Origin of the sequence: Curtobacterium sp. MCPF17_050 (assembly GCF_003224435.2) — a bacterium.
Taxonomy (GTDB): Bacteria; Actinomycetota; Actinomycetes; order Actinomycetales; family Microbacteriaceae; genus Curtobacterium.
On record NZ_CP126250.1, the window covers coordinates 1,823,429 to 1,881,099 of the forward strand.

At 72.7% G+C, this 57,671-nt stretch carries 49 protein-coding genes and 1 pseudogene (2 of these 50 running past the window's edge); 4 read left to right on the forward strand and 46 right to left on the reverse strand.

Annotated features, from left to right (window positions below; genetic code table 11):
- From DEJ34_RS08685 to DEJ34_RS08795, 23 genes are all read right to left on the reverse strand, one after another.
- A protein-coding gene (locus DEJ34_RS08685) for a primosomal protein N' family DNA-binding protein (RefSeq protein WP_110910817.1) crosses the window boundary here: on the reverse strand, positions 1–1,612 show its 5' portion. 551 nt of this gene lie to the left of the window's left edge; 1,612 of the gene's 2,163 nt are visible here — the first part of the coding sequence; the start codon lies at positions 1,610–1,612; its stop codon lies off the left edge, out of view.
- Between the two features lie 8 nt (positions 1,613–1,620).
- Positions 1,621–2,832, reverse strand: coding sequence for a methionine adenosyltransferase (metK, locus tag DEJ34_RS08690; RefSeq protein ID WP_110910816.1), 1,212 nt, complete (start codon positions 2,830–2,832; stop codon positions 1,621–1,623).
- 5 nt (positions 2,833–2,837) lie between these two features.
- A complete protein-coding gene (gene rpoZ, locus DEJ34_RS08695; RefSeq protein ID WP_110825061.1) occupies positions 2,838–3,101 on the reverse strand; it encodes a DNA-directed RNA polymerase subunit omega in 264 nt (87 codons plus the stop codon).
- A 29-nt stretch (positions 3,102–3,130) separates the two neighbouring features.
- A complete protein-coding gene (gene gmk, locus DEJ34_RS08700; protein WP_110910815.1) occupies positions 3,131–4,093 on the reverse strand; it encodes a guanylate kinase in 963 nt (320 codons plus the stop codon).
- Positions 4,090–4,953 carry an orotidine-5'-phosphate decarboxylase gene (gene pyrF, locus DEJ34_RS08705; RefSeq protein ID WP_258368220.1) on the reverse strand — a complete coding sequence of 288 codons (864 nt, stop codon included), beginning with the start codon at positions 4,951–4,953 and terminating at the stop codon, positions 4,090–4,092. The genes gmk and pyrF overlap by 4 nt, the downstream gene beginning before the upstream one ends.
- Entirely contained in the window at positions 4,947–8,225 is a 3,279-nt protein-coding gene (gene carB, locus DEJ34_RS08710; protein WP_110910814.1) for a carbamoyl-phosphate synthase large subunit, read from the reverse strand. The genes pyrF and carB overlap by 7 nt, the downstream gene beginning before the upstream one ends.
- Complete coding sequence (gene carA, locus DEJ34_RS08715) at positions 8,225–9,439, reverse strand: glutamine-hydrolyzing carbamoyl-phosphate synthase small subunit (protein WP_110910813.1); 1,215 nt, start codon at positions 9,437–9,439, stop codon at positions 8,225–8,227. The genes carB and carA overlap by 1 nt, the downstream gene beginning before the upstream one ends.
- Positions 9,439–9,981: a PH-like domain-containing protein gene (locus tag DEJ34_RS08720; RefSeq protein WP_110890805.1), complete on the reverse strand. Its 543-nt coding sequence runs from the start codon at positions 9,979–9,981 to the stop codon at positions 9,439–9,441. Before DEJ34_RS08720 ends, carA begins: the two co-directional genes overlap by 1 nt.
- Complete coding sequence (locus DEJ34_RS08725; protein ID WP_110890806.1) at positions 9,978–11,333, reverse strand: dihydroorotase; 1,356 nt, start codon at positions 11,331–11,333, stop codon at positions 9,978–9,980. Before DEJ34_RS08725 ends, DEJ34_RS08720 begins: the two co-directional genes overlap by 4 nt.
- Complete coding sequence (locus tag DEJ34_RS08730) at positions 11,330–12,289, reverse strand: aspartate carbamoyltransferase catalytic subunit (RefSeq protein WP_110890807.1); 960 nt, start codon at positions 12,287–12,289, stop codon at positions 11,330–11,332. The genes DEJ34_RS08725 and DEJ34_RS08730 overlap by 4 nt, the downstream gene beginning before the upstream one ends.
- Positions 12,286–12,855 (reverse strand): bifunctional pyr operon transcriptional regulator/uracil phosphoribosyltransferase PyrR, encoded by a 570-nt coding sequence (gene pyrR / locus DEJ34_RS08735; protein WP_110890808.1) that lies wholly within the window; start codon positions 12,853–12,855, stop codon positions 12,286–12,288. The genes DEJ34_RS08730 and pyrR overlap by 4 nt, the downstream gene beginning before the upstream one ends.
- Before the next feature lie 77 nt (positions 12,856–12,932).
- Positions 12,933–13,385, reverse strand: coding sequence for a transcription antitermination factor NusB (nusB, locus tag DEJ34_RS08740; RefSeq protein WP_110910812.1), 453 nt, complete (start codon positions 13,383–13,385; stop codon positions 12,933–12,935).
- A gap of 11 nt (positions 13,386–13,396) precedes the next feature.
- The gene (efp, locus tag DEJ34_RS08745; RefSeq protein WP_110825070.1) at positions 13,397–13,957 is read right to left on the reverse strand and encodes an elongation factor P; all 561 of its coding nucleotides are present in this window, start codon (positions 13,955–13,957) and stop codon (positions 13,397–13,399) included.
- A gap of 99 nt (positions 13,958–14,056) precedes the next feature.
- The gene (locus DEJ34_RS08750) at positions 14,057–15,748 is read right to left on the reverse strand and encodes an ABC1 kinase family protein (protein WP_110910811.1); all 1,692 of its coding nucleotides are present in this window, start codon (positions 15,746–15,748) and stop codon (positions 14,057–14,059) included.
- A 57-nt stretch (positions 15,749–15,805) separates the two neighbouring features.
- The gene (gene aroB, locus DEJ34_RS08755) at positions 15,806–16,888 is read right to left on the reverse strand and encodes a 3-dehydroquinate synthase (protein ID WP_110910877.1); all 1,083 of its coding nucleotides are present in this window, start codon (positions 16,886–16,888) and stop codon (positions 15,806–15,808) included.
- An 11-nt stretch (positions 16,889–16,899) separates the two neighbouring features.
- Positions 16,900–17,445: a shikimate kinase gene (locus DEJ34_RS08760; RefSeq protein ID WP_110890841.1), complete on the reverse strand. Its 546-nt coding sequence runs from the start codon at positions 17,443–17,445 to the stop codon at positions 16,900–16,902.
- 38 nt (positions 17,446–17,483) lie between these two features.
- Positions 17,484–18,704, reverse strand: a complete 1,221-nt coding sequence (aroC, locus tag DEJ34_RS08765) for a chorismate synthase (protein WP_110825072.1) — start codon at positions 18,702–18,704, stop codon at positions 17,484–17,486.
- 56 nt (positions 18,705–18,760) lie between these two features.
- The gene (mltG, locus tag DEJ34_RS08770; RefSeq protein ID WP_110910810.1) at positions 18,761–20,494 is read right to left on the reverse strand and encodes an endolytic transglycosylase MltG; all 1,734 of its coding nucleotides are present in this window, start codon (positions 20,492–20,494) and stop codon (positions 18,761–18,763) included.
- Positions 20,495–20,564: 70 nt separating this feature from the next.
- The gene (gene ruvX / locus DEJ34_RS08775) at positions 20,565–21,017 is read right to left on the reverse strand and encodes a Holliday junction resolvase RuvX (protein WP_110890810.1); all 453 of its coding nucleotides are present in this window, start codon (positions 21,015–21,017) and stop codon (positions 20,565–20,567) included.
- Entirely contained in the window at positions 21,017–23,674 is a 2,658-nt protein-coding gene (gene alaS / locus DEJ34_RS08780) for an alanine--tRNA ligase (RefSeq protein WP_110910809.1), read from the reverse strand. The genes ruvX and alaS overlap by 1 nt, the downstream gene beginning before the upstream one ends.
- A gap of 146 nt (positions 23,675–23,820) precedes the next feature.
- On the reverse strand, positions 23,821–24,018 hold the full coding sequence (locus DEJ34_RS08785; protein ID WP_110910808.1) for a hypothetical protein: 198 nt from the start codon (positions 24,016–24,018) through the stop codon (positions 23,821–23,823).
- A gap of 169 nt (positions 24,019–24,187) precedes the next feature.
- On the reverse strand, positions 24,188–24,817 hold the full coding sequence (gene rpsD / locus DEJ34_RS08790) for a 30S ribosomal protein S4 (RefSeq protein ID WP_110825077.1): 630 nt from the start codon (positions 24,815–24,817) through the stop codon (positions 24,188–24,190).
- 284 nt (positions 24,818–25,101) lie between these two features.
- Positions 25,102–26,463, reverse strand: a complete 1,362-nt coding sequence (locus DEJ34_RS08795) for a replication-associated recombination protein A (protein ID WP_110825078.1) — start codon at positions 26,461–26,463, stop codon at positions 25,102–25,104.
- A gap of 139 nt (positions 26,464–26,602) precedes the next feature.
- On the opposite strand from DEJ34_RS08795, the gene DEJ34_RS08800 reads away from it, so the two are divergent.
- Both DEJ34_RS08800 and DEJ34_RS08805 read left to right on the forward strand, forming a co-directional pair.
- Positions 26,603–27,412, forward strand: a complete 810-nt coding sequence (locus DEJ34_RS08800) for a peptidylprolyl isomerase (RefSeq protein ID WP_110910807.1) — start codon at positions 26,603–26,605, stop codon at positions 27,410–27,412.
- Positions 27,413–27,525: 113 nt separating this feature from the next.
- A complete protein-coding gene (locus DEJ34_RS08805) occupies positions 27,526–28,758 on the forward strand; it encodes a DUF349 domain-containing protein (RefSeq protein WP_110825080.1) in 1,233 nt (410 codons plus the stop codon).
- A gap of 69 nt (positions 28,759–28,827) precedes the next feature.
- On the opposite strand, the gene DEJ34_RS08810 is transcribed toward DEJ34_RS08805, so the two are convergent.
- The 5 genes from DEJ34_RS08810 to DEJ34_RS08830 all read right to left on the reverse strand — a co-directional run bounded on the left by DEJ34_RS08810 (position 28,828) and on the right by DEJ34_RS08830 (position 32,249).
- The gene (locus DEJ34_RS08810) at positions 28,828–29,790 is read right to left on the reverse strand and encodes a bifunctional riboflavin kinase/FAD synthetase (RefSeq protein WP_110910806.1); all 963 of its coding nucleotides are present in this window, start codon (positions 29,788–29,790) and stop codon (positions 28,828–28,830) included.
- Positions 29,791–29,807: 17 nt separating this feature from the next.
- Complete coding sequence (locus DEJ34_RS08815) at positions 29,808–30,332, reverse strand: hypothetical protein (protein WP_258368216.1); 525 nt, start codon at positions 30,330–30,332, stop codon at positions 29,808–29,810.
- An 81-nt stretch (positions 30,333–30,413) separates the two neighbouring features.
- Complete coding sequence (locus DEJ34_RS08820) at positions 30,414–30,779, reverse strand: hypothetical protein (protein WP_110910805.1); 366 nt, start codon at positions 30,777–30,779, stop codon at positions 30,414–30,416.
- Positions 30,776–31,717, reverse strand: a complete 942-nt coding sequence (truB, locus tag DEJ34_RS08825; protein WP_110910804.1) for a tRNA pseudouridine(55) synthase TruB — start codon at positions 31,715–31,717, stop codon at positions 30,776–30,778. Before truB ends, DEJ34_RS08820 begins: the two co-directional genes overlap by 4 nt.
- An 85-nt stretch (positions 31,718–31,802) precedes the next feature.
- The gene (locus DEJ34_RS08830; protein WP_110858047.1) at positions 31,803–32,249 is read right to left on the reverse strand and encodes a hypothetical protein; all 447 of its coding nucleotides are present in this window, start codon (positions 32,247–32,249) and stop codon (positions 31,803–31,805) included.
- Between the two features lie 52 nt (positions 32,250–32,301).
- Between DEJ34_RS08830 and DEJ34_RS08835 the strand changes: the two genes are divergently transcribed.
- Positions 32,302–33,201 carry an iron-sulfur binding domain-containing protein gene (locus DEJ34_RS08835; RefSeq protein WP_110825085.1) on the forward strand — a complete coding sequence of 300 codons (900 nt, stop codon included), beginning with the start codon at positions 32,302–32,304 and terminating at the stop codon, positions 33,199–33,201.
- A gap of 55 nt (positions 33,202–33,256) precedes the next feature.
- On the opposite strand, the gene rbfA is transcribed toward DEJ34_RS08835, so the two are convergent.
- The 12 genes from rbfA to DEJ34_RS08895 all read right to left on the reverse strand — a co-directional run bounded on the left by rbfA (position 33,257) and on the right by DEJ34_RS08895 (position 47,562).
- Positions 33,257–33,733, reverse strand: a complete 477-nt coding sequence (gene rbfA, locus DEJ34_RS08840) for a 30S ribosome-binding factor RbfA (RefSeq protein ID WP_110910803.1) — start codon at positions 33,731–33,733, stop codon at positions 33,257–33,259.
- A gap of 75 nt (positions 33,734–33,808) precedes the next feature.
- On the reverse strand, positions 33,809–36,673 hold the full coding sequence (infB, locus tag DEJ34_RS08845) for a translation initiation factor IF-2 (protein WP_110825087.1): 2,865 nt from the start codon (positions 36,671–36,673) through the stop codon (positions 33,809–33,811).
- A 74-nt stretch (positions 36,674–36,747) separates the two neighbouring features.
- Positions 36,748–37,122 carry a YlxR family protein gene (locus tag DEJ34_RS08850; protein ID WP_349774998.1) on the reverse strand — a complete coding sequence of 125 codons (375 nt, stop codon included), beginning with the start codon at positions 37,120–37,122 and terminating at the stop codon, positions 36,748–36,750.
- 33 nt (positions 37,123–37,155) lie between these two features.
- Positions 37,156–38,151 carry a transcription termination factor NusA gene (gene nusA, locus DEJ34_RS08855; RefSeq protein WP_110825089.1) on the reverse strand — a complete coding sequence of 332 codons (996 nt, stop codon included), beginning with the start codon at positions 38,149–38,151 and terminating at the stop codon, positions 37,156–37,158.
- Positions 38,152–38,295: 144 nt separating this feature from the next.
- A complete protein-coding gene (locus tag DEJ34_RS08860; RefSeq protein ID WP_110900173.1) occupies positions 38,296–40,047 on the reverse strand; it encodes a proline--tRNA ligase in 1,752 nt (583 codons plus the stop codon).
- Between the two features lie 101 nt (positions 40,048–40,148).
- A complete protein-coding gene (ispG, locus tag DEJ34_RS08865; RefSeq protein ID WP_110910801.1) occupies positions 40,149–41,279 on the reverse strand; it encodes a flavodoxin-dependent (E)-4-hydroxy-3-methylbut-2-enyl-diphosphate synthase in 1,131 nt (376 codons plus the stop codon).
- A gap of 66 nt (positions 41,280–41,345) precedes the next feature.
- A complete protein-coding gene (locus tag DEJ34_RS08870; RefSeq protein WP_349774999.1) occupies positions 41,346–42,002 on the reverse strand; it encodes a cysteine hydrolase family protein in 657 nt (218 codons plus the stop codon).
- The gene (locus DEJ34_RS08875) at positions 41,999–43,531 is read right to left on the reverse strand and encodes a purine-cytosine permease family protein (RefSeq protein ID WP_110890817.1); all 1,533 of its coding nucleotides are present in this window, start codon (positions 43,529–43,531) and stop codon (positions 41,999–42,001) included. Before DEJ34_RS08875 ends, DEJ34_RS08870 begins: the two co-directional genes overlap by 4 nt.
- Positions 43,532–43,568: 37 nt before the next feature.
- Positions 43,569–44,897, reverse strand: a complete 1,329-nt coding sequence (locus DEJ34_RS08880) for a M50 family metallopeptidase (protein ID WP_181422200.1) — start codon at positions 44,895–44,897, stop codon at positions 43,569–43,571.
- A gap of 102 nt (positions 44,898–44,999) precedes the next feature.
- Positions 45,000–46,085, reverse strand: a complete 1,086-nt coding sequence (locus DEJ34_RS08885; RefSeq protein ID WP_110910799.1) for a 1-deoxy-D-xylulose-5-phosphate reductoisomerase — start codon at positions 46,083–46,085, stop codon at positions 45,000–45,002.
- A 5-nt stretch (positions 46,086–46,090) separates the two neighbouring features.
- Entirely contained in the window at positions 46,091–47,059 is a 969-nt protein-coding gene (locus DEJ34_RS08890) for an FKBP-type peptidyl-prolyl cis-trans isomerase (RefSeq protein WP_110910798.1), read from the reverse strand.
- A 5-nt stretch (positions 47,060–47,064) separates the two neighbouring features.
- Complete coding sequence (locus tag DEJ34_RS08895; protein WP_110910797.1) at positions 47,065–47,562, reverse strand: OsmC family protein; 498 nt, start codon at positions 47,560–47,562, stop codon at positions 47,065–47,067.
- Positions 47,563–47,603: 41 nt separating this feature from the next.
- On the opposite strand from DEJ34_RS08895, the gene DEJ34_RS08900 reads away from it, so the two are divergent.
- Positions 47,604–48,590: an asparaginase gene (locus DEJ34_RS08900; protein ID WP_110910796.1), complete on the forward strand. Its 987-nt coding sequence runs from the start codon at positions 47,604–47,606 to the stop codon at positions 48,588–48,590.
- 1,091 nt (positions 48,591–49,681) lie between these two features.
- On the opposite strand, the gene DEJ34_RS08905 is transcribed toward DEJ34_RS08900, so the two are convergent.
- From DEJ34_RS08905 to DEJ34_RS08925, 6 genes and pseudogenes are all read right to left on the reverse strand, one after another.
- Positions 49,682–51,706: an FHA domain-containing protein gene (locus DEJ34_RS08905; RefSeq protein WP_220032798.1), complete on the reverse strand. Its 2,025-nt coding sequence runs from the start codon at positions 51,704–51,706 to the stop codon at positions 49,682–49,684.
- A 93-nt stretch (positions 51,707–51,799) separates the two neighbouring features.
- Positions 51,800–51,844 (reverse strand): annotated as a pseudogene (locus DEJ34_RS15755) (hypothetical protein); the annotation flags it as partial.
- 96 nt (positions 51,845–51,940) lie between these two features.
- On the reverse strand, positions 51,941–54,280 hold the full coding sequence (locus tag DEJ34_RS08910) for a transglutaminase-like domain-containing protein (protein WP_110910793.1): 2,340 nt from the start codon (positions 54,278–54,280) through the stop codon (positions 51,941–51,943).
- Entirely contained in the window at positions 54,277–55,587 is a 1,311-nt protein-coding gene (locus tag DEJ34_RS08915) for a DUF58 domain-containing protein (protein WP_110910874.1), read from the reverse strand. The genes DEJ34_RS08910 and DEJ34_RS08915 overlap by 4 nt, the downstream gene beginning before the upstream one ends.
- Positions 55,588–55,682: 95 nt before the next feature.
- Positions 55,683–56,654 (reverse strand): AAA family ATPase, encoded by a 972-nt coding sequence (locus DEJ34_RS08920; RefSeq protein WP_284180677.1) that lies wholly within the window; start codon positions 56,652–56,654, stop codon positions 55,683–55,685.
- Between the two features lie 207 nt (positions 56,655–56,861).
- On the reverse strand, positions 56,862–57,671 hold the 3' portion of the coding sequence (locus DEJ34_RS08925; RefSeq protein ID WP_110911931.1) for an Ig-like domain-containing protein. Its footprint extends 5,130 nt past the window's final position; only the last 810 of its 5,940 coding nucleotides appear in the window; its start codon lies off the right edge, out of view; it ends in the stop codon at positions 56,862–56,864.

Sequence of the window (57,671 nt, forward strand, 5' to 3'; positions counted from 1 at the left end):
GCTCGGCTCCGCGGGTCGCGACGACGACGGCGGGACGCGCCGGGACCTCGTCGATCGGGCGGGACCCGTCGGCGACGACGATGCGGGTGTTCGGGAAGGCCCGGCCGAGTTCGTCGGCGGTGCGCTGCGCCCCCTGGCCGACCGGCTTGAGCGTGCCGTTGCCGCACGTCGGGCAGCGGTAGCCGGCGGCGAGGGCACCGCAGAACCGGCACTGCGGGGTCGACCCCGCCTGTGGACTGCCGAGCGGGCCGCCGCAGACCCGGCAGTGCGCGCGCTCCCCGCACTCGGAGCAGACCAGTCCCGTCCCGAACCCGGGGTTCGACACCTGGACGAGGACCGGACCCTCACGACTCGCCTCGCGGGCCGCCCGCCACGCGCTGCTCGGGATCCGGGCCTGCGCGGCGTACCCGTCGGCGTTCGTCTGGTGCGCCGTCGGCACGACCTTCGGCACCCGGACCCGGTGCGGAGCGAACTCCTGCAACCAGCCGAGCTCGACGAGCCGCTGCACGTCGGTGCTCCGGGCGTGCGAGAGCATGAGCAGCGCCGCGCCCGACTGCGCGGTCCGCACGAGGGCGACGTCCCGGGTGTGCACGTACGGTGCACGCTGCTCGGCGAAGGACGGGTCGCCGTCGTCCCACAGCGCGATGAGCCCGAGCTCGGCGGCCGGGGCGTACACGGCGGCCCGGCTGCCGATCGCCACCACGGGGTGGGTCCGGGCGGTCAGGAGCGCGCGGGCCCGCTGCCCGTTCGTCTGCTTGGCGTCGAAGCGGACGACCCGCTCCGGCGGCACGAGGACGTGCAGCGCACGCTCGAGGTCGGCGACGTCCCGGAAGTCGGGGACGGCGAGCACGGCGGAACGCTCGCCCGCCAGGGTGTGCGCCGCGGCCTGGGCCAGGGTGGCGGCCCAGCCCGGCACCCAGACGCTGTCGGGCGCGTCTGCGGCGACCGGCTGCGGACCGCCGTCGGCGGGAGCAGGGCCGTCCGCTGTCGGGTCGGCGTCAGCGCCGGCGTCAGCGTCGGCGTCAGCGTCAGCGTCAGCGTCAGCGTCGACGTCTGGCTCCGTCGCGGGCGTCGGTGCCGGTGCCGGTGCCGGTGCCGGTGCCGCGAGCAGCACCGGGTGCGGGACGGCACTGACCGCCGCACGGCCACCGGCGTCGATGACGGCCTCGAGCGCGCCGTCCGCGTACCCGGTGACCGGGACCGCCTCGACCGCCGGCGGGACGTGCTCCGGGTCCCGCTCGAGCCAGGCCTTCTCGGGCCGGACCTGCCGGGTCGGCACCGCGAGCCGCAGCACGTCACTCGCGACCCCGGCGGCACGGTCGGCCACGGCCCGCGCGAGTCGCCAGACCTCGGGCGCGAGCACCGGCACCGGGCTCACGAGTTCCTCGATGACGCTGAGTTCCCCCGGGAAGTCGTGCTCCGGGGACAGGGCGTCGTCCGACACGACCTCGACCACGTAGGCGTCGGTCATGCGCGCACCGGAGCGCAGCGGCACCTTCACGCGGACCCCCGGCACGCAGTCGTCCTCGAACTCGGCCGGCACCCGGTAGTCGAACAGACGGTCGAGCTGCGGGAGCGGCGAGTCGAGGACGACGCGCGCGACGGTGGCCACGGAGGGCCTCAGGCGGTGGCGGGGACGAGTCCTGCCGCGGTGCGGAGCTCCTCGACGCGGTCGAGCTGCTCCCAGGTGAAGCCGGGCAGGTCGCGACCAAAGTGCCCGTAGGTCGCCGTCTGCGCGTACTTCGGCGTGAGCAGGTCGAGGTCGCGGATGATCGCGGCCGGTCGGAGGTCGAACACCTCGGTGATCGCGGCTTCGATCGTGGCGTCGTCGACGTGGCCGGTGCCGAAGGACTCGACGTACAGACCGACCGGCTTGGCGCGACCGATCGCGTAGGCGACCTGCACCTCGAGCCGGTCGGCGAGTCCCGCCGCGACGGCGTTCTTGGCGACCCAGCGCAGGGCGTACGCCGCCGAGCGGTCCACCTTCGAGGGGTCCTTGCCGCTGAACGCGCCACCGCCGTGCCGCGAGGCCCCACCGTAGGTGTCGACGATCACCTTGCGCCCGGTCAGGCCGGCGTCGCCCTGAGGTCCGCCGATCTCGAACCGACCGGTCGGGTTCACGATGACGTCCACACGGGACGAGTCGAGGTCCACCAGGTCGAGGACCGGACGGATGACGTGCTCGGTGATGTCGGCCGTCAGCTGCTCGAGCGTGACGCTCGGCGCGTGCTGCGTCGACAGCACCACGGTCTCGACGGTCTTCGGCGTGACGCCGTCGTACCCGACCGTGACCTGGGTCTTGCCGTCCGGCCGCAGGTACGTCAGCTCACCGGACTTGCGGACCGCTGCGAGCTTCTCCGCCAGGCGGTGTGCGAGCCAGATGGCGACGGGCATGTACTCGGGCGTCTCGTTCGTCGCGAAGCCGAACATGATGCCCTGGTCGCCCGCGCCCTGGCGGTCGAGCGGGTCCACCCCGGCACCCGAGCGGCTGTCGAGCGACTCGTCGACGCCCTGCGCGATGTCGGGCGACTGCGCTCCGATCGAGATCTCGACGCCACAGGTACGGCCGTCGAAGCTCACGTCGGAGGAGTCGTAACCGATGCCCGTGATGACGTCACGGACCAGCTGCGGGATCTCGACGTAGCCGGAGGTGGTGACCTCGCCGGCGACGTGCACGAGCCCGGTCGTCACCATCGTCTCGACGGCGACCCGGGCGTGCGGGTCGACCGTGAGGAGGGCGTCCAGGATGGCGTCCGAGATCTGGTCGCAGATCTTGTCGGGGTGGCCTTCGGTCACCGATTCCGACGTGAAGAGACGGAGTGCGCTCGTCACCGGGATCAGACGGTGGGCTGCTGCTGCTTGGTGACGGTCAGCTTGTCCTCGTTGATCTCGTGGAGCGCGACCGAGAGCGGCTTGTCGTCGATCGTCGAGTCGACGAGCGGACCGACGTTGTCGAAGAGCGAGCCCTCGTGCAGGTCGGCGTAGTAGTCGTTGATCTGGCGGGCGCGCTTGGAGGCGAAGATCACGAGCGCGTACTTCGACTCGACCTTGCTGAGCAGGTCGTCGATGGGCGGGTCGATGATGCCCTGGGGGTTGGCCATGGGGTTGCTCCTCGTCGTCGGTGCACCCGTCAGGGCGCAGAGAACAAGTCTACGACCTCGCGTGCCGCCGTGCTGACATCCGAGTTCACGATCCGCACGTCGAACTCGTCCTGCGCGGCGAGCTCCACCTTCGCGGTCTCGAGCCGCCGGGCCTGCTCCTCGGCGGACTCGGTGCCGCGGCCGATGAGCCGTCGGACGAGTTCGTCCCAGGTCGGCGGCAGCAGGAACACGAGCACCGCCTCGGGCATGGCGTCCCGCACCTGCCGGGCACCCTGCAGGTCGATCTCGAGCATGACCTTCTCGCCGGCGTCGAGCGCACGGTCGATCGGCGGCCGCGGGGTGCCGTACCGGTACGAGTTGTGCACGGTGGCGTACTCGAGCAGTTCGCGGTCGCGGATCATGCGGTCGAACTCGGCGTCGTCGACGAAGTAGTAGTGCACCCCGTCGACCTCGCCCGGGCGGGGCTTGCGGGTCGTCGCGGACACGCTGAGGTTCACCTCGGGGTACTGCTCGCGGATGTGGGCGCTGACGGTGCCCTTCCCGACCGCGGTCGGCCCCGCGAGCACGACGAGCTTCGAGGCCCCCCGCTTGCGCCCACGTGCCGCCAACCAGTCCGCGAGCTCGGTGCGCTGTCGACTGCCGAGGCCGCCCAGGCGCTTGGACGGCGCGATGCGGAGGGCGCCCATCACGGCCTCGGCCCGGGCCGGACCGACACCGGGCAGGCTCGTGAGGAGGTCCCGCACCCGGAGCGACCGCTCGGCGGCGGTCGCCGCGACGACCGACTCGTCCTCCGACCACGCGGCCTTGGCGACCTCGAGCGGCGACCGCTCCCCCGACGACACCGCGGCCTTGACGGCGGCACGTGCTCGTCGTGCGGCGACGGCGGCCTTCGCGGCCGCGACACGGTCGACCTCCGGCGGGTTCCGGTGCGCGGGGAGCTCGGCGCGGTCGTCCGTGGACGTGTCGGGCGCTGCCCCGGTCTGCTCGGTCACGCGGCCACCGCCAGGGCGCGCGCGATCCGCTCCGCGCGGTCCGCCACCAGGCCGGCGACGGCGTCCGGACCGTCGACGAGCAGGCCGCGCGACTCGTTCACCAGGACCTGCTCGGCACGGCTGCCGTACAGCCCGCGGAGGTCCTCGATGCGTGCGCCCTGCGCGCCGAACCCGGGCGCGAGCACCGGCGCCGCGCCGATGTCGTCGGCGGTGATGCCGAAGTCGTCGAGGTCGAGCGTCGCGCCGAGCACGAGCCCGACGTCCCCCAGGGCCTGGTCGGCCGTCGTCCGGTTCTCGTCTGCCACGTCCACGACGATACCGGCCGCCACGGTCCGACCGGCACGCGGCCCCTCGGCCACCACCGCCGTCTGGAGCACGCGTGCCTCCGGGTTGCTCGTCGCGGCGAGCACGAAGACACCCGCTCCGTGCGCACGGGCGACGCGGATCGTCCCGGCGAGCGAGGCGTACCCCAGGTACGGCGACACGGTCATCGCGTCCGCCGCGAACGGCCCGTCGCCGTCCAGCCAGGCGAGCGCGTAGTCGTCCCCGGTGGACCCGATGTCGCCGCGCTTCACGTCGGCCACGACCAGGAGGCCCGCGTCCCGCGCCCGACGGATCGTCGCCTCGAGCGCCCGGAACCCGGCCGCCCCGGCGGCCTCGAAGAACGCGACCTGCGGCTTCACGACGGCCGCACGGCCCGCGGCCGCGTCGACGAGGGTGGCGCCGAACGCCGTGAGGCCCTCCTCGTCGCGGCCGAGCCCCCACGCCGCCAGCGTGGCGGCGTGGGGGTCGATCCCGACGCACAGGGCCGAGCGCGCGTCGATGGCGGCCGCGAGCCGGACGCCGAACGGCGTCACCACCCGGCCCGCTCGAGCGCGTAGTCCTGCAGGCTGCGGACGCTGTGCGGCGTCCCGATCGTCTCGATCGCCGCGACCGCCGCGCCGAGCTGCGAGATCGTCGTGAACAGCGGCTTGTCGGCCGCCACGGTGGCCGCACGGATCTCGTACCCGTCCGCACGACCCGAGGCACCGCTCGGCGTGTTGATGACGATGTCGACCTCGTTGCGGGCGAGCAGGTCGACGACGCTCTCCTGCCCCTGGCTGTACTTGCCGACCGTGCCGACCAGGATGCCGTTGCGGCGGAGCACCTCGGCGGTGCCCTCGGTCGCGATGATCCGGAACCCGAGCTGCTGCAGGCGGTGCACCGGCAGGACGATGGCGCGCTTGTCCGTGTCGGCGACGCTCACGAAGACCGTGCCGCTGGTCGGGAGCCCGCCGTACGCGGCCTCCTGGCTCTTCAGGAACGCCCGCGGGAAGTCGCGGTCGATGCCCATGACCTCGCCGGTCGAGCGCATCTCCGGGCTGAGCACGGAGTCGACGACCTGCCCGTCGGCGGTGCGGAAGCGCCGGAACGGGAGCACGGCCTCCTTGACGGCGACCGGCGCCTGCGCCGGGACGAACGCGCCGTCGCGGGCGGGCAGCATCCCCTCGTCGACCAACCCGTCGATCGTCGAGCCGGTCATGATGCGCGCGGCGGCCTTCGCCAGGGCGATGCCCAGTGCCTTCGACACGAACGGCACCGTGCGGCTGGCACGCGGGTTCGCCTCGAGGACGTAGAGCACGCCCGCACCGATCGCGAACTGCACGTTCAGCAGACCGCGGACGCCGACGCCCCGCGCGATCTCCTCGGTCGCGTCCACGACGGCCTGGATCTCGGCGCGACCGAGGCCGACCGGGGGCAGGGTGCAGGACGAGTCACCGGAGTGGATCCCGGCCTCCTCGATGTGCTCCATGATGCCGCCGACGTACAGCCGCTCGCCGTCGTACAGCGCGTCGATGTCGATCTCCACCGCGTCGTCGAGGAAGCGGTCGACCAGCAGCGGCAGGTCCGGGCCGATGATCGCCTGGTCGGCCATCCGGTCGAAGTAGTCGGCGAGGGCGGCGGAGTCGTAGACGATCTCCATGCCGCGCCCACCGAGCACGAAGGACGGGCGGACGAGCACCGGGTAGCCGATGCCCTCGGCGACGGTGGTCGCGCTCGCCAGGTCGTGGGCGGTGCCGTTCTTCGGGGCGAGGAGGCCGGCGTCGTCGAGGATGCGGGAGAAGGCCCCGCGCTCCTCGGCGAGGTCGATGGCGTCCGGGCTCGTGCCGAGGATCGGGATGCCCGCGGCCTCGAGCGGCTTCGCCAGGCCCAGCGCGGTCTGCCCGCCGAGCTGCACGACGACGCCCACCACCTGCCCGGACGCCTGCTCGGCCTCGATGACCTCGAGGACGTCCTCGGCCGTGAGCGGCTCGAAGTACAGGCGGTCCGAGGTGTCGTAGTCGGTCGAGACCGTCTCCGGGTTGCAGTTCACCATGATCGTCTCGAACCCGGCGTCGCTCAGCGCGAAGGACGCGTGCACGCAGGAGTAGTCGAACTCGACGCCCTGGCCGATGCGGTTCGGGCCGGAGCCGAGGATGACGACCTTCTTGCGGTCGCTCGGGGCGACCTCGGTCTCGGTGTCGTAGGACGAGTAGTGGTACGGCGTCAGTGCGGGGAACTCGCCCGCGCAGGTGTCGACGGTCTTGAACACCGGCCGGATGCCGAGCGCGTGCCGCTGGTCGCGGGCCTCCTGCTCGGTGATGCCCCGGAGCGCGGCGATCTGCACGTCGCTGAAGCCGTGCTCCTTCGCCCAGCGGACCGTGTCGGCGTCGAGCGTCGCGGCGTCCCGGACCTCGGCCGCGACCTCGTTGATGAGGACGATCTGGTCGATGAACCAGGGGTCGATGCCGGTGGCGTCGAAGACCTCCGCCGTGGTGGCGCCGGCGACGAGGGCCTGCTGGACCGTGACGATCCGGCCGTCCGTCGGGATGCGCGACTTCTCGAGCAGGGCGGCCTTGTCGAGCTGGTCCGCCGGGACGTCCCAGTGGAAGCTCGACCCGCGCTTCTCGAGCGACCGGAGCGACTTCTGCAGCGCGGTGGCGTAGTTGCGGCCGATGGCCATCGCCTCGCCGACGCTCTTCATCGTCGTGGTGAGCGTCGCGTCGGCGGCGGGGAACTTCTCGAACGCGAAGCGCGGGGTCTTCACGACGACGTAGTCCAGCGTCGGCTCGAAGCTCGCCGGGGTGACCTGCGTGATGTCGTTCTGGATCTCGTCGAGCCGGTACCCGATGGCGAGCTTCGCGGCGATCTTGGCGATCGGGAAGCCCGTCGCCTTCGACGCGAGGGCCGACGAGCGGGAGACGCGCGGGTTCATCTCGATGACGATCACGCGACCGTTCGAGGGGTCGACCGCGAACTGGATGTTGCAGCCGCCGGTGTCGACGCCCACCCGACGGATGATGTCGATGCCGATGTTCCGCATGTTCTGGTACTCGCGGTCGGTCAGCGTGAGCGCGGGGGCGACCGTGATCGAGTCGCCGGTGTGCACGCCGACCGGGTCGACGTTCTCGATCGAGCAGATGACGACCGTGTTGTCGGCGTTGTCCCGCATCAGCTCGAGCTCGTACTCCTTCCAGCCGAGGATCGACTCCTCGAGCAGGACCTCCGTCGTCGGGGACGACTGCAGGCCGTCGCCGACGAAGCGGACGAGCTCCTCCTCGTTGTAGGCGAAGCCCGAGCCGAGCCCGCCCATCGTGAAGGAGGGCCGGACCACGAGCGGGTAGCCGAGGTCCTGCGCGAACTCCTTCGCCTCCTCGAGCGTGTGCGCGATGTGGCTGCGGGCGACGTCCGCGCCCGACTCGAGGACGAGCTCCTTGAAGAGCTGTCGGTCCTCACCGCGCTGGATGGCGTCGACCTTCGCGCCGATGAGCTCGACGCCGTGCTTCTCGAGGATGCCGGCCTCGTCGAGCGCGATCGCGGCGTTCAGGGCGGTCTGCCCGCCGAGCGTCGGCAGGACCGCGTCGGGCTGCTCGATGCGGATGATCTCCTCGAGCGAGGCGTTCGTGATCGGCTCGATGTACGTCGCGTCGGCGAAGTCCGGGTCGGTCATGATCGTCGCCGGGTTCGGGTTCACGAGGATGACCCGGACGCCCTCGGCGCGCAGGACGCGGCACGCCTGGGTGCCGGAGTAGTCGAACTCGGCGGCCTGCCCGATGACGATCGGACCGGAGCCGATGACCAGGACGGAGCTGATGTCGGAGCGCTTGGGCATCAGTTGCCCTCCTTCGTGGTGTCGGCGGTCGTGACGTCGGCGGCGGGGGTGGTCGCGTCGGCGGTGGCCGCGTCGAGCGGCTCCCCCTGTCGTTGGGCGAGGACCAGGTCCCGGAAGCGGTCGAACAGGTACATGCTGTCGTGCGGTCCGGCGGCCGCCTCGGGGTGGTACTGCACGCTGAACGCGGGGATGTCGAGCGCGCGGAGGCCCTCGACGACGTTGTCGTTCAGCGAGTAGTGCGACACCTCGACCCGGCCGAAACCGACCGGCGACTCGAGGGTCTCCCCGACCGGGGCGTCGACCGCGAAGCCGTGGTTCTGGCTCGTGATCTCCACCTTGCCGGTCGTGGTGTCGAGCACCGGCTGGTTGATCCCGCGGTGGCCGAACGGCAGCTTGTAGGTGCCGAAGCCGAGCGCGCGGCCGAGCAGCTGGTTGCCGAAGCAGATGCCGAAGAACGGTCGGCCGTCGCGCAGGCTGTCCTGCAGGAGCGACACCTGGGCGTCGGAGGCGGCCGGGTCGCCGGGGCCGTTCGAGTAGAACAGCGCGTCGGGGTCGAGCTCGCGGAGCCGCTCGACGGTGACGTCCTGCGGCAGCACGTGCACCTCGAAGCCGCGCTCGGACAGGTACCGCGTGGTGGACGCCTTGACGCCGAGGTCGAGGACGGCCAGCGTGCCGACCCGCTCCCCGACCGGCGCGACCACGTACTCCTCGGCCGTGGAGACCTCGGCGGACAGGTTCCTGCCCGTCATGCCGGTCTGCTCGGTGACGATCCGGAGCTGCTCGTCGGCGTCGAGCGCCGTGTCGGCCCCGCTGAAGACACCGCCCTTCATCGCGCCGGCGTCGCGGATGCGCCGGGTCAGGGCCCTGGTGTCGATCCCGGAGATGCCGACGATGCCGTCGCGCACGAGGTGCTCGTCGAGCGAGGCGTTGGCCCGGTGGTTCGACACCACCCGGCTGGGGTCGCGCACGACGTACCCGGCGACCCAGATGCGCCGCGACTCGGGGTCCTCGTCGTTCACCCCCGTGTTGCCGATGTGCGGTGCCGTCTGCACCACGATCTGGCCCGCGTACGACGGGTCGGTGAGCGTCTCCTGGTAGCCGGTCATGCCGGTCGCGAAGACCACCTCGCCGAGCGTGCGCCCGCGGGCGCCGTAGGCCCAGCCGTCGTACCGGGTGCCGTCCTCGAGGACCAGTACGGCCCGTTCGCGTGTCATCAGTTCGTCCCTTCGCCCGCGGTGTGCGGGGAGTCGTTCGTCGTCGCCGGTCCCTGCAGCGCGCGGAGCGCGTCCGCGTCGCCCTGGGGGAACCGGAAGTAGGTGTCGAGGTCCGTCGCAGCTGCGGCGCCGGTCGCCGTCCATCGCAGTCGGACCAGTCCCCCGGGCTCGACCACCCGGTCGATGGCCCACGTGGCCCGGTCGGCACCGCGCACCGCGCTCCGGGCGATCCAGCGGTCGTCCGTGCCGGCGTGGTGCAGCACGACGCCGGACCGGTGGACCGTCACACCGCCGCGGCCGCGGAACCCGAGGCCGCCGGCCGTGATGCGTTCGAGCGGCTCGTCGGCGCGGGTCGTCGCGACGGTGAACCCGTCCCACGACCCGACCACGGGCCCGGGGTCCGCTGGGACCGGGACGGGAGGCACGGCCTCCGCCTGCCGTCGGCTGCGCGTCCGCCACGTGCGGGCCATCGCGACGAACAGCGCCGCCACCGCGAGCAGGATCACCCCGCCGAGCAGCCAGCGCGCCGTGTCACCGCTCATGCGGTCGCCGCCCGCTCGTGCGCGGCCCGTGCCGCGACCGTCCCGGCGTCGAGCAGTTCCCCGTCGAGGACGGTGGGCATGCCGTGGTGGAACGTGGCGACCACCCGGCCGGGCAGGCGCATGCCGAGGTACGGCGAGTTCTGCGACTGTCCGTGCAGGTCGTCGACCGAGAACGTGCGCACGGCGGCCGGGTCGTACAACGTGACCTCGGCCGGTGCCCCCTCGGCGATCGCGTGCCCGTGGCCGGCGACCTGGCCGATCCGGGCCGGCGCGCTCGAGAGCACCCGGGCGACGTCGGCCCAGTCGAGGCGACCGTCGGCCACCACGGCGGCGTGCACGACGCTGAGCGCCGACTCGAGCCCGACCATCCCGTTCGCGGCGGCCGGCCACTCGCAGTGCTTCGCCTCGGCCGGGTGCGGCGCGTGGTCGGTGGCGACGATGTCGATCGTGCCGTCGGCGAGGGCCGCGCGGAGCGCGTCGACGTCCTCACGACTGCGGAGGGGCGGGTTGACCTTGTAGCGGGCGTCGTACCCGGGCGCACCGTCGTGGCCCGCGATGAGGTCCTCGGTCAGGACGAGGTGGTGCGGGGTGACCTCCGCCGTGACGTCGATCCCGCGGGACTTGGCCCAACGGATCACCTCGACGCTGCCCGCCGTCGAGACGTGGCAGACGTGCAGCCGGGCACCGACGTGGTCGGCGAGCAGGACGTCGCGCGCGATGATCGACTCCTCGGCCACGGCGGGCCATCCGGCGAGGCCGAGCTCGGAGGACAGCCGGCCCTCGTTCATCTGCGCGCCGATGGTCAGACGGGGTTCCTGGGCGTGCTGCGCGAGCACCCCGCCGAAGCCCTTGATGTACTCGAGCGCGCGCCGCATGAGCAGCGGGTCGGCGACGCACGAGCCGTCGTCGGAGAACACCCGGACGGCCGCGCGCGAGGTCGCCATCGCGCCGATCTCGGACAGGTGCGTGCCCTGCAGGCCCTGCGACACGGCGCCGATCGGCCGGACCGTGACGTAGCCGGCGTCGTCCCCGAGCGCCTGCACCTGCTCGACCACCCCGGCGGTGTCGGCGACCGGCGAGGAGTTCGCCATCGCGTTCACCGCGGTGAACCCGCCGGCGGCGGCGGCCCGTGAGCCGGACAGCACGGTCTCGGACTCCTCGTGGCCGGGTTCGCGGAGGTGGGTGTGCAGGTCGACGAGACCGGGCAGGGCGAGCAGCCCGTCGGCGTCGACGACCGTGGCACCGGCCGTGTCGAGACCGGACCCGACCGCGGTGACGAGCCGACCCTCCAGGCGGATGTCGGCCCGGGTGCCGTCGACCAGCTGCGCGCCGCGGATGAGGTGTGCGGTCATGCGACGGTCTCCTTCTGGTGGTCACCGGTGAGGGCGAGGTAGAGCACGGCCATCCGGACCGAGACGCCGTTCGCGACCTGCTCGACCACGGTGGAGCGGGCGTCGTCGGCGGCCGCGCCGGCGATCTCGAGCCCGCGGTTCATCGGGCCGGGGTGCATCACGAGCGTGCGCTCGGGCAGCCGGGCGAAGCGCGCGGCGGTGAGCCCGAAGTGGCGGGTGTACTCGCGCGGGTTCGGGAAGAAGGCGTCGTTCATCCGCTCCTGCTGGATGCGCAGGGTCATCACGACGTCCGGGTCCTCGGCCAGTGCGGCGTCGAGGTCGTGCTGGACCGCGGCACCGAAGGGGCGGTCCACCGCGGGCAGCAGCGTCGGCGGCGCGGCGAACGTGACGTGGGCGCCGAGGGTCCGGAGCAGCCAGGCGTTGCTGCGGGCCACGCGGCTGTGCAGGACGTCGCCGACGATGAGCACGCGGACGCCGTCGAGGCCCTGCCCGCGGCTCGCCGTGCCGTGCAGCCGGCGGCGCATCGTGAACGCGTCGAGGAGCGCCTGCGTGGGGTGCTCATGGGTACCGTCGCCGGCGTTCACAACCGGCACGTCGATCCAGTCGGCCTCGGCCAGGACGCGCGGGGCGCCGGACGCCCCGTGGCGGATGACGATGCCGTCGATGCCCATCGCGTCGAGGGTCTGCACGGTGTCCTTGAGCGATTCGCCCTTCGAGACGCTCGAGCCCTTCGCGGCGAAGTTGATGACGTCCGCGGAGAGGCGCTTGGCGGCCGCCTCGAACGAGATCCGCGTGCGGGTCGAGTCCTCGAAGAACAGGTTGACGACCGTCCGGCCGCGCAGCGCCGGCAGCTTCCGGACCTCGCGCGTGTTCACCTCCGCCATCTCCTCGGCGACGTCGAGGATGCGGACGGCTTCCTCCCGCGACAGGTCCGCGGTCGAGAGCAGGTGCCTCATGCCGCACCGCCCTGCTCGATGACGACCTCGTCGATGCCGTCGGTCTCGGTCAGGTGCAGCGAGACCCGCTCGTCGCCCGCGGTCGGCAGGTTCTTGCCGACGTGGTCGGCCCGGATCGGCAGCTCGCGGTGGCCCCGGTCGACGAGGACCGCCAGGCGGACGGCGCGTGGTCGGCCGATGCCCTGCAGGGCGTCGAGCGCTGCGCGGACCGTCCGGCCGGAGTAGAGGACGTCGTCGACGAGGACGACGACCTTGCCGTCGACGCCGCCGGCGGGGATGACCGTCCGGTGCGGGGACCGACCGATGCCCCGACCGAGGTCGTCGCGGTACATCGTCACGTCGAGTGCTCCGACGCGCTCGGTGCCGATGCCGCCGGACGCGGACTCCCACCCGGGCTCGATGTCGGCGAGGACCCGACCCAGGCGCTCGGCGAGGACGGCCCCGCGGGTCGGGATGCCGAGCAGCACGAGGTCCGAGCCGCCGTGGTTGGCCTCGAGGATCTCGTGTGCGATGCGTGTCAGGGCACGCGTGATGTCGGACTGCTGCAGGACCGTTCTGGTGCCCACGCCGACCTCCTTCCTCGTCTCTCTGGACGACCCCCGCCTCACTGGACGGCATCAAAGGATGCTGGTTGCGTTCGAGCCTAGCGGGACTCCCGGTCCTCCGCGACAGTCCGACCGGACGGTCCACGGCCCTCCGCGACGGCGCCGAGGACGCCGTTCACGAAGCCGGCCGAGTCGTCGGTGGACAGCGACTGGGCGAGCTCGACGGCCTCCGCGATCGCCACGGCGTCCGGGACCTCCGGGTTGAACCGGATCTCCCACACGCCCATGCGCAGGATGCAGCGGTCGAGGACCGGCATCCGGGCGATCGCCCAGCCCTGCGCGTGGTCGGAGATGACGCCGTCGATCTCGTACCGGGCCTCGTCGACGCCCGTCACGATCTGCCGCGCGTAGTCCCAGCTGGAGGCGCGCTCCGGCTGGTCGAGGTGGCGGACCGTCTCGATCGCGAGGACGTCCGCGATCGGCAGCTCGCGCACCTCGGCCACGTACAGCATGTCGAGGGCGCGCTTGCGGGCCTTCGAACGAGCACTCATACGGTCAGCGCCTAGTCGTTGACGCGGCCGAGGTAGTTGCCGTCGCGGGTGTCGACCTTGACCTTGGTGCCGGACTCGAGGAAGAGCGGGACCTGGATCTGGTACCCCGTGACGATCGTCGCCGGCTTCGTGCCGCCGGAGGAGCGGTCGCCCTGCAGGCCAGGCTCGGTCTCGATCGTGGTGACGATCGAGGTCGGGAGCTCGACGTAGAGCGGGTTGCCCTCGTTCATCGCGATGGTGACCTGCGCGGACTCGAGCAGGAAGTTGCGCGCGTCACCGACGACGGCCGCCGGGACGTTGACCTGGTCGTAGGTGTCCTGGTCCATGAAGACGTACGAGTCGCCGTCCTCGTAGAGGTACTGGAAGTCGCGACGGTCCACCGTGGCGGTCTCGATCTTCGCGCCGGCGTTGAAGGTGCGGTCGACGACCTTGCCGGAGACGACCTGCTTGAGCTTGGTGCGCACGAAGGCGCCGCCCTTGCCCGGCTTCACGTGCTGGAACTCGACGACCGACCAGAGCTGCCCGTCGATGATGAGAACGGCGCCGTTCTTGATGTCAGTGGTACTCGCCATGGGTCTTCCGTTCGATGGTGTTGTGAAGGTGTCCAGGCTCGTGGAGCCCCGGACGAGTGTAGCGGACGGGGCCAGGCGTGCCGGGACCGGACCGCCGGCCTACTGCCGTCTCCTCGCCAGCCACGCGTCGGCGGCCGCCCACGCGAGCAGCACGACACAGGTGCCGCCGAGCAACGCCCCGGCCACGAGCGTGCTGATCACGGCCGTCGGCCGGGCCGGCGCGGCCAGGTAGACCACGGCCAGGAGGCCCGCCCCGGCTCCCAGGAGCACGAGCAACACCCGGCGGATCATGCCGGAGACGGTCTGGCGGTCACGCCGGTCGCTGAGCAGCCGGATGTTCACCGACAGCCGCCCCGCCTCGACCGCCTCGGTGATCTTGTCGATGCGGCGCGGCAGCCGCCGCGCCGAGGTCACCAGCCCGAAGAGCTCGCGGACGAGGACGCTCCGCACCGCGGCGGGCCGGAGCTGGTCGCGGATCTGCTCCGCCGCGAGGCCGCGCGACTCCTCGAGCAGGTCGAACGACGGCGCGAGCGTGCGGAGCGTCCCCTCGAAGATCGCCAGCGCGCGGGCGGCCGCCACGAAGTCGGCCGGAGCACGCAGCCGGTAGCGACCGAACACCTCGACCGCGTCGTCCACGGTCTCGACGCCGATCCGCGCGCCCGGACCGAGTTCCTCGGCGACGAACCGCGCCATGTCGCGCCGGAAGTCCGCTTCGTCCTCGGGGTCGCGGACCGGCGCCATCCGGAGGACCGCGTCCGCGATGCGTGAGGTGTCGTCCTGCAGGTAGGCGGCGAGCAGTTCCTGGACCGTGTCCCGGAGACCCGGGTCGAGCCTCCCGACCGATCCGAAGTCGATGAGCGCGGGCTGTCCGTCGGGCAGGAGCAGGACGTTCCCCGGGTGCAGGTCCGCGTGGTAGACGCCGTCGAAGACGACCTGACGGAGGAACGCGCGGAGGACCGAGCGCATCGGCTCGTCGAGGTCGCGGTCCGAGCGCTCGGCTCGGATCGCGCTGAGCGTGTCGCCCTCCAGGAACTCCATCACGAGCACGCGTCGCGTGGACAGGTCGCGGTACGGCTCCGGGAACCGCACCTCGTCGGGACGCGCGCTCCGGGCCTGGGCCGCGCGGAGCGACTCGAGGTTCCGCAGCTCCGCGGTGAAGTCGACCTGTCGGACGAGGTCGGCGCCGTACTGCTCGGCCACCTCGACCACGCCGAGCTGCCGCGCCTGCGCGGACGTCCGGGTCAGGAAGCGCACGAGCCGCAGGGCGATGTCGACGTCCCGCCGGACCGCGGCGTCGATGCCCGGCCGCTGCACCTTGACCGCGACCGCGGTGCCGTCGGCGAGCCGTGCGCGGTGCACCTGCGCGATGGAGGCCGCGGCGACGGGCTCCGGGTCGAAGGACGCGAACACCCCGGCCACCGGCGCGCCGAGCTCGGCCTCGAGCAGCGCGGCGACCTCGTCGGGCGCGGCGGGACGCACGCTCCCCTGCAGGAGCGCGAGGCGCTCCGTCCACTCGTCGGGCAGCAGGTCGTCGCGTGTGGACAAGACCTGGCCCATCTTCACGAAGCCACCGCCGGCCTCCTCGAGCGCCAGGCGCAGGTGGTCGGCCTGGTCCCGGCGGAGGTCGGCCGTGGCCGGCTCCCGCGAGAAGTCGAGCCGACGGATCGGCAGGAGCCCGTGGCGCCGTGCGATCCCGAGCACCTCGGCGAACCGACGGGCCTGACCGCGGGCGGTCCCCGCGTCCGGACGCTGCTGGGTGGAGAAGTCGCTGAGACGGGGCGGGTTCGGCACGTCCTCAGTCTGCTCCGTGGGCCTGGGGCGGACCGGGGCGCCGGGACCCGTCGGACCTCAGGCGCCGACCTCCTGGTAGGCGGTGAAGAGCAGGTGGTCCTCCGGGCCCTCGAGCGTCACCGGCTTGCCGATCCCGTCGAGGATGATGAACCGGAGCATGCCGGCGCGTGTCTTCTTGTCCCGACGCATGGTCGCGAGGAGGCTCTGCCACCGTCCGAGCGGGTAGGTGGTGGGGAGCGAGAGCGAGTCCAGCACCGCCCGGTGTCGGTCCACGGTGGCGTCGTCCAGGTGCCCGGTCAGGCGTGCGAGTTCGGCGGCGAAGACCATGCCGACGGAGACCGCAGCGCCGTGTCGCCACTGGTACCGCTCGGCGTGCTCGATCGCGTGACCGAGGGTGTGCCCGTAGTTGAGCACCTCGCGACGGCCCTGCTCCGTGAAGTCGTCCGACACGACCTGCGCCTTGAGACCGATCGCGAGTTCGACGACGCGACGGAACTCGGGCGTGGTCGGGTCGGTGACGCGGTCGACGTCCGCCTCGATGACGTCGAGGATCTCCGGGACCGCGATGAAGCCGGCCTTGACGATCTCGGCGAAGCCGGCGAGGACTTCGTTCCGCGGCAGGGTCCGGAGGAGGTCCAGGTCGGCGACCACCGCGCGCGGGGCGGCGAAGGCGCCGACGAGGTTCTTGCCCTCGTTCGTGTTGATGCCGGTCTTGCCGCCGACGCTCGCGTCGACCATGCCGAGCACCGTGGTGGGCATCGACAGGTACGGCACGCCGCGCAGCCACGTGGCGGCGACGAACCCGGCGAGGTCGGTGACGGCGCCGCCGCCGAGCCCGATCACGGCGTCGGTGCGGGTGAAGTCGGACTGGCCCATGACCTGCCAGCAGAACGAGGCGACCTCGATCCGCTTCGCGGCCTCGGCGTCGGGGACCTCCGCGATGAGGGCCTCGAGCCCCGCGTCGACGAGCAGCTGCCGGAGGTCCTCGGCCCGGGCCCCGAGTGTCGGTGCGTGCACGATGAGGACCTTGGCGACGCGCGGGCCGAGCAACGCGGGGACGGCCCCGAGCAGGCCGTTCCCGACCGCGACGACGTAGCCGTCGTCGCCGCCGACTCGGATCTCGGTGGTGCCCTCGGGCAGGGTCGACTCGGTCACGGTGCTCCTTCGTCGGAGGTGGTCGGGGTGCTGGGTCGGCCGTCGGTCCGGCCATCGGTCCGGGCGCTCGCCGGCGTCGTGCGACGGACCCATGCGACGACGTCCTCCGCCACGCGGGACATCGGCCGCCGCGAGGTGTCGAGCACCAGGTCGGCCAGCCGCTCGTACGTCGGTGCCCGCTCGTCGAGGATCGACTGCCACGCCGTGATGCCGCCGGTCGCGATGAGCGGCCGGTCGCTACCGAGGATCCGGGGCGCGACCGCCTCGGCCGAGACGGTCAACAGGACGACGTGCGCGTCCGCGATCGCCGCGCGCGTGCCCTCGTGCATGACGGCTCCCCCGCCGAGGGACACGACGCCGCCGGTCTCGACCGCTCGTCGGACCGCCTCGGCCTCGAGCTCGCGGAACACGGGCTCGCCGCGCTCGGCGAACAGCCGCGGGATCGGTCCGTGCTCGCGGGCGATCACCCGGTCGGTGTCGGTGAACGGGACGCCGAGTGCCTTGGCCACCCGGCGGCCGACGCTCGACTTCCCCGCGCCCATCGGTCCGATGACGACCACAGGCCGGGGCACGGCCGCGTTCACCGGGCTGGCGTCGGCGCGGTCGGGTCGCTCCGGCGCGTCCGGAGCGTCTCCGGGATCGCGGCGAGGTAGCCCTCGAGGTTCCGCTTCGTCTCGGCCACGCTGTCACCGCCGAACTTCTCGAGCACGGCGTCGGCGAGCACCAGGGCCACCATCGCCTCGGCGACGACGCCGGACGCCGGCACCGCGCAGACGTCGGAGCGCTGGTGGTGCGCACTCGCGTCCTCGCCCGTCGCGACGTCGATGGTCTGCAGCGCGTGCGGGACGGTGGCGATCGGCTTCATCGCGGCACGGACGCGGAGGACCGTACCGGTGGACATGCCGCCCTCGGTGCCGCCCGCACGGTCGCTTGTGCGCACGATCGCACCGTCGGCGCGCTGCAGTTCGTCGTGCGCGGCGGACCCGCGGCGGGCCGCGGTCGCGAAGCCGTCACCGACCTCGACGCCCTTGATCGCCTGGATGCCCATGATCGCCGCTGCCAGGCGCGCGTCGAGCCGACGGTCCCACTGCACGTGCGACCCGAGTCCCGGCGGGACCCCGTAGAAGAGCACCTCGACCACGCCGCCGAGGGTGTCGCCGTCCTTCTTCGCGGCCTCGACCTCGGTCACCATGCGGGCGGAGGTCGCGGGGTCGGCGCAGCGGAGCTGGTCGTCGTCGAGGCGGTCGACGTCGGCGGGCACGGGCAGTGCGGCGTCCTCTGGCACGCGGACCGTACCGACCTGCAGCGTGTGCGCGACCGAGGTCATCCCGAGTTCGGCCAGGAAGGACTTCGCCACGGCGCCGAGCGCGACCCGGGCCGCGGTCTCTCGGGCGGACGCGCGCTCGAGGATCGGTCGGGCCTCGTCGAAGCCGTACTTCTGCATCCCGACCAGGTCCGCGTGCCCGGGGCGCGGGCGCGTCAGCGGGGCACCGCGGCCGCGGGAGGCGTCGGTCTGCTCGACGGGCTCGGGGTTCATCACCTCGACCCACTTCGGCCACTCGGTGTTGCCGATGCGGATCGCGATCGGGCTGCCCATCGAGAGACCGTGGCGGACGCCACCGGACAGGTGCAGCTCGTCCTGCTCGAACTTCATGCGGGACCCACGGCCGTAGCCGAGCTTGCGGCGCGCGAGGTCGGCGCGGATGGACTCGTACGACACCGGGACGCCGGCCGGGAGGCCTTCCATCATGGCGATGAGTTCGGGTCCGTGGGACTCTCCAGCGGTCAACCAACGAAGCATGGAGCCATCCTCCCACAGCGCACGGCCGTGCGACGTGCCGTGCGCTGCGGGAGGGACTACTGGTACTCCGGGTGCGCCCGCAGCCAGCTGCGGAAGCGCTCGACCGCGACGAGGTGCTGGTCGTACGTGTCCGAGAACACGGTCTCGCCGGTCTCGAGGTCGACCGTGACGAAGTACAGCCAGTTGCCCGTCGCCTGGTGCACGACCGCGTCGATCGCGATGTCACCGGGGTTCGAGATCGGCGCCGGCGGCAGTCCGTCGTGCTGGTAGGTGTTGTACTCGTTCGACGCGTCCGCACGCTCGGCGTCCGTGGTCGTCACGGTGTGCGTGTTCCCGGTGCCGTAGGCGACGGTCGCGTCGGACTGCAGCCGCATGCCGTCGTCCAGCCGGTTCTGGAACACCCGCGCCACCTTCGGGTAGTCCGCGGCGAGACCGGCCTCCTTCTGCACGAGCGAGGCGAACACCACGACGCGCTCCTGGTCGGCCTCGGCGACGCCGGCCTTCTCGAGCCGCTGCTTCATCGTGTCGACCATGGCCTGGAAGTACTGCTTCGCGGTCCAGTCGGGCTTGATCGGGTAGGTCGCCGGGAACAGCCAGCCCTCGAGGGTCGTGACGCCCGCCGGGAGACCGTACGCCGAGACGTCCTCCGCCGCGGCGGCGACCTCGGCCTTGCTCAGGCCGGCCTTCGAGACCATGCCGGCCTCGATGTCCTGCAGGGCCGTCCCCTCCGGGATGACGAGTGACGGGTCCTCGACGCGGTTCGCCTTGTCCTGCAGCGCCGAGAGCGCGGCCTTCGAGCTCATCTTCTTCTTGAGCGCGTAGGAGCCCGGCTGGAACTGGACCTCGGGCGACGCGAGCAGCAGTTCGTAGAACGCGCTCGAGGTCTTCACCACGCCGCTGCGTTGCAACGTGGCGGCGACGTCCTCGCCGATGTCGCCCTCCTTGATCGTGATGGTCACCTTCGAGGTGCCGTCACCGGTGTAGTCGTCGGTCTCCTTCGCGCCGGAGATCGCGCTCATCACCGCCTTCACCTTCGGTGCGGCGAACGCGTAGGCACCGCCGGCGGCGGCGAGCACCAGCGCGACGATGACGATCCCCGCGATGAGCGGACCCTTGCGACGGGCGGGACGGTCGTCCCGCGGCGGACGGGAGGCTCCCCCGCGCCCGCCCCGTCGGCCGCCGTCGTCCCCGCCCGCGCCACCGCGTCCGGCACCGCCGCGGGGCCCGTCGCCACCGGGTCCGTCGGCACCGCGCCCGTCGCCACCGGATCCGTCGGCACCGGACGCGTCGTCGTCCGTGGCGCCGCTGCCCGTGCCGGTGGACCCGACCGGAGCTGCTGCGACGGTGCGTGCGGCAGGAGCGACGCCGTCGTCGGCGCCGACCCCTTGCCAGGTCCCGCGACGGCGGACCGGGGTCTCGTCGTCCGCCTCGTCGCGCGTTCCTCGACCGGCGGCAGCCGGCACGTGACCGCTGTGCAGGGTGCCGCCGAGCAGGGCGTGCACGTCGGGGTGGACGTCGTCACCCGCCGGGGCGGTGCCGACGCTGCGGCGCGGGCCGGGCCTCCCGGGCTCGCCCGCCGGCTGCTCGGCCGGTGCCGCTGTCGGCTGATCGCGCTGCGTCGCCGCCGACGCGGCCTCCTGTCGCTCTCGTGCCGCACGGGCGGCTCGGCGCGAGAGCGGCGCGTGGCCGCTGCTCTGGCCGGAGCCGTCCGTCGGGGTCCCGGTGCGCTCACGGCGCTCGGCGTCGTTGCCGGTCGCGATGATCGCGTTCCAGTCCAGATCGTCTGCCAACGGTCCTCGGTCTCTCGGTCGGGAACTCCGCGGCTCCGGGCCGCGGGTGCGACGTCGGGAGGGCAGCCGATCAGGGGAGCTCGGCCCCGGGTGGGGCGCCGGATGCGCGCTCGTGGTCGAGCGCATGTTGCAGAATGATAACAGCGGCCGCTTGGTCGATCACGGCGCGCGACTTCTTGGTGTTCTTGCCGGCCTGGTGCAGGCCCCGCTGGGCGGTGACGGTGGAGAGTCGCTCGTCCACGAGCCGGACCGGCCGGTGCGCGGCGATGCGGCCGGCGAAGTCGCGCGCGTCGGCGGTGGAGGCGGTCTCCCCACCCGACATCGACAGCGGGAGCCCGACGACGACCTCGAGCACGTCGTACTCCTCCGCGATCGCCAGGATCCGTCGGAGGTCGGTCGAGTCGTCCCGTCGCACGGTCGCCACCGGGGTCGCGAGCAGACCGTCGCGGTCGCACACCGCGACCCCGATCCGGGCACGGCCGACGTCGACGCCGAGCCGCCGCCCGGAGCGGATCGCCACGATCAGGCCGCGATGCGGTCGGTCACCGCACGGAGCGCAGCGGGGAGGGCCGACGCGTCGGTCCCGCCGCCCTGCGCCAGGTCCGGCTTGCCGCCGCCGCCACCACCGAGCACGCCGGCGGCCTCCTTCGCGAGGGGGCCGGCCTGCACGCCCGCGGCGCGGGCCGCGTCGTTCGTGGCGACGATCACGACGGGCTTCCCGCCGACGACGGCGCCGAGGACCACGACGGCCGCATCCGCGCCGAGCTGACCGCGGACGCCGGTGGCGAGGGAGCGGAGGTCGTCGCTCGACGTCAGCCCCTCGACCACCTGCGCGACGACCGAGACGCTCCCGGCGCGCTGGGCAGTGCGGGCGATCGACGGCACGCGCTGCTGCAGGTTCGCCGACTCGAACTCGGCGATCCGCTTCTGTGCGGTCTTGAGGTCCTCGAGCAGCGCCTGCACGCGGCCCGGCAGGTCGTCACGCTGTGCCTTGAGGGCGCTCGAGAGCTGCGAGACGATCGTCCGCTCCACGGCGAGCTCGCGGAAGCCCTCGAGTCCGACGAGCGCCTCGACGCGGCGGTTCGTCGATCCGACGCTCGCCTCGCCGACGAGGTTGACGAGGCCGACCTGTGCGCTCGACGCGACGTGGATGCCACCGCAGAGCTCGCGGGACCACGGGCCACCGATGTCGACCATGCGGACCTCGGCGCCGTACTTCTCGCCGAACAGCGCCTGCGCGCCGAGTGCCTTCGCCTCGTCGATCGGCAGGATGCGGGTCGACACCTCGAGGTCGGAGCGGATCGCCGTGTTCACGACCTCCTCGATCTCGGAGCGGGTCTCGAGCGACACCGGCTGGCTCCAGGAGAAGTCCAGGCGCATGTAGCCGGCCTTGTTGTACGAGCCGGCCTGGAGCGCCTCCGGACCGAGCACGTCCCGGAGCGCCGCGTTCACGAGGTGCGTCGCCGAGTGCGCCTGCGTCGCGCCGCGGCGGTACTCGGCGTCCACGACCGTGGTGGCGGGGTCGCCCACGCCGACCTCGCCCGAACGCACCTGCACCGTGTGGCTCCACAGCCCGGAGACCGGGCGCTGCACGTCGAGGACCTCGAGGTCGAACCCGTTGCCGACGATCGAGCCCTGGTCGGCGTCCTGCCCACCGGACTCGGCGTACAGCGACGTCTCGCCCAGGATGACCTCGGCGATGTCCCCGGCGACCGCGCGGTCGACGCTGCGCCCGTCGACGATGAGGCCGAGCACGCGGCTCTCGGCCTGGAGGGCGTCGTAGCCGAGGAACACGGTCTCACCCGCGGCCCGGAAGGCGCTGTAGACGCTGAGGTCCGCGAGCGCGGTCTTCTTGCTCTTGGCGTCGGCCTTCGCGCGGGCACGCTGCTCCGACATGAGCGTCTCGAAGGCGGAGCGGTCGACGTGGACGCCGGCCTCCTCCGCCATCTCCATGGTCAGGTCGATGGGGAACCCGAAGGTGTCGTGCAGCAGGAACGCGGTGTCGCCGCCGATCGCCTGCCGGCCGTCCTGCTTGGCTCGGTCGACCGCGACGTCGAGGATCGTCGTGCCCTGTGCGAGCGTGCGGAGGAAGGTCTCCTCCTCGGCGTAGGCGATGCGGGCGATGCGGTCGTACTGCTCACCGACCTCCGGGTAGGCGTCGCGCATGGCGTCGCGGGAGGCCGGGAAGAGCTGCGGGAAGGTCGCGCCCTCGACGCCGAGCAGGCGCATCGCACGGACCGTGCGACGGAGCAGCCGACGGAGGATGTACCCGCGGCCCTCGTTCGACGGCGTGACGCCGTCGGTGATGAGCATGAGCGCCGACCGCACGTGGTCCGCGACGATGCGCATCCGGACGTCGTCCTCGTGGTCGGCACCGTAGCGCCGTCCGGAGACCTCGGCAGCCTTGTCGAGCACCGGGCGGACCTGGTCGATCTCGTACATGTTGTCGACGCCCTGCTTGATGAAGGCGACGCGCTCGAGCCCCATGCCGGTGTCGATGTTCTTGCTCGGCAGCTCGCCGGTGATCTCGAAGTCGACCTTCGACCGCACGTCGGCGATCTGGTACTGCATGAAGACCAGGTTCCAGATCTCGACGTAGCGGTCGTCGTCGGTGGCCGGACCGCCGTCGACGCCGTACTCGGGACCGCGGTCGAAGAAGATCTCCGAGCAGGGCCCGGCCGGCCCGGGCTGGCCGGTGGACCAGTAGTTCGTGTCCTTGCCGAGCTTCTGGATGCGGTCGTCGGGCAGCGTCGAGTGGCGCTTCCAGAACGCGATCGCCTCGTCGTCCTCCTCGTACACGGTCACCCAGAGGTCGTCGGCGGAGAACCCGAGCCCGCCGTCGGACTCCGGGTCCGTCAGGAACTGCCAGGCGTACTGGATCGCCTGCTCCTTGAAGTAGTCCCCGAACGAGAAGTTGCCGTTCATCTGGAAGAACGTGCCGTGCCGGGGGGTCTTGCCGACCTCTTCGATGTCGTTCGTGCGGATGCACTTCTGCACGCTCGTGGCACGGGGGTACGGCGCCGGGATGAGCCCGGTCAGGTACGGGATGAACGGCACCATGCCGGCCACCGTGAACAGCAGCGACGGGTCGTCCGAGACGAGCGACGCGGACGGGACGACGGTGTGGCCGCGGTCACCGAAGAACTGGAGCCAACGGCGGCGGATCTCTGCGGTCTGCATGGTGCTTCCTGTAGGGCGTGTGGCGGGGACGGGAGGCTCGGGGCCGGTGGAACGGGACCGCGCGTCCTGAGGGGACGGTGCGGCTGAGGGGACGGTGCGGCTGAGGGGACGGTGCGGCTGGTGGGACGGTGCGGTGGAGTGGGCTGTCAGCCGTCGACGCCGTGGCCGGTGGGACGCAGCTCGGCCTCGCGCGAGCGGTACCCCTCGGCCACGGCGCCCGTGAAGGCCTTCGCCCGGGCGTCGACCTGGGCGAGGAGGTGCGCGGCGGAGGGCGTTCGGCTGACGCGCTGTGCGGCGACGAACCCGATGACCACGCCGACGGCGACGAAGAACAGCTGCTTCACGGTGCCTCCCTCTCGCGCACGCCGGAGCGCGCGTCCGACAAGCGTATCGCGGCACCCCGACGGCCCGGGTCCCGCGACGGCACGGTCTGCGCGCCCGCGGGGCCCGGGAACGCAGAACGGCGGGCCGCCCTCCGGAGAGGACGACCCGCCGTTGCCACCGACGCTGGGGTCAGCGGGCTGCGTAGTACTCGACGACGAGCTGCACTTCACAGGTCACGGGGACCTCGGCGCGCTTCGGACGACGGACCAGGCGGGCCTGGAGCTTGTCGATCTCGACGTCCAGGTAGCCCGGGACCTTCGGGAGGACTTCCTGGTGACCACCGGCAGCGGCGACCTGGAAGGGCTCGAGCGACTCGGAGCGCTGCTTGACGTGGATCAGCTGGCCCTCCTTGACGCGGAAGGAGGGGCGGTCCACGAGCTTGCCGTCGACGAGGATGTGACGGTGCACGATCAGCTGGCGGGCCTGCGCGGTCGTCCGGGCGAAGCCGGCACGGAGCACGAGGGCGTCCAGGCGGGTCTCGAGGAGCTCGACGAGGTTCTCACCGGTCAGACCGGCCGACTTGCGGGCCTCTTCGAAGACGATGCGGAGCTGCTTCTCGCGGATGCCGTACTGGGCGCGCAGACGCTGCTTCTCACGGAGGCGGACGGCGTAGTCGCTGTCCGCACGACGGCGCGTACGGCCGTGCTCACCGGGCCCGTAGGGGCGCTTCTCGAGGTAACGGGCCGCCTTCGGCGTCAGCGGGATGCCGAGCGCGCGCGAGAGGCGGGTCTTGCTGCGGGTGCGGGACTTGGTAGACACAGGGTCCTTTTCTCTGTACTGAACTGAAGATGCCACGGGTCTCGGAGCGCGCACGCACCAACGGACCCCGTGACGGGATCCAGAGGGATGAGCCTGTGGGATCGGACGGCTACAGTCCGAACCTCTGCCCCCGTGCCAGGCTGTTGGACCACACGAGGTGGTCCGACCACTCCGGCACTGTGTCCTCGACGCAGCCGCACGCGAGGACCAGGACGTAGGCCCGTCAAGGATAACAGCACGACGGCCCCGCGCACAGCCTCCATCCGGTGTCGGCGCGTCGGCGTTCAGTCGCCGCGGATGATGCCGCGCAGGCGGTCGAGCCGGGGGCCGATCTCGCGCTCGAAACCGTTCGCCGTCGGTGTGTAGTACTCGGTGCCGTCGATGGCGTCCGGCAGGTACTGCTGGGTGGCGACGCCGTGCTCGGCGTCGTGCGAGTACACGTACCCCTTGCCGTGCCCGAGCCGCTTCGCCCCGGCGTAGTGCGCGTCCCGGAGGTGGTTCGGCACGACGCCCATCCGCCCGGCCTTGACGTCGGCGATCGCCTGGTTCACACCGTTGTACGCCGCGTTCGACTTCGGCGCGGTCGCGAGGTAGACGACGGCCTCGGCGAGCGGGATCCGCCCCTCCGGCATGCCGATCAGCTGCACGGCCTGCGCCGCGGCGACCGCGATCGGCAGGGCCTGCGGATCGGCCATGCCGATGTCCTCCGACGCCGAGATGATGATCCGGCGGGCGATGAACCGCGGGTCCTCCCCCGCCTCGATCATCCGGGCGAGGTAGTGCAGTGCGGCGTCGACGTCGCTCCCCCGCACCGACTTGATGAACGCGCTGATGACGTCGTAGTGCTCGTCGCCGGCCCGGTCGTAGCGGAGCAGTGCGCGGTCGACCGCGGCCGCGACCGTCTCGGCGTCCACGACCGGTGCCGTGCCGTCCTCGCGCTCGTCGTCGTCCTGGCCGGCGACCGCCGACGCCGCGGCTGCCTCGAGCGCGGTCAGGGCCCGGCGGGCGTCCCCCGACGCGAGCCGGACGATCGCGGCGCGGGCTTCGTCGCCGAGGACCACGGCGCCGCCGAGGCCGCGTGCGTCCTCCACCGCGCGGTCCACGAGCATGCCCAGGTCGGCGTCGGTCAACGGCTTCAGGGTGAGCAGGAGCGACCGGGACAGGAGCGGCGAGATGACGGAGAAGGACGGGTTCTCGGTCGTCGCGGCGATGAGGATGACCCAGCCGTTCTCGACACCGGGCAACAGGGCGTCCTGCTGCGCCTTGCTGAAGCGGTGGATCTCGTCGAGGAACAGCACCGTCGTCGAGCCGTAGAGGTCCCGGTGCGCGAGGGCCTTCTCCATGACCTCGCGCACGTCCTTGACGCCGGCGGTCACGGCGGAGAGCTCGACGAACTCACGGCCGGACTGCCGGGCGATCGCCTGCGCGAGGGTCGTCTTGCCGGTGCCCGGGGGACCCCAGAGGATCACGGAGACCCCGCCCGGGTGCTCCCGCGTGCCCGTCGCCAGCTGCACGAGCGGGGACCCGCGACCGAGCAGGTGCTGCTGTCCCGCCACCTCGTCCAGGCTCGTCGGACGCATGCGGACCGCCAGCGGCACGGAACCCTGCGCGAGACCGGCCCGCCCACCCGTCGTCGGCGCGTTCATCCCCGAGCGGTCTGGTGCCATGCCTCGATGGTAGGCGTCCGCACCGACGTGCTCGCCACCGCACGGCACCGACCCGGGCCCGAGGGGGTGACCCGGTACGCTCGCAACCGACACCGCGACGAGAGGTCAGAAGAGCACCGTGGCACCGAAGAACCAGAGCCGTGAAGCCCGCGAGCGACTCCGTCTCTACCAGGCCAGACAGGGCCTCCACGAGCGTCAGCGACGTCGTCGGGTCCGCGACGACGTCGTCTGGGCCGGGGCCCTCGTGCTGGTCGCCGCGCTCGCGACCGGTTCCCAGTTGGTGTACGCGGCGACGCAGGACGACGACCGCGCCACCGCGTCGGCCAGCGCGACCGGCACCGCCACCCCCACGCCGTCACCCAGCGCGACCGCGGCGGGCACCGGTGACGTGCCGAGCAAGGACATCGCGGAGGGGTCGACCTGGACCGGCTCCCTGACGCTCAACGACGACGTCCGGCTCGGCATCGAGCTCGACGGCGCAGCGGCACCGCAGGCCACCAGCGTCGAGATCGACCTCATCCGCAAGCGGTTCTACCAGGGCACGACGTGCCACCGCCTCGCCGACAGCGACGACTTCCACTTCCTGCAGTGCGGGTCCGCGAACGGGGACGGCACGGGGGACGCCGGCTTCCAGTACGGTCCGCTCGAGAACGTGCCCGAGGACGGCCGGTACGCGGCGGGCACCATCGCCATCGCCCGCGGGTCGTCGCCCGCGTCACAGACCACGCAGTTCTTCATCGTGACGGACGACACCACGCTCGACCCCTCGTCGGGTGGGTACACGGTCGTCGGGAAGGTCACGAGCGGCCTGTCGGACCTCGTGTCGCAGGTGACGTCGAAGGGCATCGCGGACCCCGGCGCCGACGGCTCCGGGAAGCCGGAGGTGCCGACGGAGATCACCGGCGCCACGATTGCCCGGGAGAAGTAGTCCACGGCGAAAGCGCACACGCCCGTCGCATGGCCCGACCGTGCAATAGGCTGACGACCTGACCGTGCCGACGGCGACGTCGGTGATGCACGACCACGATCGAGGCGAGACCTGTGGCATCTGACGAAGCAACGACCTGGGGCAGGGTCGACGAGAGCGGGACGGTCTACGTCCGGTACGAGGACTCGGAACGGGTCGTCGGCGAGTACCCGGACGCGTCCGCCGAGGAAGCCCTCGCCTACTTCGCCCGGAAGTACGCCGATCTCGAGGGCCAGGTGAAGATCGCCGAGCAGCGCGTCAAGGGCGGCGCGTCGGCCGGTGACGTCGCCCGCACCGTCGAGCACCTGCGGAGCCTGGTGGCGGACGCGCGGGTTGTCGGGGACATCAAGTCGCTCGAGGACCGCATCGGCGCACTCACCGACCAGGTGGGCTCCCTGACCAAGGAGCAGGCCGCGCAGGCGCAGCAGGCCCTGACCGAGGCGCTCGCGTACCGCACCGCGCTGGTGGAGGAGGCCGAGGCACTCGCCGCGGTCGACCCCGCCCGGGCGCAGTGGAAGCAGGTGACCGCGCAGCTCGACGACGTCTTCGCCCGCTGGCAGCAGCACCAGCACGACGGCCCGCGCATCCCGAAGAACGACGCGAACGACCTGTGGAAGCGGTTCCGGACCGCGCGCTCGACGGTCGACCAGCACCGACGCGCCTTCTACTCGGAGCTGGACTCGCAGCACCGCGATGCCCGAGCCCGCAAGCAGGAACTCGTGCAGCAGGCCGAAGCGCTCGCACCGCGCGGCTCGGACGCGATCCCCGCGTACCGCCAGCTGCTCGACGAGTGGAAGGGTGCCGGGCGCGCCGGCAAGCGTCACGACGACGCGCTCTGGGCTCGCTTCAAGGCCGCCGGCGACGTCCTCTTCGAACAGCGGCACGCCGAGGCGTCCGCCGAGAACGAGGAGTACTCGGCGAACCTCGAGGCGAAGCTGGCGTTGCTCACCGAGGCAGAACCGATCCTGCAGATGCAGGACCGCGCTGCGGCACGCAAGGCGCTGACGGACGTCCAGCGTCGCTGGGACGAGATCGGCCGCGTCCCGCGCGCCGACGTCCGCCGCGTCGAGGACCGCATCCGCGCGGTGGAGGACCACGTCCGTGGCCTCGAGGACCAGCACTGGAAGCAGTCCGACCCGGAGCGCAAGGCACGGCAGACCGGGCTCGCGAGCCAGCTCGAGGGCGCGATCGCGAAGCTCGAGGGCGAGCTCGCCGACGCCGAGGCGAGCGGGGACGCGCGCCGGATCAAGGACGCACGCGAAGCGCTCGACGCCCGCAAGATCTGGCTCGACGCGCTGGGCGGCTGAGCGCTCGACCGACGACGGACGGATGCCCCGTGGCCGATCGGCCACGGGGCATCCGTCTGTCACGTCCCGTCAGGCGGAGACGGGCATGCCCAGCAACGCCCGGATGTCGAGGTCGTCCTGGCGCATCTGCGCGGCGAGCTCGTCCATCCCGCCGAAGGCGACCATCCCGCGGACGTAGGCGACGAACAGCACCGAGATCGTCTCGTCGTACAGGTCGATGTCCACGTCGAGCAGGTGCGCCTCGATCTGCTTCTCCGGGACGCCCTCGAACGTCGGGTTGTTGCCGACCGACACGGCGGCCGGGTACGTCACTCCGTCGTGCACCACGCGCGCGGCGTACACCCCGTCGGCCGGGACGAATCCCTCGCAGTGCGGGTCGAGGTTCGCGGTGGGGTAGCCCATCTCGCGCCCTCGCTGGTTGCCCCGCACGACCGTGCTCCGGACGGCGTGCTCGCGGCCGAGCAACCGTGCGGCCTCGGCGACGCGACCGACGCCGAGGAGTTCGCGGATCCAGGTGGAGGACACGCGTCGCTCCCCCGCCGGACGGACGTCGTCGACCAGGCCGACGTCGTCGATGAGCTCGACGAGGAACCCGTGCCGCTCACCGAGCTCCCGGAGCAGGGCGACGTCCCCGGCACCGTGTGCCCCGAACCGGAAGTCGCTCCCGACGAACACCAGACGCGCGTGCAGCGTGCCCACGAGGATCTCCGAGACGAACGACTCGGCGGACTTCGCCTGCAGTTCGGGGTCGAACCGGAGCAGGAGGGTGGCGTCGACGCCGACGTCCGCGAGGAGTTCGCGCCGCTGTGCGGTGCTCGTCAGCGCGGGCGGCACCCGCTGCGGATCGATCACGTTGAGCGGGTGCTGGTCGAAGGTGACGACGGTCGAGGTGAGACCGCGCGCGCGGGCCGCCTGCTCGAGGTGGGCGATCACGGCGCGGTGCCCGACGTGCACACCGTCGAACTTGCCGATGGTGACGGCACTCGGGCCGAAGTCCGTCGGCACGGCTGCCGGGTCGTCGTAGAACTGCATGCTGGCGTCCCTCCCCGTCACTCGGCGGACCCGAGGTGCTGGTCCGCGGCGGCCGCTGCGGGCGTCGTGCCGCGCTCGACGGCTGCGCGGTGGTGCTTCCGGAGCCACCACAGGCCCGCGATCGGCAGCACGAGCGGCGCGAACGCGTACCCCATGCCGTAGTAGGACCAGATCGTCAGGTCCGGGAACAGCTGGCGGTCGAGCAGCGAGAGCGTCCCGACGACGAGCACGCCGGTCATCTCGAAGACGATGGTCACGCAGGCGACCCGGTACCAGGTCCGGCCGGGCACGATGAGGGCGACCAAGGCGAGGATGTAGACCACGGCGGCGATCGCGCTCAGCGTGTACGAGAACGGCGCGAAGGAGAAGTCCTCCGCGATCTGCACGACGCTCCGACCGGTGGCGGCCAGGGCGAGGATGCCGTAGACCGCGATGAGGACCCGGCCGACACCGGTGGCCAACGAGGACACCCTCGGTGCCGAGGTGCGCTCGGCCGCGGTGCTCGCCGAGGAGGATCCACCCGCAGAGGACTTGGTCGCCATTGCACCGATCCTACCGACCACCCGGGACACCCGGGCACGGTGACGCGGGGAGCACGGCCGTCGCGTGCAGCACCGTTCCCGTCAGTTCAGCGCGAACCAGATCTGGTACATCCGGTACACCATGACCGCGGCGGTGAACGCGCCGGCGCCGAGCACGACGGTGCTCCAGCGCGTGCGGTCGATGAGGGCCCAGACGATGGTGGCGGGCGGTACCAGGACCACCGAGACGGCGTAGACCCAGAACTCGAGCACGTTGCCCTGCGGCGGGTTGCCGACGGCCGGGGCGATGAGCGCCACCACGAGCTGGACCAGGAGCAGGAGCTCGACGAGGGCCAGTGCGCCGACGGTGGCGTCGTCCGGCTTCCGGCCGACGAGGCCGAGGACGACGGCCGCCGCCCCGATGACGCAGGCGATCGCGAACTGCACCCACATGAACCACTCGATCACGCGTTCGCTCCTGCCGCTGTGGGGAAGTTCGTGATGACGCGGAGCTGTCCGCGGCGGACGGCGACGAGCCCGACGAGTCGGTCCCCACCGGTGGCGATGGCGGCCACGGGTCCCTCCGAGTCCGGGTGCTCGACGCTGATCCGCTTGCCGTCACCCAGGTCCTTCGCCTGGTGCCCGTCCAGCTGCACGACCGGGAAGAGTCGCCGTGCCACGTCCGCCGGTCGGGCGAGCGCCCCGTGGACGTCCACGGCGTCGTCCTCGAGGTCGACGGCGTCGTCGACCGTGAAGGGACCGACGACGGTCCGACGGAGCGCGGTGAGGTGTGCGCCGGTGCCGAGCGTGACGCCGACGTCACGGGCGAGTGCCCGGATGTAGGTGCCGGACGAGCAGGACACGACGACGTCGAGGTCGATGACGGGGACGTCGGCTCCGTCGACCGACACGACCCGGTCGACCCGGCCGAGGACCTCGAACCGGTCGACGGTCACGCGCCGGGCGCGGAGTGTGACCGCTTCACCCTTGCGGGCCAGGTCGTAGGCCCGGCGCCCGTCGACCTTGATGGCGCTGACGGTGGACGGGACCTGGTCGATCGGACCGCGGAGCGCGGCGATGGCGGCCTCGATCGCCTGGTCCGAGACGCTGTCCGCAGCCGCACCGACTGACGACACCGGCTCGCCGTCGGCGTCGTCCGAGTCGGTGCCGACACCGAGCCGGATCGTCGCCGTGTAGGTCTTGCCGAGTCCGACCAGGTGCGTCAGGAGCCGGGTGGAGGGGCCGACGCCGAGCAGGAGCAGCCCGGTCGCCATCGGGTCGAGGGTGCCTGCGTGGCCGATCTTCTTGAGGCCGAGTCGTCGGCGGGCGATCGAGACCACGCGGTGGCTCGAGATGCCCTGCGGCTTGTCGACGAGGATGATGCCGTCGGGCGGGGTCACGAGCACCGCAGCAGCGTAGCAGCGGGACCGCCCGCCGTCGCGTCCGCTCGGCCCGACGTGCGACCCGGACGGCCCACCGGTCGCGGCGGTCTCAGCAGGCGTCGTTCCACTCGCGGCGCGGGTGCTCGGGGTCGGTCACGTCGAGCACGGCCGATGCGGCGATCTTCACGTCCGCTCGGCGCTCGAGCCGCCCGGCCTCCTGCTCCACCCAGAGGGACCAGCGCCACAGCGACCGTGTCCCCGGCGCGAGGAGCCCGGCTCCGTGCACGACGAGCACGCCGTCGCCCGCGCCGGTGGTCCGGAACGGGGTCACGAGGTCGGCGCGGAGCGTGTCGGCGTCGGTCGAGGGAGCAGCGGCCGCCATCGCGTGCACGCCGTGCCGCTCGAAGCCGGCGACGAGTGCAGCCGCCACACGTTCGAGGTCGAGGCCGTCCTGTCCGTCGACGGCGACGACGGTGCGGTTCGTCCCGACCTGCGCGATCACCTCGCTCGCGATCGCGGCCATGGTGTCGGTCTCCTGCGGTGCCCAGCGTGCCATGCCACCACCGTAGGCTGTCGTGGTGAACGCGGGCCGAGCCTCCAGTCCGTCGGTGGACGACACCGGCCTCCACACGCGATCCGCCTTCCTGTCCCCCGTGCTCGACTGGTTCCGCCGGGAGGCGCGCGACCTGCCCTGGCGGCGGCCCGGGTTCCCGGCATGGGGCACGCTGGTGAGCGAGGTCATGCTGCAGCAGACGCAGGTCGCCCGCGTCGTCCCCCGGCTGGAGGCGTGGCTCACGCGCTGGCCGACCCCCGCGGACCTCGCGGCGTCGCCGCCCGCGGAGGCCGTACGGGCCTGGGACCGGCTCGGGTACCCGCGCCGTGCGCTGGCGCTGCACGCGGCGGCCACCGCCATCGCGGAACGACACGGGAACGTCGTGCCGCGGGACGTCGACGAGCTCCTGGCCCTGCCCGGCATCGGCGACTACACGGCCCGCGCGGTCGCGGTGTTCGCGTACGGCGACCGGCACCCTGTCGTGGACGTGAACGTGCGGCGGGTGCTCGCCCGGGCCGTGCTCGGGCAGGGCGAGCCCGGACCGGCCAAGGCGAAGCAGGACCTGCCGCTCATGGAGTCCGTGCTCCCGGTCGAGCGCGACGCCGCGGCCGCCACGAACGCGGCCGTCATGGAACTCGGGGCGCTCGTCTGCGTCGCCCGAGCGCCGGCGTGCGACGCGTGCCCGATCGCCGACCGCTGCGCCTGGCGGGCCGCCGGGTACCCGGACCACGACGGCCCACGCGCACCGAAGCAGGCGCGCTTCGCCGGCAGCGACCGTCAGGTGCGGGGCCTGCTCATGGCGGAACTGCGCGCCAGCGACGTGCCGGTCACGACGGACGAGATCGCGCTGGTCTGGCCGGACGCCGAGCAGCGGGACCGGGCGCTCGCCTCGCTGCTGCGCGACGGACTGGCCGAGGGCGACGATGCCGAGGGCTACCGGCTACCACGTGGCTGAGACGCACGGAGCGCCCGCCACCGACCGGTGACGGGCGCTCCGCGTGCCGATGCGGTCAGCTCCGGGCAGCGTCCGACGCCTCGTCGTCCGACGCGTCGTCGTCCTCGTCCTCGTCCTCGTCGTGCTTGTACGGGTCGGCCTCGCCGGCGTACGTGGCGCCGACCGCCGCGGCCTTGACCTGCTGGTCGCGCATCTGCGCCTGCGCGAGCAGGTCCTCGAGGTGCGCCGAGGTGTCGGGCAGGGCGTCGGCGATGAAGTCGAGCGACGGCGTCAGCCGGGCCGTGATGTTCTTGCCGACCTCGGTCCGGAGCATGCCGGTCGCGGCCTTGAGCGCGGCGGCCGAGTCGGCACGCTCCTCGTCGGTGCCGTACACCGTGTAGAAGACGGACGCGTGCTGCAGGTCACCGGTCACGCGGACGTCGGTGATGGTGACGAAGCCGAGTCGCGGGTCCCGCAGGCCCTTGTCGAGCCGACGAGCGACGACTTCCTTGATGCGGTCCGCCATCTTGCGTGCGCGCTGCGGATCAGCCATGGGTTCCTCCTTGCGGAACGGGGTGAGGCCCCGCCCCTCCGGTCGGAGAGGCGGGGCCCAGGGTACTCAGTGCGATCAGTCGCGCGGCTTCTCGACGAGCTCGGTGGTCTCGATCTCGTCGCCGACCTGGATGTCGTTGAACTTGCCCAGACCGATACCGGCTTCGAAGTCCGTCCGGACCTCGGTGACGTCGTCCTTGAAGCGACGCAGGGACTCGATGGCGAGCCCGTCCGCGACCACAACGCCGTCACGGATGACGCGCGCCTTGGCGTTGCGCGTGATCGTGCCGGACCGGACGATGACACCGGCGATGTTGCCGAACTTGGAGGAACGGAACACCTCGCGGATCTCCGCCACACCCGACTGGACCTCCTCGTACTCGGGCTTGAGCATGCCCTTGAGCGAGTTCTCGATGTCCTCGAGTGCGTTGTAGATGACCGAGTAGAAGCGCACGTCGATGCCTTCACGGGCAGCGCGCTCGCGGGCCTTGACGTCCGGACGGACGTTGAAGCCGACGACGATCGCGTTGTCGATCGTGGCGAGGTCGATGTCCGACTCCGTGATCGCACCCACACCGCGGTGCAGGATGCGCAGCTGGACACTGTCGTCCACCTCGATGTCGAGGAGCGACTGCTCGAGTGCCTCGACGGCACCGGAGACGTCACCCTTGATGATGAGGTTGAGCGAGTCGACCTTGCCCTCTTCGAGTGCACGGGTGAAGTCCTCGAGCGAGATGCGCTTGCGGGCCTTGGCCAGCTGGGCGTTGCGCTGTGCGGCTTCACGCTTCTCGGCGATCTGACGAGCGGTGCGGTCGTCCTCGGTGACGAGGAACGTGTCACCGGCGCGCGGCACCGACGACAGACCCTGCACCTGGACCGGACGGGCCGGCGTCGCGGCGTCGACCGCGTTGCCGTTCTCGTCCGCCATCGCCCGGACGCGGCCGTACGCCGTGCCGGCGACGATCGCGTCACCGACGTGCAGCGTGCCGGACTGGATGAGGACGGTCGCCACCGCACCGCGGCCCTTGTCGAGCCGTGCTTCGATCGCGACGCCTCGGGCGTCCTTGTCGGGGTTGGCACGCAGGTCGAGCCCGGCGTCAGCGGTCAGCAGCACCGCGTCCAGGAGGTCCTGGATGCCGATGTTGTTGCGCGCGGAGACGTCGACGAACATGACGTCGCCGCCGTACTCCTCGGCCACCAGGTTGTACTCGGTGAGCTGCTGGCGGACCTTCGCCGGGTTGGCGCCGTCCTTGTCGATCTTGTTGACCGCGACCACGATCGGCACACCGGCGGACTGCGCGTGGTTCAGCGCCTCGATCGTCTGCGGCATGATGCCGTCGTCCGCCGCGACCACGAGGATCGCGATGTCCGTCACCTGGGCACCACGGGCACGCATGGCCGTGAAGGCCTCGTGACCCGGGGTGTCGATGAAGGTGATCGGGCGCTCGATGCCCTCGTGCTCGGTGACGATCTGGTACGCACCGATGTGCTGCGTGATGCCGCCGGCTTCGCCCTCGACGACCTTCGAGTTCCGGATCGCGTCGAGCAGTCGGGTCTTACCGTGGTCGACGTGACCCATGACGGTGACGACCGGGGGACGCTGCTGCAGGACGGAGTCGTCCTCGTCGGCGTACTCGGCGTCGATGTCGATGTCGAAGCCCTCGAGGAGCTCCTTGTCCTCGTCCTCGGGCGAGACGACCTGGATCTTGTAGCCGAGCTCCTCGCCGAGGACCTCGAAGGTGGCCTCGTCCAGGGACTCGGTCGCGGTCGCCATCTCACCGAGGTGGAACAGCACCGTCACCAGGTTGCCGGGGCTCGCGTCGATCTTGTCCGCGAAGTCCGAGATGCTCGCACCGCGACGGAGGCGGATGACCGTGTTGCCGTCACCGCGCGGGACCTGCACGCCGCCGAGCGACGGCGCCTGCCGCATCTCGTACTCGGCGCGCTTCGTCCGCTTCGACTTGCGGGCACGGCTCTTGCCGCCACCACGACCGAACGCACCAGCGGTACCACCGCCGGGGCCACGACCACGGCCGCCACCACCTGCGGGGCGCGGACCCGTGAACGCGGGACGGGCGAAGCCGCCACCGGCGCCGGCACCGGCACCACCGGGACGGTTGAACCCGCCACCGGCGCCACCACGACCGCCACCGCCCTGACCCGGGCGCTGCCCGAAGCCGTTCGGTCGGTTGTTCTGGCCGGGACCGCCGGGACGCGGGGCACCCGGGCGGGGCGCACCGGGACGCGGCGGCTGGGGACGGGGGATGCCGTTCCCGCCACCCGCACCGGCGGCCGGGCGCTGGCCCATGCCCTGGTTCGAGGCGAAGGGGTTGTTGCCGGGGCGCGGCGGACGTGCGCCCATGCCCTGGCTCGACGCGTAGGGGTTGTTGCCGGGACGCGCGCCGGGCTTCGGGCCACCCGGCTTCGGGGCGGCACCGGAGGGCTTCGAGGCGCCGGGCTTCACGGCGTCGCTCGGCCCGGAGTCCTTCGGGGCGTCACCGCCCTGCTGGCCCTTCTGCTCGGCGGCCTTCTGCTCCGCGGCGGCCTTGCGGGCGGCCTCGGCCTCGGCCTGGCGCTGCGCGACCGACTTCGGTGCAGCGGGCACCGGCGCGCCGTCGACGGCGGGGGCAGCGGGTGCTGCCTCGACGACGGGCTCGGGCTCGGGGGCGGGTGCCGGACGCTTCGGGCCGGGCTTGGGGCCACCGGGCTTCGGGGCACCGGAACGCGGTGCCGCGGGGGCCTTGGCGGCGGGGGCTGCGGGCGTCGACGACGCGGACGCGCCCTCGGCCTGCAGGGCTGCACGGAGCTTCCGTGCGACGGGGGGCTCGATGCTCGAGCTCGGGCCCTTGACGAACTCGCCGAGCTGCTTGAGCTTCTCGAGTGCGGTCTTGCTGTCGACGCCGAGCTCGCTTGCGATCTCGTGTACGCGTGGTTTAGCCACTGTTCTCCTTCACGGGTCCCACCCCGTCAAGGGGCAGGACTCACTGGATGACGGGTCTCATTTCGAGCCGCTCATCAGTTGTCCATAAGCCGTTCAGCCTGTTCTGTCATGTCCGGGTGCTCGGGTTCCGTGCCGTTCGGGCTCTGCAGCCCGGCGAGGTACTCGCGCACCGCGGACGTGTCGGGATCACGCTCCAGCCGGAGCGCACGGCGGAATGCCCTGCGCTTGACGGCCAGTTCGTACGCTTCGACGGTCGGTGTGAGCCATGCCCCCCGGCCCGGCATGACTGCCTTCGGATCCGCCACGACGGAACCGTCGCTCAGGGCGACGACTCGGAGGAGGGAGGATCGGGGTGCACGACGACGACTGCCGATGCACGTTCTGACGGCGTCCACTCTACTCCTTGACTCCGACGACCGCGATCCGGCGCGCCCGAGGCCTCTCGCCACGAGCGAACCGGACCGCGTCGATGGGGATGTCGCTCAGTCGTCGCCGTCGAGGATCGAGTCCGGCTGGATGTCGATCCGGGCGCCGGTGAGCTTCGCGGCGAGGCGGGCGTTCTGCCCTTCCTTGCCGATGGCGAGCGACAGCTGGTAGTCCGGCACGAGGGCCCGGACGGCCTTGGTCGAGGCGTCGAGCACGAACGCGCTCGTCACCTTCGCCGGCGACAGGGCGCTCGCGACGAAGGTCGAGAGGTCCGAGGACCAGTCGACGATGTCGATCTTCTCGGCGCCGAGCTCGTTGGTGACCGAGCGCACGCGGGCTCCGAGCTCGCCGATGCAGGCCCCCTTGGCGTTGACCCCGGGCTCGTTCGCCTTCACCGCCATCTTCGTGCGGTGTCCGGCCTCGCGTGCCAGGGACGTGATTTCCACGACGCCCGACGCGATCTCGGGGACCTCGAGTGCGAAGAGCTTGCGCACGAGGCCCGGGTGCGTGCGGGACACGGTGATCTGCGGACCCTTGTTGCCGCGGCCGACGCTCGTCACGTACACACGGAGTCGCATGCCGTGCGTGTAGGTCTCCCCCGGGACCTGTTCCTCCGGGGGCAGGATCGCCTCGACGGTGCCGAGGTCGACCATGACCATCTTCGGGTTCGGGCCCTGCTGCACGATACCGGCGACGATGTCGCCCTCCTTGCCGCGGAACTCGCCGAGGATCTTGTCGTCGCCGATGTCGCGGAGACGCTGGTTGATGACCTGCTTGGCCGCGAAGGCCGCGATCCGACCGAAGTCGCTCGGCTGGTCCACGGACTCGCCGATGACGTTGTCGTCCTCGTCACGTTCGGGGACGAACACCGAGACCTCGCCGGACTTCCGGTCGAGCTCGACACGGGCCTGGGCGTCGACGGGTTCGTCGTTCTCGGCGCGGTGCTTCTGGTAGGCGGTCAGGATGGCAGATTCGATGATCTGGACGAGCTCGTCGAACGGGATCTCCCGTTCACGCTCCATGAGTCGCAGGACTGCGAGGTCGATCTTCACCGAGGTGCCTCCGTATTCAGATGAGTCGCTCCCGCGGATGGGACCACGCGGAAGCCGTCGTCGATCGTACCGCAGGAACGACGCAAGGCCCGTGGCGCTTCCGCCACGGGCCTTGCGCCGGACACCCGGCTCGACGCCGGGCACTCAGATCGCGCGCACGGCCTCCAGCAGGTCCGCGACGGGGACCTCCCGGCGGTCGCCGGTCGCCCGGTCCCAGAGTTCGACGATGCCGTCGGCGGCGTTCCGGCCCGCGACGACGACGACCGGCATGCCGAGCAGCTCGGCGTCCCGGAGCTTCACGCCGGGCGAGACCTTCGGGCGGTCGTCGTACACGACCTCGTACCGTTCCGCCTCGAGCTGCGCGACGATCGACTCGGCCAGGTCGAACGCGGTCGCGTCCTTGCCGGTCGCGACGACGTGCACGTCGAACGGTGCGACGTGCTTCGGCCAGGCCAGGCCCTTCTCGTCGTTGTGCGCCTCGGCCAGGATCGCCAGGATGCGCGTCACGCCGATGCCGTACGAGCCCATCGTGACGGTGGCGAGCTTGCCGTTCTCGTCCTGCACCTTGAGACCGAGCGCCTCGGCGTACTTGCGCCCGAGCTGGAAGACGTGGCCGATCTCCATGCCGCGGGCGGTCTCGAGCGGGCCGGAACCGTCGGGGGCCGGGTCGCCGGCGCGGACGTCGGACACCTCGGCGACACCGTCGGCGACGAAGTCACGCCCGGCGACGAGACCGGAGACGTGCACACCGCGCTCGTTCGCGCCCGTGACCCAGCTCGTGCCGTCGACCACGCGCGGGTCGACGAAGTAGCGCAGGCCGGTCGCGCTGTCGGCGCCGAGGACCTGCGGGCCGATGTAGCCCTTCACCAGGCCGCGGTGCTTCCGGAAGTCGTCGTCACCGGCGGCCTCGACCTCGGCCGGGGCGAACGCGACCTCGGCGCGCTTGAGGTCGACGTCGCGGTCCCCGGGGAGTCCGACGACCACGACCTCGCGCGTGCCGTCCAGGTGCGTCAGTGCGAGCACGACGTTCTTCAGCGTGTCCGCCGCGGTCCAGGGCGCACCGGCACGCGGGGCGACCTCGTTGGCGTGCGCGACGAGCGACTCGATCGTCGGGGTGTCCGCCGCGGGCAGGAGCACGGGCTCCGGGAGCCCCTCGGTCGACCGCGCCTCGGGCACCGGCGTCACGTAGGCCTCGACGTTGGCCGCGTAGCCACCGGCGCTCCGGACGAACGTGTCCTCGCCGACCGCGATCGGGTGCAGGAACTCCTCGGACTTCGACCCGCCCATCGCGCCGGCGTCCGCCTTCACGATGACGTACTCGAGGCCGAGCCGGGTGAAGATCCGCTCGTAGGCGTCGCGCATCACCTGGTAGCTGCGCTCCAGGCCGGCGTCGTCGAGGTCGAACGAGTACGCGTCCTTCATGGTGAACTCGCGCCCACGCAGCAGACCGGCGCGGGGCCGGGCCTCGTCGCGGTACTTGTCCTGGATCTGGAACAGCGTGACCGGCAGGTCCTTGTAGGAGGAGTACAGGTCCTTCACCAGGAGCGCGAACATCTCCTCGTGCGTGGGCGCGAGGAGGTAGTCGGAGCCCTTGCGGTCCTGCAGTCGGAACATGCCGTCGCCGTACTCGGTCCAGCGGTTCGTCGCCTCGTAGGGCTCGCGCGGCAGCAGCGCCGGCAGCAGGACCTCCTGCGCCCCGGCGGCGACCATCTCGTCGCGGATGATGCCCTCGATCTTCGCGCGGACCTTCAGGCCCAGCGGCAGCCAGGCGAAGATGCCCGGCGACTGGCGGCGGACGTAGCCGGCGCGGACGAGCAGCTTGTGGCTCGTCACCTCGGCGTCGGAGGGGTCGTCGCGGAGCGTGCGGAGGAAGAGGTGAGAGAGCCGTGTGACCACGCCGCAAGCCTAGCGGCGCGCGGTCGCGGTCCGCCGCGCCTGTGGACGGGAGGCTCCCCCGCCGCCGGTTCCGGGCCGTGCGTCCGGAACGGGGCCAGGACCTAGGAGGTGACGACGAGCGGCTTGCCGGTGCCCGCCGCCGGTCCCATCTCCGCGGCGAGGCGGTTCGCCTCGTCGATGAGGGTCGCGACGATCTCGGCCTCGGGGACGGTCTTGATGACCTGGCCCTTCACGAAGATCTGCCCCTTGCCGTTGCCGGAGGCGACACCGAGGTCGGCCTCGCGTGCCTCGCCCGGACCGTTCACGACGCACCCCATGACGGCGACGCGGAGCGGGACGGTCATGCCCTCGAGCCCGGACGTGACGTCGTTCGCGAGCTGGTAGACGTCCACCTGCGCACGGCCACAGCTCGGGCAGGAGACGATCTCGAGCTTGCGCTCGCGGAGGTTGAGCGACTGCAGGATCTGCAGCCCGACCTTCACCTCCTGCGCGGGCGGAGCCGACAGCGACACGCGGATGGTGTCACCGATGCCCTCGCCGAGCAGGATGCCGAACGCGGTGGCGCTCTTGATCGTGCCCTGGAACTCCGGGCCGGCCTCGGTCACGCCGAGGTGCAGCGGCCAGTCGCCGCGCTCAGCGAGCTGCCGGTACGCCTTCACCATGATGATCGGGTCGTTGTGCTTGACCGAGATCTTGAAGTCGTGGAAGTCGTGCTCCTCGAACAGACTGGCCTCCCACACGGCGGACTCGACGAGCGCCTCCGGCGTGGCCTTCCCGTACTTCTGCAGCAGGCTCGGCTCGAGCGACCCGGCGTTGACGCCGATCCGCAGGCTCACACCCGCGTCCTTCGCGGCCTTGGCGATCGCGCCGACCTGGTCGTCGAACTTCCGGATGTTGCCCGGGTTCACGCGCACCGCGGCACACCCGGCGTCGATGGCCTGGAAGACGTACTTGGGCTGGAAGTGGATGTCCGCGATCATCGGGATCTGCGACTTCTTCGCGATGATCGGCAGAGCGTCAGCGTCGTCCTGGCTCGGCACGGCCACGCGGACGATGTCGCACCCGGACGCGGTGAGTTCGGCGATCTGCTGGAGGGTCGCGTTGATGTTCGTGGTCGGCGTCGTGGTCATCGACTGCACGGACACCGGGGCGTCACCACCGACCAGGACCTTGCCGACCCGGATCTGCCGGGACTTGCGACGCGGGGCCAGGGTTTCGGGGGCCTTCGGCATTCCGAGGTTCACTGCGGGCACGGTGGGAACTCTACGCGCTCGTCCACGGAACGCGGTGCGGCCTGCTCACAGGGAGTCGACGACGGTGACGAGCGGGGCGTACAGGCGCATCGCGTCGAGCGCGCGGGCGTGGTCGTCGTCGCTCGCGCCGGCGCACGCCTCGGCCACGACCGTGACGCGGACGCCGGCGTCGGCCGCAGCGAGCGCGGTCGACAGCACACAGCAGTCCGTGGAGACCCCGGTGAGCACGAGGTGCGGCTGCTCCCCCGTCACCCGTCGGAGGCCCGTCCCCCACTTCCCGAAGGTCGGCACGGTGACGACCGGGGCGCCACCCGCCGCGAGTGCCGCGAACGGCTCCGTGAGCGCGTACAACGGGTCGGCGTCGGGCACGAGGGCGAAGGGCCAGGCGCGGTAGTACGGCTGCCACGCGCCGGACGGGTGCTCCGGGGCGACGAACCGGGTGAGCACCGTGCGGTCGCGGAAGCGCGGGAGGAGCCGCTCGACCGCCGCGGACGCCTCGGCGTACCGCGGTGCCGCCCAGGGGCTGGCACCCGTGAAGACGTGCTGCATGTCGATGACGACGAGCCACGCGTCGGCGGTGTCGGGTGCGTCAGACGTGCGCGGTGCGTCGGGCGTGTGCGGTGCGTCGGGCCTGCCCGTTGCGTCGGCGGCGTCCGGACCGTCGGGAGGGGATGCGTCCGCGCGTGCCGGTCCGGCCGTCACGGGCGCAGCTCGTCCGCGGGGACGCGGGACACCGGCTCGGTGACGGGCAGCGCCTCCTGGCGGCGGATCGCGCGTCGGCCGAGCAACACGGTCCCGAGGAACCCGACGAGCAGCGCGACGAGGACGCCGAGGTTCGCGTAGGCCCAGGCACCGTCACGTCCCCCGAGGCCGAACGGGCCGAGCAGGAAGCCCTGCCAGTTGAGCCAGGCCGGGACGCCGTAGGTGTTCGTGACGAGCCCCCACCCGAGCACGGTGCCGACGACCACCAGCGCGATCGCGGTCCAGCGGACGTCGCCGTAGCGGCCGCGCGGGGTGTCGAGCTCGTCCTCCGCGTACGCCCGCCGCCGGAGCAGCACGTCTGCGACGAACACACCGCACCAGGCTGCGACGGGCACACCGAGCGTCACGAGGAAGGCCTGGAACGGCTGGATGAAGCTCGTCGCGAAGAACACCACGTAGACCGCGCCCGCGATCATGAACACCCCGTCGACGCCCGCCGCGACCGGTCGAGGGATCCGCACACCCGCGCTGAGCAGGGCGAGACCCGACGAGTAGATGTCGAGGACGGCACCACCGACGAGACCGAGGATCGCGACCACCGCGAAGGGGACGAGGAACCAGACCGGCAGCAGGGTCGTCAGCGCGCCGATCGGGTCGGCACCGATCGCGGCGTCCAGGTCCGTCGACGAGCCGGCGAGCATGACGCCGATGACGACGAGGACCGCGGGGGCCAGCGCGCCACCGAACGTCGTCCAGCCGACGACGCCGCGCGTCGAGGCGGACCGCGGCAGGTACCGGGAGTAGTCGGCGGCCGCGTTCACCCAGCCGAGCCCGAAGCCGGTCATCACGAGCACCAGGGCGCCGATGACGTTCTGGGCGCTGCCGGACGGCAGGTCGGCGAGGGTCCCGAGGTCGATCGACGGCGCGGCCAACACCACGTAGACCACCGTCAGCACCGCGGTGACCACCGTGATCCACGTCTGCAGGCGCATGATCACGTCGAACCCGGCGATCCCCGCCCCGATGACGAGTGCCGCGACCACCACCAGGGCGACCGCCTTCGTGACGACGCCGTCGTCCCACCCGAGCTCGCGGAACACCGTGGACGTCGCGAGGACCGCCAGCGAGGCGAGGGCGGTCTCCCACCCGACAGTGAGGACCCAGCTGAGGAAGGACGGCAACCGGTTGCCCCGGACGCCGAACGCCGCGCGGCTCAGCACCATCGTCGGGGCGGACCCGCGCTTGCCGGCGATCGCGACGATGCCACAGAGCAGGAACGAGAACACGACGCCGATGACCGACACCACCGTCGCCTGCGCGAGCGAGATGCCGAAGCCGAGGACGAACGAGCCGTAGGCCAGTCCGAGCACCGAGATGTTCGCGGCGAACCACGGCCAGAAGAGACCGCGGGGACGGCCCTTGCGCTCGGCCTCACCGATGACGTCGGTGCCCTGCTGTTCGACGGTCCGGGTCCGCCCGGCGGTCGACGCCTTCGACGGCTCCGGTCGGGCGACGGGTTCTGCGCTCATGCGCGCCAGCGTAGTGGTCCGACGCGCGGCTCCGGCGCTACCCGAACAGGTCCACCGGTCGGACCAGGTCGGCGTAGATGAGCAGCGCGCTCATGCCGGCGAGCAGGACGACCACGACCATCGTGAGCGGCATCGTCTTCGCCAGGTCGATCGGCCCCGGGTCGGCCTTGCCGAACAGCCGGAAGGCACGACGCTTGGCCGCTTCCCAGATGGCGCCGGCGATGTGGCCGCCGTCCAGCGGGAGCAGCGGCACCATGTTCAGCACGAACAGCCCGATGTTGAGCGAGGCCAGCAGCCCCAGGATCGTGTACACCTTGTCGACCACGGGCACGCCGCTCATCGAGGACACCGTGCCGATCGCCCGGCCGACGCCGACGACCGACACCGGACTGTCCTGCGAGCGTTCCTGCGCCCCGAACGCGGCGTTCCAGACGGCGACGAGCCGCTGCGGCAGGTCGACGATGAGGTGCGCCGAGGCAGCGATCTGTGCGCCGGTCGCGGGGAGCACCGCGGCGGGCGACTGCCGGACGAGCGTCTGTCCGATGCTCACCCCGACGACGCCGACGCGCTCGGTCTTCGTGGTCCCGTCGCTGTCCTTCGCGACCGACCCGTCCTCCGTGTACACATCGCGGGTGGCGAGCTGCGGGGTGACTTGCAGGGTGCGCTCGGTGCCGTCCCGCTCGACGACCACGGTGACCTGCTCGCCCGCGGAGCGCTGGAAGAGGTCGGAGACCTGGGTGATCGTGGGGTTGCGTCGGCCGTCGACGGCGACCACCACGTCGCCCGCGCGGATGCCGGCCTCCTTCGCCGGGGACACCGCGTCGCCGTCGGCGCAGGTCGTCCGGGCACTCGTGGGCAGGACGCAGTCGACACTCGAGGTGAACGTCGTGGTCGGTGCACCGAAGCCGACGAGCAGCACCCCGAACAGCAGGATCCCGATCACCAGGTTCATCGCCGGCCCGGCGACCATCACGATGATCCGCTTCCAGGGGGTGAGCCGGTAGAAGGCCCGGGAGTCGTCGCCGCCGGACTCCGCGATCTGCTCGGCACTCGCGGCCCGGGCGTCCTGCACGAACGCCGAGTACATGCCCGTGTTCGTGATCTCCCGTCCGGAGGCACGCGGCTTGAGCATGCCGACCATGGAGATGTACCCGCCGAGCAGGATCGGCCGGATGCCGTACTCGGTCTCACCGCGCCGGAAGGACCAGATCGCCTTGCCGAACCCGAGCGAGTACTGGGTCACCTTGACGTTGAAGAGCTTCGCGAAGGCCAGGTGGCCGAGCTCGTGGAGGCCGATCGACACCAGCAGCCCGATGACGAAGACGACGACGCCGAGGACGAAGAGCAGGACGGTTCCGACGGTCACCGGGAAAGGGTACGGGACGCTCGCCATGACGAAAGCCGTGAGCGACCTGGGTGGTGCTGCGTGCCTCCCGGTCGGAGCGACCGACGGGAGGCCCGGCGCGCGTCAGCGGGCGAGGATGCGGTCGGCCTGCTGGCGGGCCCACCGCTCCGCGGCGAGGACGCCGTCGAGCGACGGCTCCCCCGCCGTGTGGTCGTCGACGACCCGCGCCACCGTGTCGACGATGTCGAGGAACCCGATCGCCCCCGCGTGGAAGGCGGCGACGGCCTGCTCGTTGGCGGCGTTGAACACGGCGGGGAAGGTGCCGCCGAGCGAGCCCACCCGCTTGGCGAGGTCGACGGCGCCGAAGGCGGCGGCGTCGAGCGGCTCGAACGTCCACGTGCTCGCGGTCGTCCAGTCCAGCGGCACGCCGACGTGCGGGACCCGGTGGGGCCAGGCGAGGCCGAGGGCGATCGGCAGCCGCATGTCCGGCGGAGACGCCTGCGCGATGGTCGAGCCGTCGACGAACTCCACCATCGAGTGCACGACCGACTGCGCGTGCACGGTGACGTCGATGCGGTCGTAGGGGACGCCGAAGAGCAGGTGCGCCTCGATGACCTCGAGGCCCTTGTTCACCAGGGTCGCCGAGTTCGTGGTCACCACGAGGCCCATGTCCCACGTCGGGTGGGCGAGCGCCTGCGCCGGTGCGACGTCAACGAGGTCGTTCCGCGAGCGCCCGCGGAACGGACCGCCGCTCGCGGTGAGGACGAGCCGACGGACCTCGGCGTCGGTGCCCGATCGGAGCGCCTGGGCGATCGCGGAGTGCTCGCTGTCGACCGGGACGATCTGCCCGGGTGCCGCGGCGGCCTGCACGAGCGGGCCCCCGACGATGAGGCTCTCCTTGTTCGCCAGCGCGAGCGTCGCGCCGGTCTCGAGGACCGCGAGGGTCGGACCGAGCCCGACGGATCCGGTGATCCCGTTGAGCACGACGTCGGCCTCGACGCTGCGGACGAGTCGTTCCGCGTCGGCGGCCCCGAGCGCGGTGTCGCGGACGCCGTACCGGTCGGCCTGCTCGGCGAGGGTGGCGGTGTCCGTGCCCGCGGTCAGGCCGACGAGCTCGAAGCGGTCGGGGTTCCGCTCGATGACGTCGAGCGCCTGCGTGCCGATCGACCCCGTGCTGCCGAGGAGGACGACCCGGCGGCGGCCCGACACCGGGCTCAGCCCTTGGCCAGCAGGTCGACGACGAACACGAGGGTCGCGTTCGCGGGGATGCCCGAGCCCTCCGGCGGGTTGGCGCCGTAGCCGTCCTCCGGGGTGACGACGATCAAGACCTGCGAGCCGATCTTCTGCCCGACCAGTCCCTTGACGAACCCGGGGATGAGCCCGCTGTTCGAGATCGTGAAGGTCGTCGGCGAGCCCTTCGACCACGAGGAGTCGAACTCCTTGCCGCCCTTGTACGCGACCCCCTTGTACTGCACGAGCGCGGTGTCGCCGTCCTCGATGACGTCACCGTCACCCTGCTTGATGACCTCGGCCGTGGTCTTCGTGGGTGCGTCGGTGTCCGGGATGGTGATCTCGGGCTCGCCGTCCGCCTTGTCCTCGACCGTGGGGAGCGCCGGGTCCTGGTCCTGCGGCGTGCCGGTCGACTTGGTCGGGGTCTGCTCGACGACGTCCGCGACGACGACGATCGACCCGCTCGTGTTGAAGCCGAGTGCGGCGGCCTGACCGACGACGGCGACGCGGTCACCGACGTGCGCGCAGGCGAGGAGGGCGCCGAAGCCGGTGCCGCCCACGGAGAGGACCTGGGGGTTCCCCTGGTCGAAGCCGACGGTCACGAGGTTCTTCGCGTCCTTCGCGTCGTACGCGGAGTACGCGACCTGGACGAAGTCGCCCTCGGCGAGTGCGGCGCCCGTGCCCTTCACGGTGCGGGTCGCCTGCGGCGGGTCGGCGGTGAGGCCGTCGTCGAACGTCACCTTCGGCGCCCGGGAACCGCCGACGTCACCCGTGGCGTCGATCGAGTCCGACGCTCCGCCCGGCTTCGGGCACGACGTGATCGGCGCGGCCGTGGCCTTCGGGGTGGACGATGCGGAGGCCGAGGCGTCCGAGGAGCCGGACCCCGAGCAGGCGGCGAGGCCGAGGATCACGGCGGGCACGAGGGCGATCGGGAGCAGGCGGAGACGCTTCACACTGGTCATCCTGCCGTACCCACCGATGCGTCGGCTCCGAGGACGACGATCTCGGGCTCGTGGTGGACGGGGAACGCGACGGACCGCGCGATGAAGCACAGCCGGTTCGCTTCGGCGTGTGCCGCCCGTGCGTCCTCCACCCGGTCCGCCTCGCGGATCGTCACGACGGGACGGAGGACCGCACCCGTGAGTTCGCCGGAGCCGTCGCGGTGGAGGTCGAGACCGGCCGTGGCACGGTCCTCGTACGCGACCACCGTGAAGCCCGTGGTCACGGCGACGTGCAGGTAGCTGAGCATGTGGCACTGGCTCAGGGCGGCGAGGACGAGCTCCTCGGGGTTCCACCGGTCGCGGTCCCCGCGGAACGTCGGGTCGGCGCTGCCGGGGACGTCCGGCTTGCCCGCGGCGCTGACGACGTGCTCGCGTCCGTAGTCGCGGTGCCCGCTCGTGCCGGTCCCCCGGTCGCCGGTCCAGTGGACGGAGACCTCGTAGGAGTGGTCGTTCATCGCGGTCCTCTCGTCGTGTGGGTCGTCGGTAGGATCGCGCCATGCGCACGGCCACCAGCACCGACCGTCATCCTCTCACCGCCGACGGCTCGGTCGAACTGGCCGTCCTCGAACGGTCCGGCTTCGACGAGAGCCGTCACGTCGGCGCGGGCGTCGTCGTCGGCGCGGACGGCACCGTGCTCGACGCCGTCGGCGACGTGGGCGCCAGCATCTACCCCCGTTCGACGATGAAACCCCTGCAGGCGCTGGCGGTCCGACGTGCCGGGGCGCTCTTCTCGGGCGCGGAGCTGGTGATGACGACGGCGAGTCACGCCGGGACACTGTCCCACCAGTCCCTCGCGATGCGGATGCTCGAGCGCTTCGACCACGTCGAGGAGGACCTCGGGTGCCCGCCCGACCTGCCGTTCGACCGGGACACCGCGCGGAGCATGACGGGTCCCCGTCGGCTGGCGATGAACTGCTCGGGCAAGCACGCCGGCATGCTCGCCGCGTGCCGGGTGCACGGGTGGGACGAGGCGACGTACCTCGACATCGAGCACCCGCTGCAGCAGGCGGTCCGGAGCACGGTGGAGGACGCCACCGGCGAGGTCGTCGACGTCGTCGGGACCGACGGCTGCGGCGCACCGGTGTTCCCGCTCACCCTCACCGGACTGGCGCGGGGCATCGCCGGGGTCGTGGCGCGTGCCGACGAGGACTCCGCCGCCCTGACCGACGCGGTCCTGGCGGATCCGTGGGCGATCGACGGCGTCGGCCGGGCGAACACCGTCACCATCGAACGACTCGGGCTCCTCGCGAAGCTCGGTGCGGAGGGCGTCATGGTGATGGGTGTGCCGGGCGGGCCGGCCGTCGCCGTCAAGGTGCTCGACGGAGCCCTCCGTGCCGGGACGCTCGCGGCCCTGACGTTGCTCGTCCGCAACGACCTGGTCGACGCCGTCGCCGCGGACGAGGTGCTGCAGGCGACCGGCGAGCGTGTCCTCGGTGGCGGTCTGCCGGTCGGCGCGGTCCGCGTCGGAGCGGGTCTCCGCTGAGCTGACCGGGGGCGACGAGACCGGCCCTCCGGACGCACCGGGCCGGATGGACACGTCCCGGACCCGACCGGGGAAGCCGATGCCCTCTCGGTCCCCCACCCGGGCCCGCTGTGGTCGTCGGCGAGGGACGAGCGCTCGTCCGCGGAGAGCACGAGGAGCGGCAGCGTCGGCATGATGACCGTCCCGACGTCGTCGTCCCCGGCGGTGTCCGCGGTGCCCCCGACCCGGTGTCTCCCGGTCAGCCGGCACCCGTAGCGCGTCACGTCCACGACGGCACCCGTCCGGCGCGGGGTGGCCGCGAGCCCGGGGACCAGGACGACGGTCCCGAGCAGGGCACCGTCGTCGGCGACCGCCGCCGCCGCCGCGTGCCCCTCGGGGAGCCCGGCGCGGACGGTGCGGCGGCCGAGCACGCCCGTGTCCGCCGCGACACGGAGCTCTGCGCCGGGCACGTCCGGTCCGGCGCGCGGCACGAGGCCCTCGAGCTGGTCGACGAGGGCTTCGAAGACGGCGCGGGCCAGCGCGCCGCGACCACGCACGACGACTCCGCCGGCAGCGCCGACCGTGACGATCCGGCCCGCGGGGTCCCGCCCGACGAGCAGTTCCCCACCCGGTGTCGGCGGGAACGAGCAGACGTCCGCGTCTGGCCCGGTCGCGCCGCACCGGTCGTCCGCGGGACCGGCCGCCGATGCCTCGCCGCCGCACCGGTCGGCCGCGGGACCGGTCGCCGATGCCTCGCCGCCGCACCGGTCGGCCGCGGGACCGGTCGCCGGGCCTGGCGGGACGACGACCGTCGGTGCCCGCGGAAGACCGTCAGCCGGTCGCACCGCGAGACCGAGCACCGCGACGACGGCCGCCGCCACGAGCAGCACCGTCCGGTCGTCGCCGGTGGACACGACGGCCCAGACCGTCACGAGGATGGCGACGGCCGAGGCGACGCTCCGAGCGGTCCGCGGGTCCATGCACCCATCGCACCGCACCTGACCATCGCGCGGTGCTGGCTCCGGGCCGCTGTGGAGAACCGGCGCGGAGCAGGTCGGTCGTGGACGAGCGGTCCCGACACGGGGCGGTGCTGCGCGCGCACCGGCCCGACCTCACTGGACGAGGAAGAACTGCTCCCCGATGTCGACGCGTGCGCCGCGCTCGACGCGGTACCGCCGTCCGGGCTCGCACCGCCGGATCGACCCGTCGATGTGCCGGATCATCGTGCCGTTGCCCGAGTAGCGGTCGGAGACCCAGAGGTCGTCACCGTCCCGCCCGAGTTCCAGGTGGGTCTTCGAGACGGACTTGCCCGGATCGCGGATCGTCAGCAGGCCGTCGAACTGCTCGTCGGCCTCGGGGCGCGGGAGTCGGCCGAGCAGCGCGGACCCGTGCACGCCGAGGCGCTCGCCCGTGCTGAAGTGCAGCAGGAACGGAGCCTGCGCGGGTGCGCGGGACACGATCCGGGTCTCCTCGACGTCCTCGTCCGGGCCCGCGTCGTGGTCCGTCGGAACGGCGGCACCGGTCGCCTCGGTCGCACCGGACCGCGGCGGGGCGACCGGCGGGAGCGAGGCGGCGACCGGCGGGAGCGGGGCGGCGACCGGCGGGAGCGGGGCGGCGACCGGTGGGACGGGAGCACCGTCGGACGTGAGCCGGGGGCTCGTGCCGGGCAGGGCCTCCGCGCCGGGTCCGCCGGCATCGTCGACGGACGGCGCACCGACCGACTCATCGGGCTGCGCGTCGGACGCTCCAGCCGGACGGGCCGCACCGCGGTCGTCGGCGGCGTCGCCCGGCACGACGTCCGTCGTCCCGTCGGTCCCGGCCTGGCCGGCACCGTCGTCGTGACCGGCGGCACCGTCGTCGTGACCAGCGGCGCCGTCGTCGTGAGCGTCGTCGGAGGTGGAGGAGGGGCGACCAGCCGCATCCGAGTCCGCGGCGGCAGGGGCCCCCGGGGTGCTCGTGCTCACCGGACCGCTGTCCGGACCGCGGTCGTCCAGGTCCTCGTGGCCGTCGCGGTCCGCCGATGCGTTCCGGTCGTCGGACGGGTCGACAGCACCGGAGGCATCGGGTGCCTCGGCGCCGTCGCGCCCACCAGGGGCGACGTCGTTCCGGCCGTCCGCGTCCGGACCGCTGCGGACGGCGTCGTCGTCCGCGTCGGGGAGTTCGCCGGAGTCCGCGTCGGGCAGTCCGTCCGACTCCTCGGTCAGGTCGTGCGCGTCGGAGACGGCGCTGCGGAGGGCGTCCTCGTCGGCGGCCCAGTCCGGGCGGGCGAGCGGGAGGGGCATCACCGGCCCCGTGAAGGCGGCGGTCACGGCGGGGCGGACCGATCCGCACTCCTCGCAGAAGATGTCATCCGGCTCGAGGGTGTGGCCGCAGACGTGGCAGACCGTGCTCTGGCTGCCGGGGGCGACGAGCGGTGTGGGGCGCGGCGCCCGGCGCTCGGCCGGCAGCTGGAAGACCGCGGTGTCGCCCGGCCGGGGCGCATCGTCCGTCCGCTGCACGCCCGCGTCGTCGCCGGTCCCCCCGGGAGTCGTCTGCTCGCTCGTCGTCTCGGCGGACGGGGCGCGACCGATCCACCAGGACGGTCCGGTCGGAGGGGCGGCGGGCGTCGACGGCGGTGACCAGACCGGCTCGACGGCGGTCGATCCGGCCCCCGACGACGGGGGCGTGTCCCCCTGGTCCGCTCCGCGCTCGTCCCAGGCGTCGGCGCGCTGGACCTCCGGGTCGTCCTGCGGCGCGAGCGTCTCGGCGGGGAAAGCATCGGGGTCGAGCGTCGGTTCGACGGGTTCCGCTCCGGGACCCTCGGTCGAGCGTCCGGTCCAGTCGCCGAGACCGGTCCCGGAACCGTGCACGTGCGACGGCGCGCTCCGCGGGGCGAGGTCGTCCGCTGTGGGAGTGCCCCGATCGACGGAGGCGGCTGACTGCCCGGAGCCCGATCGCGGGGAGGCGGGAGCGTCGTGGTCCTGGTGCTCCGTCCCGGTCCGGTCCTGGCGACCCGCCGTCGTGGCGTCCGCGACCGGGGACGCGCCGTGGTCGGCACCGGTCAGCCATGCGCGCGTGGCCGGGTCGAGGGTGGACTCGGGCAGCCAGCCGTCGGCAGCGGGATCGACCCCGCGTCCGGGGACGCCGGGCTGCTGCAACGGGGGTGGGGTGCCACGGTCGACGGCTTCAGCGGGTGCGGTGCGACGCGCTGCCGAGGTCGTGACGGCTCGTCCGCACTCACCGCAGAAGATCGCTCCGTCCGGGAGCGTCGATCCGCAGTGTTCGCATCTGATCACAGGGTGCCTCTGTCCTCGTCCGACCGTCCGTCAGGTGGTTCCGGCCTCCGGACATCGTAGTCACCGCCGCTCCGAGCGCCCTCCGCTCGTCCGGAGTCAGCGGACCCAGCGGCCGGAGCGGAATGAGCGCACCGAGACGGCGGCGCGGAACCGCTCCCGTCGCGTCCGACCGGACCGCAGCTCGGCCACGGCCGCGTCGGTCGCGTCCCACATCCGGTCCGCCGTCCGGTCGTCGACGTCCGACGGGCCGAAGACCGCCCGGTCCGCCAGGGCCGAGAGGCCGGTCGCTGCGTCACCCGGTGCTGCCACCGCGACCTCGCGCCGGGTGGCGGTGGCGGCGACCGCATGACCGTTGTCGAGCAGGGCGTCCCGGTACTCGTCCCAGGCGCCGACGACCCGGGCCCGTGCGGCCGGGGCACGGCGGCGACGACGACGGCGGAGGCGCTTCAGGACGAGCACGACGACGACCGGCAGGAGCACGAGCGCCGCGACCCCGAGCACGCCCAGCGCCCACGGCAGCACCGCGAGGAGCAGCTGCAGCCAGAACGGGCGTGCGGGCGGGGCGTCCGGGTCGGCCTGCGGCGGCGTCTGCTGCTCCTGCACCTGGGGTTCCGCGGGCGGCGGCGGGACGATGGTCTCGGGACGGGTGACGGGCTGCGGCGTCTGGTCGGACTCCTCGGGGATCTCCCGGACGACGGGGTTCGGGTCGAGCAGGACCCACCCGTACTCGGCCGTGTCCACCTCGATGCGTGCCGTGACGTCACTCCCCCGGAACGTCGTGCGGCCACCGGCACCGGTGGTCGGCGTCGTCCCGGAGTCACCGCCCGCCGTGAACCCCATGACGACCCGCGCCGGGAAGCCGATCTGCTGCGCCATGAGCGCGGCCGCGACGGCGTACTGCTCCTGGTCCCCCACCACGGGCTGGCCGGTGAGCAGCTCCTCGATGCGGTCGGCCCCGTGCCCGGACCGGCTCGCGCGGTCGTCGCCGACGCCGTGGCTCACGTACCCGGTGCGGGCCAGGGCCGAGAGCGCTGCGACGAGTCGGGCCCCGTCGGACGCGCCGGGCTCGGACACGGCCTGCACGGCGTCCCGGACCGCGTCCGGCACGGCCCGTGGCGTCGGCACCGACACCGTCCCGGGCCGGGCCGCCGTGAGCTGGCGCTCGGTCGGCTGGGCGGGCAGGACCGCGGAGAGCGTGTAGCGGGTGCCCGCGGAGACGCCGCCGACGAGTGCACCCGTGCTGGTCGCGCGGTCGTAGAAGAACCCGGTGCGGTCCCGGTCCGCGGTGCGTCCCTGGAAGGTCACCGTCTCGAGGTCGCCGACGGTGGGCAGCCAGACGTCCCGGTACCCGTCGACCGTGACGCCCACCCTGACGCGCGTGCCGCGGACACCGGACACGTCGACCGAGGTCGGGACGCGCTCGAACGTCCCGGACGCGGTGGCGCCGTCCGGGCCACCCACGCGGTAGACGACGCCGTCGTAGGTGTCGAGGGTCGCGATCCGGACGAAGCCGCCGCGCGGCAGGCCGGTGACGGTGAGCTGCGGGACGTCGACCTGGTCGTCCTCCTGGTAGGCGCGGAAGCCGCTCAGCGGGCTGACGTGGTCGCGCGGGTCGAACGGCCGCACGACGTCGGTCCGTGCCACGGTCCGGCCCGCCGACGGCGGGACGAGGAGCCCGAGCCCGGTCGCGACGAGGGCCGCCGCCGCGATCGTCGCGGTCCCGACGAGCGCCGGCCGCACGACCGCCCGGAGCACCGGGACGGGCTGGCCGACGGTCTCGGCGACCGTCGTGGCCCGCCGGACGTGCCGGACGCTGAGCGCCCAGGCCAGCGCGGCACCCACGAGCGCGACCGCCAGGGCGACCGAGGTGGCCAACCGGGTCGGTCCGACCGCCACCCCCGCGGCGAAGACGACGAGCGGTGCCAGCCCCGCCGCCTCCGGACGGGAGGCCCGGGTCGCGACCGTCACGCCCACCACCGTCGCGAGGAGGGCCGTCACGAAGTACGGCACGAGCAGCGCCTCGTAGGACCCGACCGGCAGGCTGACGGTCACGAGCTGCCGCCACCCGAGCGCGACGCCGGCGAGGAGGTCCACGACACCCGGTCCGGTCGGAAGGACCCCGTCCGCGCGGTCCGGGACGGCCGCGGGCACCCCGGTCACGACGAAACCGACGACGGTGAGCACCGCCACCGCGGCCGCCGGCAGCCGGAGGACGAGGCCGAGGACCGCCACGAGGGTCCCGACCACCACGGCCGTCGTGCCGGCGACGACCATCGCGCCGTCGCGGTGCACGGGCCACCAGGCGACGCTCGCCAGGGCGACGAGGACCCAGACGGCCCCGGTGCCCGCGACGAGGCGCACGACGGGACGACGACGACGCGCCGGCGGTCGACGTGCGGCGCCGCGGGGCCGTTCGCGGAGGGGCGTCGTCGTCATGCGGCAGCCGACCGGTGCAGCGCGTGCCGGAGGTCCTCGAGGTACCCGATCGTCAGCACGGTCAGTCCGGCGACCCGGACCGAGCGCGGGACGGCCTCGGGCTCGCACACGACGGCGACGACCCCGACCCCGACCGGGAACCGCGTCGCCGCGAGGCGGAGGGCGGGCAGGCCGACCGCGCTGCCGACGACCAGGAAGGCGACCGAGATGCCTGCCGCGTCCCGCCCGACGAGTCGCGCGACCTCGGCGACCGGCAGGCATGCCTCGGCGAGGCCGACGCTCGCGAAGGCGTCGAGCAGCCGCGTCGGCGTGACGGTCGGCAGTGACTCGAGCGCGTACACCGGCCGCTTCGCGAACTCGGGGGTGCGTTCGGACACCACGACGGTGACCTCGCGGCCGTCCCGGACCGCTCGAGTGCCGAGCGAGGCGGCGGCGCTGACGGCCAGCTCGAACTCGTCCTCGTCGCGGTACTCGGTGTCCGAGACACCGAGGGCGACGACGAGGTGCGACCGACGCGTGTCCTCGAACTGCCGCACCATGAACGCACCGGTCTTCGCCGTCGACTTCCAGTGGATGGTGCGCGGGTCGTCTCCGGGCATGTACTCGCGGACGGCGTGGAAGGCGATGTCGGCCGGGGACAGGTCGTTCGTCGCCTGCCCCTCGAGGTCCCGTACCAGGCCGGTGCTCGTGGAGGGGATCGCGACCGTGCGCGGGTGGACGATGACCTGTTCCTGCTCGGCCCAGACGAGCTCCCGTCGGACGAGCCCGACCGGGTCGGCACGGACGCCGGTGACCGGACCGACGTCGAGGACACCGCGGCGCGTGGTCGGCACCGGCACCCGGCGGACGTGGGTGCCGTGCGGCGTGACGACCGGCACCGCCACGTCGACGAGCCCGTTGCCGACCGGCAGTTCGAGCGTCGTGGGCACGGACGGGAGGCGCGTGGGGTTCTCGGCGGTGACGGTCACCTCGGCGGGGTCGCCGACCGCGACGCGGTGCTGCGGAAGGGTCATGCCCACGACGAGGCGCGACCGCCCGACGAGCGCCACCGCCGCCACGACGGCGAGGACCGTGCCGGCCCACCCGACGACGACGACCTCGCGGAGGCCGAACCGGTACCCGACGACGAACGCGACGACGGTCAGTGCGAGCACGGTCCAACCGAGCCCGGTGACGACGGCGGCGACCTCGTCCCGGACACGCGTGACGAGCCTCCCGGCCGTGCGCCACACGCGGACGACACCGACGACCGCCTCGGCGGCGACGCCGTCGCGGTCACCGACCAGACGGGTCCGGACGTTCGTCATGCCGGCGACCGTACCGGTGCGACCGTTGACCGTGGCACGACGCGACCGCGTCGCGGACGGGCGACGCGAGCGCGTGGCGACGGGCCGGCGGTCGGTCACCGCGGCGTCCGGTCCGCGGGCGGCGGCGTCTCGACGAGGATCTGTCCGATGACGCTCGACGCGTTGACGCCGTCGAACTCCGCCTCGGCGTCCAGGACGAGGCGGTGGGCGAGCACCGGCTCGGCCAACGCCTTGACGTCGTCCGGTGTGACGTAGTGGCGCCCCTGCACCGCGGCGTAGACGCGTGCGGCGCGGACGAGGCCCATGGCACCGCGGACGCTGACGCCGAGTCGGACCTCGCCGGCGGCGCGGGTCGCGTCGACCAGGCGAGCGACGTAGTCGGCGATGACCGGGTCGACGTGCACGGTGCGGGCGAGCGCGGCGAGCTCGGTGACGCTGGCGGCGGGGACGACGCTCGCGAGCGGGACGGCGGCGGACGGCGCCGAGGACGTCTCGAGGATGCGGACGGTCGCAGCGTGGTCCGGGTAGCCGATCGAGGTCTTCATGAGGAAGCGGTCGAGCTGCGCCTCGGGGAGCCGGTACGTGCCGGCCTGCTCGACCGGGTTCTGCGTGGCGATCACCATGAACGGCGCGCCGAGGCGGTGGCTGACGCCGTCGACCGTGACGGCGGACTCCTCCATCGCCTCGAGGAGTGCGGACTGGGTCTTCGGGCTGGCGCGGTTGATCTCGTCCGCGAGGACGACGTTGGCGAAGACGGGCCCGCGGTGGAACTCGAACTCCTGCGCGCGCTGGTCGTAGACGCTGATGCCGGTGATGTCGCCGGGCAGCAGGTCGGGCGTGAACTGGATGCGGCTCGTCACGCCCTGCACGCTCTGGGCGAGGGCTCGGGCGAGGCTCGTCTTGCCGGTGCCCGGGACGTCCTCGAGCAGCAGGTGCCCCTCGCTGAGCATCGCGGTGACCGCCAGGCGGATCACGAAGGCCTTGCCGAGGAGCACCTGCTCGACGTTCGTCACGATGCGGGCGGCGACGTCGGCGAAGCGGGTGGCCTGCTCCGGGGTCATGGTCATGCGGGTCGTTCCTCGTCGGGTCGGGCGGGGCGCGGGCTGGCGGAGTGCGGGCTGGCGGAGTGCGGGCTGGGGGTGCGGACTGGCGGAGTGCGGTTGGCGGGGTGCTGCGGGCCGGGCCGGTGGGGTCTGGGTCGTCGCGGTCTGGATCGTCGCGGCCTGGCGGGGCACGGCTGACGAGCCGTGTCTGCCCGCGGGGCGGCCCGGCGGTCAGCCGGACGCGCCCTGGCCGGGCGGGTCGCCCGTCCCCGGTGGGTCGCCCTGTCCCGGGATCGGTGCGGGGTCGGGCGCGGGTGCGTCCGGGTCGGGGCCGACGTCGACGGGGTCGGAGTCGGTGCCTGTACGGGTCAGGTCCGCGTCGAACGACGTGGTCACGGACGCCCGGACCGACACCGTCGAGGCGTCCGTCGGCGGGGTGGGCCCGACGCTGGACTCGTCCCACGGGTTGCCGTCCCCTGCGGGCAGGACCGTGCCGTCCGCGTCGTACCAGGTGGCGGTGTAGCGGACCGATCCGACGGCGCTGCCGTCCGGGCCGCTCACCACGATCGGGTGCCCCTGCGCCGCCGTCGTCACGGACGCGGACAGGTCGAGGGCGCCCGCGGTCGCGGAGGTCCGGTCCGAGCAGAACGCGTCACCAGGGGCACCACACGCTTGCAGGGCGACCTTCACGGCGGTGTTGCGCGACCCGGCACCGGGGACACCGGTCCAGGAGTCACCGGGCGCCAGGTCGACCGTCCCGCTCCCGGTGTCGAGGCGGTAGTGGTCGACCTTCGTGGTCGGGGCCGTGACGCGCGCGTCGACGCGGTTCGGCTGGCCTGACGCGACGAGGCCGACCGACGGAGCGACCGGAGCCGCGGGCCGTTCGTAGGCGACCGTGTCCGTGACGGCCACGCTGCAGAACAGGCCGTTGTCGGCGACGACCGCGTACCGCGTCACGCCGGCCGGCACGCCCCGGTCGACGGCGCCGGACGCCGTCCCGACGGGCGTCTCCCCGGCGAGGCTCCGGCAGGTCGGCGTCGA

Excerpts from the sequence above, each read along its gene's own strand:
- rpoZ (WP_110825061.1), bottom strand. The coding sequence starts at position 3,101 with ATGGCCAACCCCCAGGGCATCATCGACCCGCCCATCGACGACCTGCTC.
- carB (WP_110910814.1), bottom strand. The coding sequence starts at position 8,225 with ATGCCCAAGCGCTCCGACATCAGCTCCGTCCTGGTCATCGGCTCCGGT.
- carA (WP_110910813.1), bottom strand. The coding sequence starts at position 9,439 with ATGACACGCGAACGGGCCGTACTGGTCCTCGAGGACGGCACCCGGTAC.
- DEJ34_RS08720 (WP_110890805.1), bottom strand. The coding sequence starts at position 9,981 with ATGAGCGGTGACACGGCGCGCTGGCTGCTCGGCGGGGTGATCCTGCTC.
- DEJ34_RS08725 (WP_110890806.1), bottom strand. The coding sequence starts at position 11,333 with ATGACCGCACACCTCATCCGCGGCGCGCAGCTGGTCGACGGCACCCGG.
- DEJ34_RS08730 (WP_110890807.1), bottom strand. The coding sequence starts at position 12,289 with ATGAGGCACCTGCTCTCGACCGCGGACCTGTCGCGGGAGGAAGCCGTC.
- nusB (WP_110910812.1), bottom strand. The coding sequence starts at position 13,385 with ATGAGTGCTCGTTCGAAGGCCCGCAAGCGCGCCCTCGACATGCTGTAC.
- efp (WP_110825070.1), bottom strand. The coding sequence starts at position 13,957 with ATGGCGAGTACCACTGACATCAAGAACGGCGCCGTTCTCATCATCGAC.
- DEJ34_RS08760 (WP_110890841.1), bottom strand. The coding sequence starts at position 17,445 with ATGGGCGCGGGGAAGTCGAGCGTCGGCCGCCGGGTGGCCAAGGCACTC.
- aroC (WP_110825072.1), bottom strand. The coding sequence starts at position 18,704 with ATGCTTCGTTGGTTGACCGCTGGAGAGTCCCACGGACCCGAACTCATC.
- alaS (WP_110910809.1), bottom strand. The coding sequence starts at position 23,674 with ATGCAGACCGCAGAGATCCGCCGCCGTTGGCTCCAGTTCTTCGGTGAC.
- DEJ34_RS08795 (WP_110825078.1), bottom strand. The coding sequence starts at position 26,463 with ATGAACGCGCCGACGACGGGTGGGCGGGCCGGTCTCGCGCAGGGTTCC.
- DEJ34_RS08810 (WP_110910806.1), bottom strand. The coding sequence starts at position 29,790 with ATGCAGTTCTACGACGACCCGGCAGCCGTGCCGACGGACTTCGGCCCG.
- DEJ34_RS08815 (WP_258368216.1), bottom strand. The coding sequence starts at position 30,332 with ATGGCGACCAAGTCCTCTGCGGGTGGATCCTCCTCGGCGAGCACCGCG.
- DEJ34_RS08830 (WP_110858047.1), bottom strand. The coding sequence starts at position 32,249 with ATGGCACGCTGGGCACCGCAGGAGACCGACACCATGGCCGCGATCGCG.
- rbfA (WP_110910803.1), bottom strand. The coding sequence starts at position 33,733 with ATGGCTGATCCGCAGCGCGCACGCAAGATGGCGGACCGCATCAAGGAA.
- ispG (WP_110910801.1), bottom strand. The coding sequence starts at position 41,279 with ATGCCGAAGGCCCCCGAAACCCTGGCCCCGCGTCGCAAGTCCCGGCAG.
- DEJ34_RS08875 (WP_110890817.1), bottom strand. The coding sequence starts at position 43,531 with ATGAGCGCAGAACCCGTCGCCCGACCGGAGCCGTCGAAGGCGTCGACC.
- DEJ34_RS08895 (WP_110910797.1), bottom strand. The coding sequence starts at position 47,562 with ATGAACGACCACTCCTACGAGGTCTCCGTCCACTGGACCGGCGACCGG.
- DEJ34_RS08900 (WP_110910796.1), top strand. The coding sequence starts at position 47,604 with ATGCGCACGGCCACCAGCACCGACCGTCATCCTCTCACCGCCGACGGC.
- DEJ34_RS08910 (WP_110910793.1), bottom strand. The coding sequence starts at position 54,280 with ATGACGACGACGCCCCTCCGCGAACGGCCCCGCGGCGCCGCACGTCGA.
- DEJ34_RS08915 (WP_110910874.1), bottom strand. The coding sequence starts at position 55,587 with ATGACGAACGTCCGGACCCGTCTGGTCGGTGACCGCGACGGCGTCGCC.
- DEJ34_RS08920 (WP_284180677.1), bottom strand. The coding sequence starts at position 56,654 with ATGACCATGACCCCGGAGCAGGCCACCCGCTTCGCCGACGTCGCCGCC.